The organism is Acidocella facilis ATCC 35904, from assembly GCF_000687875.1.
Classification (GTDB): Bacteria; Pseudomonadota; Alphaproteobacteria; order Acetobacterales; family Acetobacteraceae; genus Acidocella; species Acidocella facilis.
This window is the reverse complement of the sequence record NZ_JHYG01000015.1, coordinates 1-42,931: the sequence shown is the minus strand read 5'-3', so window position 1 is coordinate 42,931 and position 42,931 is coordinate 1. Positions and strand designations below refer to the sequence as shown.

At 65.9% G+C, this 42,931-nt stretch carries 32 protein-coding genes; 11 read left to right on the top strand and 21 right to left on the bottom strand.

Going from position 1 to position 42,931, the window contains the following annotated elements; all coding sequences use genetic code 11:
* The 4 genes from T331_RS20165 to T331_RS20025 form a co-directional block, all read left to right on the top strand.
* Positions 1 to 3,645 (top strand): beta strand repeat-containing protein (locus T331_RS20165; protein ID WP_026440573.1); only part of this gene is annotated, 3,645 nt, incomplete at its 5' end.
* An 11-nt stretch (positions 3,646 to 3,656) separates the two neighbouring features.
* Positions 3,657 to 6,710, top strand: a complete 3,054-nt coding sequence (locus tag T331_RS0114675; RefSeq protein WP_026440572.1) for a CHAT domain-containing protein — start codon at positions 3,657 to 3,659, stop codon at positions 6,708 to 6,710.
* Positions 6,711 to 6,726: 16 nt separating this feature from the next.
* Complete coding sequence (locus T331_RS18520; RefSeq protein WP_155992733.1) at positions 6,727 to 8,529, top strand: serine/threonine-protein kinase; 1,803 nt, start codon at positions 6,727 to 6,729, stop codon at positions 8,527 to 8,529.
* Between the two features lie 148 nt (positions 8,530 to 8,677).
* Positions 8,678 to 9,361 carry a hypothetical protein gene (locus tag T331_RS20025; protein WP_155992732.1) on the top strand — a complete coding sequence of 228 codons (684 nt, stop codon included), beginning with the start codon at positions 8,678 to 8,680 and terminating at the stop codon, positions 9,359 to 9,361.
* 178 nt (positions 9,362 to 9,539) lie between these two features.
* On the opposite strand, the gene T331_RS18515 is transcribed toward T331_RS20025, so the two are convergent.
* The 10 genes from T331_RS18515 to tssA form a co-directional block, all read right to left on the bottom strand.
* Positions 9,540 to 10,583, bottom strand: coding sequence for a hypothetical protein (locus T331_RS18515; protein ID WP_051622405.1), 1,044 nt, complete (start codon positions 10,581 to 10,583; stop codon positions 9,540 to 9,542).
* Between the two features lie 9 nt (positions 10,584 to 10,592).
* Positions 10,593 to 11,192, bottom strand: coding sequence for an OmpA family protein (locus T331_RS0114655; protein WP_026440570.1), 600 nt, complete (start codon positions 11,190 to 11,192; stop codon positions 10,593 to 10,595).
* 72 nt (positions 11,193 to 11,264) lie between these two features.
* Complete coding sequence (gene tssG / locus T331_RS0114650; protein ID WP_026440569.1) at positions 11,265 to 12,296, bottom strand: type VI secretion system baseplate subunit TssG; 1,032 nt, start codon at positions 12,294 to 12,296, stop codon at positions 11,265 to 11,267.
* A gap of 3 nt (positions 12,297 to 12,299) precedes the next feature.
* Positions 12,300 to 14,123 (bottom strand): type VI secretion system baseplate subunit TssF, encoded by a 1,824-nt coding sequence (tssF, locus tag T331_RS0114645; RefSeq protein WP_008493941.1) that lies wholly within the window; start codon positions 14,121 to 14,123, stop codon positions 12,300 to 12,302.
* Complete coding sequence (gene tssE / locus T331_RS0114640) at positions 14,116 to 14,661, bottom strand: type VI secretion system baseplate subunit TssE (protein WP_051622404.1); 546 nt, start codon at positions 14,659 to 14,661, stop codon at positions 14,116 to 14,118. Before tssE ends, tssF begins: the two co-directional genes overlap by 8 nt.
* Positions 14,658 to 15,464: a type VI secretion system accessory protein TagJ gene (locus T331_RS0114635; protein ID WP_026440567.1), complete on the bottom strand. Its 807-nt coding sequence runs from the start codon at positions 15,462 to 15,464 to the stop codon at positions 14,658 to 14,660. The genes tssE and T331_RS0114635 overlap by 4 nt, the downstream gene beginning before the upstream one ends.
* A 31-nt stretch (positions 15,465 to 15,495) precedes the next feature.
* Entirely contained in the window at positions 15,496 to 16,995 is a 1,500-nt protein-coding gene (gene tssC / locus T331_RS0114630) for a type VI secretion system contractile sheath large subunit (RefSeq protein WP_026440566.1), read from the bottom strand.
* Between the two features lie 224 nt (positions 16,996 to 17,219).
* On the bottom strand, positions 17,220 to 18,710 hold the full coding sequence (gene tssC / locus T331_RS0114625) for a type VI secretion system contractile sheath large subunit (protein WP_026440565.1): 1,491 nt from the start codon (positions 18,708 to 18,710) through the stop codon (positions 17,220 to 17,222).
* A gap of 3 nt (positions 18,711 to 18,713) precedes the next feature.
* Entirely contained in the window at positions 18,714 to 19,223 is a 510-nt protein-coding gene (tssB, locus tag T331_RS0114620; RefSeq protein WP_008493936.1) for a type VI secretion system contractile sheath small subunit, read from the bottom strand.
* A 117-nt stretch (positions 19,224 to 19,340) separates the two neighbouring features.
* Positions 19,341 to 20,438: a type VI secretion system protein TssA gene (gene tssA, locus T331_RS0114615; RefSeq protein WP_026440564.1), complete on the bottom strand. Its 1,098-nt coding sequence runs from the start codon at positions 20,436 to 20,438 to the stop codon at positions 19,341 to 19,343.
* 284 nt (positions 20,439 to 20,722) lie between these two features.
* Here tssA and tssH point away from each other — a divergent pair, with 284 nt between their 5' ends.
* The 3 genes from tssH (at position 20,723) to T331_RS20020 (ending at position 24,602) form a co-directional block, all read left to right on the top strand.
* Positions 20,723 to 23,359: a type VI secretion system ATPase TssH gene (gene tssH, locus T331_RS0114610; protein WP_026440563.1), complete on the top strand. Its 2,637-nt coding sequence runs from the start codon at positions 20,723 to 20,725 to the stop codon at positions 23,357 to 23,359.
* A 30-nt stretch (positions 23,360 to 23,389) separates the two neighbouring features.
* Positions 23,390 to 23,875 carry an Hcp family type VI secretion system effector gene (locus tag T331_RS0114605; protein WP_026440562.1) on the top strand — a complete coding sequence of 162 codons (486 nt, stop codon included), beginning with the start codon at positions 23,390 to 23,392 and terminating at the stop codon, positions 23,873 to 23,875.
* A gap of 61 nt (positions 23,876 to 23,936) precedes the next feature.
* Entirely contained in the window at positions 23,937 to 24,602 is a 666-nt protein-coding gene (locus T331_RS20020; RefSeq protein WP_155992731.1) for a hypothetical protein, read from the top strand.
* A 49-nt stretch (positions 24,603 to 24,651) separates the two neighbouring features.
* On the opposite strand, the gene T331_RS0114600 is transcribed toward T331_RS20020, so the two are convergent.
* From T331_RS0114600 to T331_RS0114560, 9 genes are all read right to left on the bottom strand, one after another.
* On the bottom strand, positions 24,652 to 25,362 hold the full coding sequence (locus tag T331_RS0114600) for a PP2C family protein-serine/threonine phosphatase (RefSeq protein ID WP_008493931.1): 711 nt from the start codon (positions 25,360 to 25,362) through the stop codon (positions 24,652 to 24,654).
* Positions 25,362 to 25,949, bottom strand: a complete 588-nt coding sequence (gene tagF / locus T331_RS18510; RefSeq protein ID WP_081822273.1) for a type VI secretion system-associated protein TagF — start codon at positions 25,947 to 25,949, stop codon at positions 25,362 to 25,364. Before tagF ends, T331_RS0114600 begins: the two co-directional genes overlap by 1 nt.
* On the bottom strand, positions 25,946 to 29,461 hold the full coding sequence (gene tssM / locus T331_RS0114590) for a type VI secretion system membrane subunit TssM (RefSeq protein WP_026440560.1): 3,516 nt from the start codon (positions 29,459 to 29,461) through the stop codon (positions 25,946 to 25,948). The genes tagF and tssM overlap by 4 nt, the downstream gene beginning before the upstream one ends.
* A 7-nt stretch (positions 29,462 to 29,468) precedes the next feature.
* Positions 29,469 to 30,854, bottom strand: a complete 1,386-nt coding sequence (gene icmH, locus T331_RS0114585) for a type IVB secretion system protein IcmH/DotU (protein ID WP_026440559.1) — start codon at positions 30,852 to 30,854, stop codon at positions 29,469 to 29,471.
* A gap of 28 nt (positions 30,855 to 30,882) precedes the next feature.
* Positions 30,883 to 32,214 carry a type VI secretion system baseplate subunit TssK gene (gene tssK / locus T331_RS0114580; protein WP_026440558.1) on the bottom strand — a complete coding sequence of 444 codons (1,332 nt, stop codon included), beginning with the start codon at positions 32,212 to 32,214 and terminating at the stop codon, positions 30,883 to 30,885.
* Positions 32,215 to 32,289: 75 nt separating this feature from the next.
* On the bottom strand, positions 32,290 to 32,739 hold the full coding sequence (gene tssJ, locus T331_RS0114575; RefSeq protein WP_008493924.1) for a type VI secretion system lipoprotein TssJ: 450 nt from the start codon (positions 32,737 to 32,739) through the stop codon (positions 32,290 to 32,292).
* On the bottom strand, positions 32,736 to 34,286 hold the full coding sequence (tagH, locus tag T331_RS0114570; protein WP_026440557.1) for a type VI secretion system-associated FHA domain protein TagH: 1,551 nt from the start codon (positions 34,284 to 34,286) through the stop codon (positions 32,736 to 32,738). The genes tssJ and tagH overlap by 4 nt, the downstream gene beginning before the upstream one ends.
* Complete coding sequence (locus T331_RS0114565; RefSeq protein WP_026440556.1) at positions 34,283 to 34,876, bottom strand: DUF6931 family protein; 594 nt, start codon at positions 34,874 to 34,876, stop codon at positions 34,283 to 34,285. The genes tagH and T331_RS0114565 overlap by 4 nt, the downstream gene beginning before the upstream one ends.
* A gap of 19 nt (positions 34,877 to 34,895) precedes the next feature.
* Positions 34,896 to 36,833 carry a type VI secretion system Vgr family protein gene (locus T331_RS0114560; RefSeq protein ID WP_162173910.1) on the bottom strand — a complete coding sequence of 646 codons (1,938 nt, stop codon included), beginning with the start codon at positions 36,831 to 36,833 and terminating at the stop codon, positions 34,896 to 34,898.
* A gap of 370 nt (positions 36,834 to 37,203) precedes the next feature.
* On the opposite strand from T331_RS0114560, the gene T331_RS0114555 reads away from it, so the two are divergent.
* Positions 37,204 to 38,145 carry an EamA family transporter gene (locus tag T331_RS0114555; RefSeq protein ID WP_244876969.1) on the top strand — a complete coding sequence of 314 codons (942 nt, stop codon included), beginning with the start codon at positions 37,204 to 37,206 and terminating at the stop codon, positions 38,143 to 38,145.
* A 36-nt stretch (positions 38,146 to 38,181) separates the two neighbouring features.
* Here the strand turns inward: T331_RS0114555 and T331_RS0114550 are convergent, their stop codons facing one another.
* Positions 38,182 to 39,345: an alpha/beta fold hydrolase gene (locus T331_RS0114550; protein WP_026440553.1), complete on the bottom strand. Its 1,164-nt coding sequence runs from the start codon at positions 39,343 to 39,345 to the stop codon at positions 38,182 to 38,184.
* Positions 39,346 to 39,455: 110 nt separating this feature from the next.
* Here T331_RS0114550 and T331_RS0114545 point away from each other — a divergent pair, with 110 nt between their 5' ends.
* A complete protein-coding gene (locus tag T331_RS0114545) occupies positions 39,456 to 40,358 on the top strand; it encodes a LysR family transcriptional regulator (RefSeq protein ID WP_026440552.1) in 903 nt (300 codons plus the stop codon).
* 33 nt (positions 40,359 to 40,391) lie between these two features.
* On the opposite strand, the gene T331_RS0114540 is transcribed toward T331_RS0114545, so the two are convergent.
* Positions 40,392 to 41,342: an aldo/keto reductase gene (locus tag T331_RS0114540; RefSeq protein WP_244876968.1), complete on the bottom strand. Its 951-nt coding sequence runs from the start codon at positions 41,340 to 41,342 to the stop codon at positions 40,392 to 40,394.
* A gap of 170 nt (positions 41,343 to 41,512) precedes the next feature.
* Here T331_RS0114540 and T331_RS0114535 point away from each other — a divergent pair, with 170 nt between their 5' ends.
* Together T331_RS0114535 and T331_RS0114530 are read left to right on the top strand one after the other, a co-directional pair.
* A complete protein-coding gene (locus T331_RS0114535; RefSeq protein WP_026440550.1) occupies positions 41,513 to 42,412 on the top strand; it encodes an AraC family transcriptional regulator in 900 nt (299 codons plus the stop codon).
* A 250-nt stretch (positions 42,413 to 42,662) separates the two neighbouring features.
* Positions 42,663 to 42,931: IS5 family transposase (locus T331_RS0114530; RefSeq protein ID WP_026440574.1), on the top strand; the 269-nt coding region annotated here is incomplete at its 3' end.

The following is a 42,931-nucleotide window of genomic DNA, read 5'->3' as shown; positions in this document are numbered from 1 at the left end:
ACGCTCAGCCTCCAGAGCGCCGGCGCGATCAGCCAGGGGGCAGGTGCGAAATTGAACGCCGCCAGCCTCACCGGCAGCGCTGGCACCTCCATCGCGCTGGGTGGGACCAACAGCATTGCCACGCTCGGCAGCCTGAGCGCTGGCGGGGACATGCTGATCGCCAATATCGGCACGATGACGTTGAACGGCCCGGTGAGTGCTGGCACCAGCCTGGCGCTGGTCACCGCCGGCCTGCTGGAGGGGACCGGCGGCAGCCTGGCGGCGGGGACGATCGCCATCGCCCCGTATAATGCCGGCGGGCTGGATCTCGGCGGCACCGGGCTGGCGGGGCTGCAATTATCGCAAGCCCTGGTCAGCGCCTTTGCCAGCGGCGCGGTGATCAGGCTGGGTGCCGCCGACGGCGCCACCGCCAACAGCATCCTCAGCGAGGGCGCGGTGTCCTTCGCCAATGCCCTCGTCGCGCTGAACAGCACCGGCGGGCTGACCCAGACCGGCAACCTCAGTGCTAACAATCTGGCCCTCACCGGCACCAGCCTGGCGCTGAACGGCCAGATCAACGCCACCGCGCTGAGCCTGACGGCGAGCGGCGCGATCAACCAGACCGGCGGCAACGGGCTCACCCTCTCCAGCCTCTCCGGCAGCGGGGGCAGCATCGCACTGACCGGCGGCGCCAACAGCATCGCCAGCGTCACCGGCCTGACCGCCGCCGGCGGCATCGCCATCAACGATGCCGGCGCGCTCAGCGTCGCGGGCGGGATCAGTGCCGGCAGCACCATCGCCCTCGCGGCGCCGACCCTGGATCTGGGCAACACCCTGATCAGCCCGCATGTCAGCCTGACGGCCGATACGATCAACGATGCGGGCGGCGCGATCCAGGCCGGCAACGGCACCGTGGACATCTCGCCGCTGACCGCCACCCGCACTGTGGATCTGGGCGGCGGCGCGGCGGGGCTGGATCTGTCCGGCACGCTGCTGGGGGCGATCTCGGCGGCGCGGCTGGATATCTCCACCCAAGGCGGCATCGTCGCCGATGGGGCGGCCAGCCTGTCGACGAAGCTGCTCTCCCTCTCCGCCAACGGCATAAGCTTCGCCGGCACGCTGAGCCTGCCGGGCACGCTGGCGCTGGCCAGCGGCGCCGGCATCACCTCCACCGCCGGGAATGTGCTCAGCGCCAGCCTGCTGCAGCAAGGCGGGCAGATCCTCGGCGATGTCGATCTCGGCCAGGGTACCAACAACTTCGGCATGCTCGGCAGCTTCACGCTGGGCAGCGGCGGCTTCGCCCAGAGCAGCGCCCAGACGCCCGGAAGCGGCAATTTCACCCTGGCCGACACCCAGCCACTGACCATCACCGGGCCGATTTCGACCAGCGGCGGGCTGGTGCTGCGCAGCGCCGGCGCGATCACCCAGGCCAGCGCGCTCAGCGGCCAGCAGGTCAGCCTCACCGGCAGCACCCTCACGCTGGCGGCGCCGATCACCGCCGGCATGCTGGCGCTCACCGCCAGCAATGGGGTGAGCGAGACCACCGGTTCCATCAACGCCACGCTGTTGACTGGAAATATCAGCGGCGACGCGACGCTCGATGCGGCCAGCAACAGCATCGGCACGCTGGCGAATTTCAGCGCTACCGGCACGCTGCGCCTGCGCGATGCCGGCGCCCTCAGCCAGGCCGGCGGCCTCTCCGCCGGCAATGCCATACTGACCAGCAACGGCTTGAACCTCGCCGGCAGCGTGCTGGTTCCCGGCAGCTTGCTGCTGGCCAGCACCGGCAGCGTCCTGCAAAGCGGCGGGGCGGTGAGCACGGGCACGTTGAGCAGCCTGGGGACCGTGCAGGGCGACATCATCATGGCCCAGCCGGGCAATCTGTTGCCGGTGGTGAATGATCTGGCGGCAACCGGCGCCATCGACCTGACCAGCGCCGCGGTGCTGGCGCAAACCGGCGCGCTCAGCGCCGGCACGGTGACGCTGAATGCGCCGAGCCTGGCCCTGAACGGCGTGCTCGATGCCGGCGGCGCCTTGCAGCTGAATGGCGGCAGCGCCAGCGAGGGCGGCAACGCCGCGATCACCACCGCGCTGCTGACCACCGGGACGGGCAGCCTCTCCGGCGGCGCGGTGCTCAATAACGGCGCCAACCGGATCGATCAGCTCGGCAATTTCACCGCTGTCGGCGGGCTGGCGATGGCGGATGGCACGCCGCTCGCCATCAGCGCGCCGGTGGCGCTGGGCGGCACGCTGGCGCTGTGGGATGCCAGCAGCATCACCCAGACCGGCGGCAGCATCACCGCCGCCGCCTTGACCAGCGATGGCGGCACCATCGGCGGCAACGCCCGCTTCGGCCAGCCGGGCAATCTGGTGCCGGTGCTGGGGGCGTTCGCGGCGACCGGCCTGGTGCAGCTGACCACCGGCACCCCGCTCACCCTGAGCGGCGACATCACCGCCGGGCAGGCCCTCAACCTCGCCAGCGGCGGCGCCATCGGCCAATCCGGCGGGCTGGTCAGCACGCCGGTCTTCAATGCGGTTGCCAGCGCAATCTCGCTGAGCGGCACCGCCATCACCCAGCTCGGCAATGTCACCGCGAGCGGCGATGTGAGCATCGCCAATGTCAACGAACTGGCGGGGACGCTGAGCGCGCAGAACGCCACGCTGGGCGCCGCCGGCGGCTTCACCAGCAGCGGCACCGCGCGGATCGGCAACAGCCTGAAGCTGACCGCCAACGGCGCGGTCGTGCAGACCGGCGGATCGATCAGCGCGGCGACGGCGACGATCAGCGCCCCTTCGATCACCCTCTCCGGCGCCACCGACATCACCGGCGCGCTGGCTTTGCAGGCCAGCGGCGAGATTCTGCACCTGGCGGGCAGCCTGGATGCCGGCACGCTGAGCGGCACCGCCGGCCAACTGGCGGATTTCACCGGGCCGGGCGACATCGCCACGCTGGGCAGCTTCCTGATGCCGGGCGGAACCTTCCTGCTCAATGACAGCGAGGCGCTGACGCTGCTGGGCCCGCTGGTCGCCAATGTCGCCAGCATCACCGCCAGCGGCGCGCTGACGCTGGAGGGCAACCCGGCCGGCGGCCTGTTCCTGAGCGGCTCCACCATCAGCAGCACGGCCACCCAGCCGCGCACCGGAATCGATTCCGTGCTGGTGAGCAGCGACCCGTCAATCGTCTCCACCGGGACCTTCTACATCGATTCCGGGCCAAACCTCGCCGCCTATCTCGGCAATGCCAGCCCGGTCGCGGCCCTGTTCATGCGCCTTGGCGGCAGCGGCAGCATCGCGCTGGCGCCGACCCCGGGGCTGCTCGACGCGCCGAATACCGATCTGGTCCTGGCCAGCGGACCGGCCGGGGTGATCACCGGCAATATCAACGTGCTGCATCTGGAAGTGGTGAGCGCGGCCTCGACCGACATGACCGGCTCCATCGGCAGCATCACCGGCCCGACCGCGGCCGGTAACGGCTCCGCCTTCCCCTTCCCGCAGCCGGGATACCGGTTCAATACCTGCCCGATCGGCTCGGTGAACTGCACCATCCTGCCCATTGCCGGGCTGCCGCAAGCCAGCCCGCTGCAGAATTTCGATCTCTCGCCGCGCAAGCGCAAGAAGCTGGACAAGAATGTGCCGCAGCCCGGGGTCGCGGCGCGGGATTTTTAAAAGGGCAGGCCATGAGGATTGCAGGTTTTATCCACACGCCCGCCGCCTTGGCGCTGCTGCTCACGGTGGCGGGCTGCAGCAAGCCGCCGGCCAGCGCCTATGAGCAGGCCAGCAGCACCAGCACCGGCCTGCCGGTGGGGCAGAACAGCGCCGGGGAGGGCTGCACCCTGCAAAGGCTGGCCGATGGCCGGGCTGATATTTATTGCGGCAGCTGGGACCAGCCGAGTGCGCATGTGCAGATTGGCGGCGCGGCCAGCGCGGCCACCCTGCCTGGCCTTGCCGCCAGCAGCCCGTGGCGGGCCGGGCTGGATGCCGCCTATGTCTGCGAGGCGCCGCAGCCGGCGCGAATCCTCGATGGCGTGCCGGCTGAAATTCTGCCCTGCACCCAGCGTTTCGGCGGCTGGCCCTATGTGGCGTTGGCGGCGGAGATCGACGGCAAGGTTTATTACGCTGATGGCGTGCAGCCCGCACTGCCGGCGATGCAGCGCGGCATCGGCGTGGTCAGCGGCCGGGTTCCCGCCGCCGCCGCCGGCCAGGCCGGGGTCGCGCAATCCGACCAGCTACTGGCGCAAAGGCTGGCAGCGCATGCGTTCAGCTCCGGCGATGTCGGCCAGTATGACGCGCTGATGGCGCTGGGCGCGCAGGCCAATCAGGCGGAGAATTTCCCCGCCGCGGTCATCGCCTACCGCGCCGCGCTGGCGCTGCAGCAGAAGAAGCTCGGCGCGGACAATCCCGGCACGGTGATCCCGATGCTGGCGCTGGGGCTCAACCTTTCCAACCAGGGCCTGTACGCCCAGGCCCAGGCGCAGTTCGCCACCGCCGCCGCACTGGCACCGCGCGCCAGCGACCCCACCGCGCCGGCGGTTTTGCGCTATGACGAGGCGCTGGACGCGCTCAACCAAGGGCAGAGCCAGCGCGCGCTGGCGCGGCTGCAGGAGGCCCGGCAGGCTTATGCCGCGCTGGTGCCGCCAGCCTTGCTGCAGGCGCAGCCGCAGGCCGCGCAGAATAACGCGCTGTTCTCGATCAGCGCGCCGGCGGGGGCGGATACGCTGCTGGCCGACCAGGTGACGCTGAACAGCCCGGTGACGCAGGCGGCCTTGCTCGGGGTGATCGAGTGCTGGCGCTATCAGGCGCTGGTGCTGGAGCGGATCGGCGACCGGGCCGGCAGCGACGCGGCCATCGCCAATGCCCGGCGCATCGCCAGCGCCAACGGGCTGGAACCGCCCTCCCTGGATGCGCGGCTGGACCGCACCCGCGCCGTGCTGGCCAGCGCGAACGGGCAGCCGGCGGCGGCGGCGGCGGATCTGGCCAGGGCGGCGGCCTCGTTCAACGACGCCCTGCCCGGCAGCCGGCCGGTGGCGCAGACGGATCTGCTGCGCGGCGCGGCGCTGGCGCAAAGCGGCGACACCCAGGCCGCTTTATCCGCCTGCCGTGACGGTATCGCGCTGTTGCGCAAGCTGCGCCTGGGCGGCACCGCCGGGCTGATCGGGCCATGTCTGGATGTTTACGCCAAGGCGGCCACGGATGATCCGGCCCGGGCCGGCACGCTGCATGGCGAAATGTTCGAGGCCGCCGAACTCACCCAGGGCAGCGTCACCACCCAGGAAATCGCCCAGGCGGCGGCGCGGCTGGCCTCCAGCGCCAGCGATCCGAAAGTGGCAAGCGCCATCCGCGCCCAGCAGGATGCGCAGCACCGGCTGGCCGATCTCTATCAGCAGCGCGACCAGGCGGCGCACGCGGCCAATAATGGCGCGGCGCTGGCCAGGCTGGACAAGGACATCGCCGCCGCCACCGCGCGGCTGCAACAGGCCGGGCTGGCCGAGCAGGCGGCGGCGCCGAATTACGGGCAGCTGGTGCAGCAGGTGGTACCCGCGACCGAGGTGCTGAAATTGCTGCGCCCGGATGAGGCCTTCCTCGGCATCACCACCACGCCCCGGCATAGCTGGCTGTTCTTCCTGCATGCCGGACGCGTGGACGTGGCCCAGGCGAACGAGACCGATCGCGGCATGGCGCGGCTGGTGAAGCAGGTGCGCGCCAGCATCGAACCCGGCACCAATGGTCTGCCGGCGTTCGACATGGCCGACGCGGCGACGATCTATGCCGATACGCTGGGCCCGTTCGCGGCGCAGATGGCGGGGGTGCATGATCTGGTGGTGGCGCCCTCCGGCGCGCTGCTGGCCCTGCCCTTCGCGCTGCTGCCCACCGGCCCGGCCAGCGCCACGGATCTGGCGCACGCGCCCTGGCTGATCCGCCAGACCACCCTGGCCTATGTGCCGGCCGCGGCGAATTTCGTTTCCCTACGCCGGGCCGAAGGAACGTCGGCGGCGAAGCAGCCCTGGTTCGGCTTCGGCGATTTCCGGCCGGTGAGCCTGGCCCAGGCCCAGGCGACCTACAGCCCCGCCGCCTGCCCGCAGGCCGCGGCCGAATTCGCCGGGCTGCCGCAGCTGCCTTACGCCAAGCTGGAATTGCAGGCGGCCTCGGCGATCTTCGGCGCCGGGCCGCAGGATGAGCTGCTGGGTGCCGGCTTCACCGTGCCGGATGTGGAAAAAGCGGATCTGAAGAATTTCCAGATCCTGCATTTCGCCACCCATGCGCTGCTGCCCACCGACCTGCCCTGCCAGGCGGAGCCGGCGATCGTCACCTCCGCCCCGGCGGGAGCGGCATCCGCCGACCAGGCGCAGCTGACCACCAGCGACGTGATGGGGCTGAAGCTGGATGCCAATCTCGTCGTGCTCTCCGCCTGCAATACCGGCGGCGGCGAGGAAGGCGGCGAAGCGCTCTCGGGCCTCGCGCGCAGCTTCTTCTTCGCCGGCGCGCGGGCAATGCTGGTGACGCAATGGTCGGTAAATGATCAGGTCTCGGCCTATCTGGTTGCCGATACGCTCTCGCGCCTGCATGCGGCCAGCGCCGGCGGGGCGGCGGGCAGCTTGCGGGCGGCGCAGCTGGCGCTGATCAGCGGTGCCGGCAAGGGCTTCCCGGCGCAGATCGCGGATCCGTTTTACTGGGCCGCCTTCACCGTCATCGGCGATGGCGGCGCCGAAGCTCTTTCCGGTTCCGGCAAGTGACGGCTATAACCAAACCATGACCGAAATGCTGGGCAAATACGAGCTGCGCCAGGTGCTGGGCAAGGGCGCCATGGGCACGGTGTATGAGGGCTATGACCCGATCATCGACCGGCGCGTGGCGATCAAGACCGTCAAGCTGCCGGATGCCGAGGATGTGGAAGCCCAGGAGGAGCTGGCCCGCTTCAAGCGCGAGGCGCAGGCGGCCGGGCGGCTCAGCCACCCCAACATCGTCGGTGTCTTCGATTACGGCGAAACCCCTGAAATCGCCTATATCGTCATGGAATTCGTCGACGGCACGACGCTGAAACATGTGCTGGACAAGGGCGAGCGCTTCGGCGTGCCCGAGATCGTGCGGCTGATGGAGGGGCTGATGGCCGGGCTGCAATACAGCCACGGGCGCGGCGTCGTGCATCGCGATATCAAGCCCGCCAATATCATGCTGACCCAGGCCGGCGAGGTGAAGATCGCAGATTTCGGCATCGCCCGGATCGAGAGCAGCTCGATGACCCAGGCCGGCACCATGCTGGGCACGCCCTCTTACATGTCCCCGGAACAATTCATGGGGCAGACCGTGGATGCGCGCACGGATCTCTATTCCTCGGGCGTAATGCTGTATCAGCTGCTGACCGGGGAAAAGCCGTTCGAGGGCGGGCTGACCGCGATCATGCACAAGGTGCTGCATACCGAGCCGCCGCCGCCCTCCGCGCTCTCCGTGAGCGTGACCCCAGCGCTGGATGCGGTGGTGAGAAAGGCGATGGCGAAACGGCCGGAGGACCGCTTCGCCGCGGCATCCGATTTTGCTCTGGCATTGCGTGAGGCGGCTGAGGCGAAGACCGCGGCGGTGGAGAGTTTCGGCCTTGGGGCTGAGGATTTCGGCGATGCCGAGGCGACGATGGTGGCCCCGCGCCGCCCCAGCGCCCCGGCGGCGGCAACGCCCCCGCCCGCGCCGGCACCGGTACGTACGAAAAACGGCCCGAGCCCGGCAGTGCTGGGGGGCGCCGCCGTGCTGGTGCTGGCGGTGCTGGGCGGTGGCGGATATGCGTTGTTCGGCGGCCATAAACAGGCGGCACCGCCGCCCGCTCCCGCCGTGGCGCAAGCCCCCGCGCCGGTGGCGCCGAAACCGGCCCCTGCTCCCGCCCTCACACCTGCTCAGCTGCAGGCGCGCTACAGCGCGACGCTGGGCGCTCTGCCCTGCACCCTGCTCAGCGCCAATCTGCCAACGCAAACCCTGACCGGCCTGGCCGGGGCGGGCGCGCCGCAGGCCGCGTTGAGCGGCGCCATTCAATCCCTGCCAGATCCCGGCGGCATCGTGAACCAGATCGATACCGTGGACGGGCCCTATTGCACGGCTCTGGATACGATCCGCCCGTACCACGCCTTGTTCCCCGGCAGCGATGGCGCGCTGTCCCTCGCCCTCGCCGGCGGCAAGACCCAGCTTTACAACAATGATCTGATCACCATCGACGAGACGATGCCGAATTTCAGCGGCTATCTGGAGACGGATTATTTCTCCTCCGATGGCTCGGTGCTGCATCTCTACCCCACTAGCAGCGACGCCGCGCGGCAATTCGCCGCAGGCGCCGCCAAGGGTCTCGGCGATCCGGCGCATGGCGGGGCGAGCTGGCAGGTGAGCGCGCCGTTTGGGACGGACATGATCATCTCCATCGCCTCCTCAGTGCCGCTCTTTGCCAAGCTGCGGCCGCAGGATGAGACCGCCAGCGATTATCTGCCGGCCTTACGCCAGGCGTTGCAGAATGCTGCGGCGGGGGGAGCAAAAATTTCGGTGGCGGCGATCCCGGTGGTGACGCTGGCGAAATAGCCGCGGTTTAGCCGTCGAGACTTGAAAAACATTGTCTATTTCAGAAAAACGCCAAGAGTAGAAAAAATCTTAACATACTTGAAGTTGTGCTAGACATCGTTCACTCGGTAATTCGTTTGATTTAGCGCGCTAAACAACGGGGGTGCACATGTACAAGAAACAAGATTTCGTGTCTGACTTGAACTCACTTCAAAGCCGTTACGAACGACAAATGCCCGGTTGGTACAAAAAGCGCGCAAAGCCTTGGGCAAAGGAAGTCGAACACGCATGGGCGCTTTATTGTAATGCACGTGACAATAATCTTTCCATGCTCGTTCTGGGTGGTATCGAGCTTAGAGATGACGAAGATCTGCTCGCAAATATGGGTACAACAGCCGCGGCGCCGATGCAGAATAAGTCCGGAAACACTACATTCAACGACCGCGATTCAGGCTCTAATCGAACCGGCAGTGTTTTGAAAGAAAAAGCCTGGTGGCCTCTCCAGAACGATGCATGGGTGCTGGGCGGCGTACAGGGGCTTTCTCAATTTCATCTTGCCGCTGGCTCTGTCGGCGGCGTCGTGGACGACATGCTGTGGGAAGCGAGCGCACGCCGACCGCGCGTGTTGGGTCGCGAACTTATCGGCTTGTTTAATTTTGGCTATATTCGGGTCCGCAGCCCTCATGAAGCCAAGTTAGGTATCGTTTTTGCGCCGCATAATGCTGAAGCTGCAAAAGCCTCGACATTCAAAGCATATCTAGCCGGCATCACGCAGGTCTACGCTGCTGCAAATATCCGTAATATGATGGATGTAAACGTACCGCACGCCTCATTTACGATGCCGGGCCGATAATCTAGAGTAATTTTCATCAAATAAAAAATACTCTAACTTTTTATTGGCGAGAAATTTCAATCACTTGATCTGAACCTTCCGGTTCAGATCAAGTGATTATTGCTCAAACGCGAAGGCATTATGTATTGAGATTGACGCGCTGGCGTCAAAATAAACACTTGACACTTCTTGCCATAACTTACGCTACGAAAAACCCGCCTTTGCGATAACACAAACATAACCGCCTCTGCCCCGTCACCGCCATCGCCTGCTTTGTCGGGCATGTCGGCATGTTCGCCGGCACCGGTGGCAGCGGCGCGGTGGCGAGCGGGGTGAGCCAGAAATTTGGCATGTTGGCGATGAAGCCCTGGCGCAGCTGGTCGATCTCGGCTTCGGTTTTCCCCACTGCCGCAGCGTTGAAGAAGCGCGGGTCGCGGGTGAAGATCAGATAGGCCTGGGTTTCATTCAGCATCAGCTCGGTCAGGCTGGTATCGTAGCCCTGGCGGCCGAGGAAGCCCGTGAAGGCGGCGCGGTCTGCCGGCGTCAGGCCGGCCCAGAAGCGTTCGGTGTAATGCCGGTATCCGGGAACGGTGTAGAAGGCGCCATGGGAGATTTCATGGCGCAAAATCACCGCGCGCATTTCGGGCGAGACATCGCCGCCCGCCGCCGGCAGGGTGATCAGCGCGCCATTCGCCCCCGCCCGCAGCCAGCCGAGCTGGCGCAGCAGCCGGCGCAGCCATAATTCCTCTGGATTGAGCTGGATATTCTCGGATTTCGCCAGAGCGAAGAACCGCGCCAGATCCGCCGCCTGATAATCATGGCCGTAATAATAGCTGGCGACCGTTTCGCCGCTGGCGGCGATGGCGGCGTTCAACGCGGCATCGTCCAGCAGCCGGTCATGCGGGACATTGGCTTTTTCGACGAAGGCGGCCACCCGGTCCAAAGCCTGGCCCTGGGCCAGCAGAGACGGGAAATCCACCACCACGACGGATTTGTCAGGTGCGAAATAGGTGACGATGGTCTCGCAGGGCTGGGTGGCGTCGATCTCGGCTTCGCTGGCGGTGCCGATGGCGATTGGTGCTGGCCCGCGTGCCCACCAGGCGACGCCGAACCCGGCCAGCGCCAGCATCGCGGCACCGCCGCCAAGCCCGGCCTTCAGCAGGCCGCGCCGGCGTGAAGCAATGGCCGGAGGGGCGCTCCGGATGACGATGGTATCGTCCTCGTTTCCGCCCCGCCCCCCCATGGCAGATGGTTACTGGCCGATATTGATGATTTCGACGCGCCGGTTCTGGCGGTTGGGGGTGTTCGGCGGGGTCTGCACGGCGAGATCCGCCTCGCCGACGCCGCTGGCCTGCAGGCGGGTATCAGCGACGCCGAACTTGGTCTGCAGATAGGATTTCACCGCATCGGCCCGCTGCTCGGAGAGGGTCTGGTTTTGCGGCGCGGTGCCAGTTGTGTCGGTATGGCCGACGATCTTGAAATGATAGGCGGCGAGCTGCTGGCTGGTCAGCGCCTTGCCAAGCTGATCCAAAGTGGCGCGGGCCTGCGGGGTGAGCACGGCCGAGCCGGAGGCGAAATCCACGATCAGGTTGGCCGAAGGCGCGGCCGGCATCGCCTGCGGCTTCGCGGCTGGCGCGTTCATCGCCGGCATCGCGGCCGGGCTGGCCTGCATCGCCGGGGCCGGGGCCTCGCCGGGGGCAATCGGCTTGATGCCGCGGGTGGTGTCGCTCAGCGCGCCGCTGGGCTTGAGCTGGTTGATCAGCTGTTGCGCGCTTTGCGCCAGGGCGGGCGCGGCAAAGGCGGCGCTGAGCAGCACACCAGAAAGAGCGAGTTTGAAGCTGGTTTTGCGCATGGTCTAAAACCTCCTTGATTTGAGCGGGATTGTAGCGCCAACCCTCCCGTTAGGCGAGAGCAACGATCCGGTTTACGCGGAAAGCCGCTCCACTGTTTCGGCGCTGAACAGGGTCTCGTCCACCAGAACCCGGCCTTTCAGCCCGGCGGTGGAGGAAGGCGCCCAGCTGGTCCAGCCCAGCCGCGCCGCGCCCGGCCCGCCGCCCAGGCTGAGCGGCGGGATTTCCTGCGCGTCCAGCACCAGATTGATGGCGAAATCCGCCTCCCAGCCGACATAGGCGCGGATCAGCGAAACCAAGGCGGGCAGCAAGGCTTTGTCCGGCAGCAGCGCCTCGAAGCCGGCGCGCGAGAGCGGGCCGATGCGCACGATGAAGCGCGCCTGCTGGTCCCAGGCGCGGGTGCCGATGGCGGCATCCTGCCCCAGCGCGCAGAAGGCGCCAGGGATGCGCCCGCGCGGCAGCCGGCTTTGCTGGTCCGGGGCGATCGGCAGCCAGGCGCCGGCGAATTCCCGGATTTCCACCGGCCTGCCGAGATAATCCGAGACCATGCTGGCGAGCCGGCTGGAAGAGCGCGGATGCGCGGCGAAGAAACCGGCATAATGGCGCAGCGCATCCGCCCCCACCGGCAGGCGCGGTTCCAGATGCGGCGTGCCGAAGCCGGTGAAGGCGAGCAGCCCGGCGCCGATCGGCTCCTCCACCCCGGCCTGCGCCGCCTGCTCGGCCGAGCGCGGCAGCCGGTATTTGGCGCCGGCCAGGGCGAAGCCAGAGATCAGGCGCTGCGCCAGCAGATCGAAAAAATCCAGCACGGCGCGGGATTTCTGCCGGTTGGCCTGGGCCAGCAGCTCGGTGTACCAGCGCGGCATCTCGGCCGAGGGGCCGATCAGCCCGATCAGGGTGCTGACCAGCCGGGCGCGACGGCCACCCGAGGGCGCCTGCGCCTCCAGCACCTCGGCGACCGGCTGGGCCAGGCTCGGCGGCGCGGCGAAGCGCACCGCGTCATCCTTGTGCCGGGTGCGGGCGGCCAGGCGCAACAGCCGCACCGCCGCATCGAAGCGGAACAGATGCGGGGTGGCGGCCAGGCGTTCGAGCGGGGATTTCGGCGCCATCGTCTAGAGCAGCACCTTGGCCCCGGCGCGGGGCGGAAAGCGCAGCTCCGGCTCCGGCTTGCCGCGCAGCCGCACGGATGTGCGCACGAAAGAGTTGATGCTGGCATGCAGCGCCAGGAAGCGCGCCAGCACCGCGCTCAGCAGATAGAGGCCGGAGCCCTGGAAGGCGCGCTGGTCGAATTCCAGCTCCACATCCAGCCCCCGGCAGAAGGCCCCCAGCCGCGCGCCGGGGACGCGCGCCGTGCCGGGGCGGGCGGTGACGGCGAGCAGAGCCTCGATCGCGGCGCGGGTATCGGCGGTTTCGCGCAGATCATACAGGCGCAAGATTTCCTTCAGCGCCGCCGCCCCTTCCGCGCCGCCGGTGACGGAGAGATGGCCGAGCGAGAGGTGCGAGATCAGCCGCCAGGCTTTGCGCGCCCGCCGCTCCGGGCGCAGCGTCGGCGTCGGCGGGGTGACGCAGGCCATCGCCGCGATCCCGGTATGGGGCTGCAAGGCCTTCAGCCCCGGCCTGCCGCCGCCGAAGGGCAGATCGGCCGGGAGGTCCCGGTTGAGGCAGAGCGCCTCGACGGAGAGCACGCTGTCCAGCTTCGCCTCGGGGTCGAAGCCGGCATCGAACAGCGAGATGAAACTGTCCGTGCCGCCAAGGGCGGCCGGCCCGTCCCGCCGCGCGACGAGATAGGACCCGCCCTCGCCTGGCGCCGAGGCCTCGTTACGGCTGAGCCGGTAGAAGGGCAGGAAGGGCCGGCTGGTGCCGTCCTGGCGCACCTCGCGCACGCTGGAGACACTCCAGATCTCGGTGACGCTGGCGCGCCTGGCATCCGGCAGCACGCGATATTCGGTGGTGGTATGGTCCAGCGCCACCGGCTCGCAACGCTGCGCGAAGAGATTGACCATCGGCGTGCAGCCGAGCGCGAACATATTGGCATCGACCCCGCGCTCCAGCTCGGCCGAGGTCCGGTCGAGATAGAGAAACACCTCCAGCCGGTTGCTGTCCTGCACCAGCGTCTTGGCGCCGAGCCCGGCGAGGTCCAGGAACATGAATTTTTGCGGAAAGGCGAAATATTCGCTGAGCAGGCGGAAGCCTTCGAAGCTGCGCGCCGGCCAGGGCAGCAGCGCCTCCTCCGGCGCGAAGCCGACCTCCTGCACGGCACTGGCCGGCAGCAGCACTGGCGAGAGATCCCCCGGCGTATCCGCCAGCGCGACGCCCAGCGTATGCGCGGCCAGCAGCTCGTAGAGTTGCAATGCCGCCGCCTGGCCGCCGCGCAGGAACAGGCGCAGCCTATCCATGCCGAGCTGGCTGAATTTCACATCCGGGTTCAGCGTGGTGAAGACCAGCCGCAGCACCGCCACCGCGCCATTGGCAAGCTGGTTGACCGGTGCGGTGAAGGGCAGACCGGTGAGGCGGGCACTCTCCAGCTTCACCGGCCAGAGGGTGAGCGGGCTGGTGGTGCGATAGCGGCAGCTCTGGCCGCGCACGGCTTCGGTCTCCAGCTCGAACCCGGCGGGAACCTCCACCTGGGCGGCGAGGTCCGGCTTGGCGCTGAACTGGGTGATGGCGCAGGAGGGGAACGGCGCGAGGTAGTGCGGATAGAGAATATCCAGCAGCGTGTCGGTGAGTTCCGGGAATTCATCATCCAGCCGCGCCTGGGCGCGGGCGGAGAGGAAGGCGACACCATCCAGCAGCCGCGCCACATGCGGGTCGTCCACCGTGTCCGGGCTCAGCCGCAGCCGGCCGGCGACCTTGGGGTGCGCCTGGGCGAATTCCGCCGCGAGCTGGCGGATGGCCGCCAGCTCCTGGTTGAAATAGGGCAGCAGCGTATCAGCCAATCTCGCCTCCGGCGACCGCGATGTCGGTGGTGGCGGCGTTCACCAATGTCTCGAAACTGATCGGCTCGGGGGCCGGGTCCGCCTGCAGCAGCGCGTCGATGCGGAAATGCAGCGTGGTGCTGGTTTCCTCCTTCGCCGGCACCAGCTTCACCGCCACCTGGATCAGCCGTGGCTCGAACTGGCGGATGCTGCGCTCGATCTCGCGGCGCAGCGTCTCGCGCGCGCCATCCTCCTGCATCGCGCCAGCGGTGAAATCCGGCAGGCCGAAGGTGAAGGAGGAATTGGCCAGCTCGTTGAGCCCTGAAGGCACCGAGGCGAGGCGGCGGCGGCCATTCAGCAGCGCCTCCAGATCCCGCCGCACCGCGCGGCGCAGCACGCTCAGCGCCTCGGTGGCGGAGAGCGGGCGGTCGCGCTCCATCTCCGGGGCATCGTCGAGCAGCCGGTCCAGCACCGAGAGCTTCACCCGCGCGCCGGAATCGCGCATCCGCTCGATGAAGAGATTGGCGTTGGCGCCGCGGCTGAGCGTGTCGTCGCTCATGCGGCCGGCTGGAAGCTCAGCGCGTCGAGCTGCATGATCGTCAGATCCTCTTCCCCGGCCAGGAACACACGCTGGCCGATGCCGCGCACCGGGCCTTCGCCCTCGCTCCAGCTGGTGGCGCGGCCGAGGCGGTGGGCGTCATCCGTGTCCTCGGCGGTGAAATAGAGGGCGGGGATATAGACATCGCCATCCGGCCCGGCGGTCACGCTCATCGAGCAGCGGCGCCAGGCGAGGTCGCGCGGGCGCTTGGGCGGGTGGAATTCCAGGCTCTCGATGCGCGAGACCGGGATCCAGAAATATTTGCCGGTGGTGGTCAGGGTTTCGATATAGCCGGGGATCAGGTCATCCGCGTCGCGGAAATCATCGACGCTCTGGCCGTTGACGGTGCCGGTGATGCGCGGGCGCAGCGCCTCGGCCTCCTGCGCGGCGGCGGCGGCTTCGGCCAGATTGCCCTCGCGCAGCGCCACCAGCACCTTCATCGAGGCCTGGCCGGTCGGCTCCAGATCCCCCAGCAGCTCCGGCACCCGGCCATCGCGGTAGAGCTGGCGCCGCGCGGTCTCGGCACGCAGCAGCTGGCGGAATTCCGAGACGACGACGGCAACCGAGGGGTCGAGCTGGCCGGCGGCATCCAGGATCACGTCGGCGCGTTCCAGATTGCCGGAGAACAGCAGCAGCTCAGCCAGCAGCACGCGGCGGCCGAGATCGGTGGGGGCAGCCTTCACCTCGGCATTGGCGGCGGCCAGCGCATCGGCCAGGCGGCCGGCGCGGAACAGATCGGCGGCCTGAAGGGCGGTCTCTACCATGTGCGTGATTCCATTTCAGAAATTGGGTGGGTCATGATTGGCCGGGGGCGGCCAGCTCGGTCATCAGCCGGAAGGAGACGGCGACATCGTCCAGCTGGAAATGCGGCTGCAGATGGATGGCGCAGGTGAACACGCCGGGCTTGCCCGGCACCTCTTCCACCTTCACGCTGGCATCGCGCAGCGGGTAGCGCGCCATCGTCTCCGGCCCGGCGGAGGTGTTGGAATTGGTGTAGCGCATCAGCCAGTCATGCAGGCGGCGCTGAATTTCGGGACCGGTTTTGAAGGAGCCGGTCATCTCGCGGCCCATGATCTTCACATAATGCGCGAAGCGGGCGACGCAGATGACGCTGTTGAACTGTGCGGAGAGCCGGGCATTGGCGGCGGCAACACCGGCATTGGCGCCGATATAGTTGGTGGTGGGCGTCTGCAGGCTGCGCGCGGCGCCGATCAGCGCCTCGCCGCCATAGGGTAGCGCGCAGATCGGCAGCAGCCCGGCGGCGACCAAAGCCCGCTCCTGCCGGTCGGTCAGCATCACATCCGGGGCCGGGCGGCCGAAGCCATCGGCGGGGTCGGTGGAGAACCAGGGCTCGGGCAGATCCTCGATGACGCCGCCGCCGAGACGGTCAATGTCGTAGCCGCGGATATCGGCGGGCCAGGAGAAGGTTTCGAAGGCGCGGATGACGCAGGCCGCGACCAGATAGCCCGCCGTGCTGGAAACGCGGCCGGTGCCGTCACGCAGCCGCTCCTGATAGCGAAAACCGCGATGGCGGGCGAGCGTTTCCGCCCAGGGCAGGCGCATCAGCAGGCGCGGCAGGGTGACCGCGAGAAAGCGCGAATCATCCAGCATGCCCAGGCGCTTCCAGCGCTGATACTCGGCCGAGGCCATGCTGGAGGCGGGATCAGCCACACCGCTGAGCTCGGAAAACTCGTCCACCCCGAACAGAGCCGGGGCGGCGCCGATGACCAGCGGCGCGAAGGCGGCGGCGGCAACGGCGGCGAGCGAGGAGAGAGCGGTGACATCATCGGTGATGGCGCCCGGGCCGGGGCGGTGGCGGACCTCGTAATCCGCGACCAGGAGCCCGTAGGGCTCGCCGCCGGCGATGCCGAATTCATCCTCATAGATACGGCGGAAGAGCTGGCTCTGATCGAACGCGGCGGCGCGCTCCAGATCCCGGCAGATCTCGCCCCAGCCGGCGGAGAGCACGCGCAGTTTCACCCGGCCGGAGAGCGGCAGGCGCGCGGCCAGCCAGGCGAGGCCGCGCCAGCTCCCCTCCAGCCGGCGCAGCCGGGGGTGATGCAGGATTTCGTCGAGCTGCGCGGCGATCATCGCATCCAGCTGGGCGATGTCATGGTCCAGCCGTGCCGCCAGCGCCGCGCGATCATGGATCAGGGTTTTCGCATCGGCGCCGAACCAGGTGGAGAGGGGGGAGCTTTGGCCGGCGAGCATTTCCGCCAGGCGGGTGGCGGCCTCGGCATTGGCCGCGCCGAAAAACCGGCCGTTCAGCACCGCATCGCGCAAAGGCGGCAGCACGGGGGCAGGCTCTGGGGGGTCAAGTTGGGCCGGTTCGGGGACGGGCTCAGCCTCGTCAGTCCGCATCTCGGGCAGCGTTGGGTCAGGCGCTGGTTCGGGCGCAGGCGTGGGCGGGAGGCGCCGGCTGGCGGGCCTCCAGACGATCGTCGCGTCCGGATCTTCCTCATCCCCCGTCATCACACACGCCCGTGCGCCGCGCCCGGTTCGGGCGCGGCGGTCCGGGATCAGGCCTTCTGCGGAATGCGGGCGACCATGCGCATGCTGGTCGTCAGCTCTTCCATCTGCAGCCAGGGGCGCAGATAGGCAACGGCGTTATAGGAGCCCGGCTTACCCGGAATTTCCTTCACCTCGACCTTGGCCTCGCGCAGCGGATATTTCGCCTTGGTCTCCGGCCCGGCATCCGGGTTGTCGGACACGTAGTTGGTGATCCAGCGATTCAGCCAGCGCTCGCACTCATTGGCTTCCATGAAGCTGCCGATTTTGTCGCGCGCCATCACCTTGAGGAAATGCGCGAAACGGCCGGTTGCCATGATGTAGGGCAGGCGCGCCGAGATCGCGGCATTGGCGGTGGCGTCCGGGCGGTCATATTTCTTCGGCTTCTGCACCGTCTGGCCGCCGAAGAACACGGCATAATCCGTATTCTTGTAGTGGCAGAGTGGCAGAAAGCCGAGATTGGAAAGCTCGAACTCGCGCCGGTCGGTGATGCCGACCTCGGTCGGGCATTTGCCGTCCATGTCGCCATCGTCGGACTGGAAGATGTGGGTGGGCAGGTTATCGACCTTGCCGCCGCCCTCGGCACCGCGAATGGCGACGCAGAAGCCGGATTCCGCGAAGGAATTGGTCATCCGCACGCCCATCGCGTAGGCGGCGTTCATCCAGCAATAATCCTTGTGATTCAGCGCCTGGGCGGCGCCGGTGGCATCATAAGGCGCTTCCTCATAGGCGAAATCCTCGACCGGCTTGGTCGCAGCGCCATAGGGCACGCGGGCCAGCACGCGCGGCATCACCAGCGAGACGAAGCGCGCATCCTCGGTATCGCGGAAGCCACGCCATTTGGTATATTCGGCGGTGTCGAAAATCTTCGCCAGATCGCGCGGCTTGGTCAGCTCGGTCCAGTCATCGAAGCCGAACATGCCGGCACCGGCGGCGGAGATGAAGGGCGCGAAGGAGGCGGCGGCGACGTTGGAGACCAGACGCAGCGATTCGATATCGTCCGGATGGTTGGTCCATTCATAATCGCCGATCAGCGCGCCATAGGGCTCGCCGCCCGGGGTGCCGAACTCGTTCTCGTAGATTTTCTTGAAGAGCTGGCTCTGATCGAACTCCACCGCCTTGGTCAGGTCGCGGTTCAGCTCGCGCTTGGTCATGTTGAGAACGCGGATCTTCAGACCGGTGCCGGTCTCCGAGTTCATCACCAGATGATTCAGGCCACGCCAGCTGCCTTCCAGTTTGGTGAATTTTTCATGATGCATGATGGCGTTGAGCTGCTTCGACATTTTCTGATCGATCGCGGCGATCGCCTTGTCGATCGTGCGGGTCAGGTTCTTGTCGAAGGTGACGGTGCCGGCCAGGGCCTGCTCGACCAGCGTCTTGACCAGATCCTGGGCGCGGTCCGGTTCGGTCTGCTTAGTGGCGGTGACAACCTGATCGAGGAAGCTGACGCCTTCGCTGGTGGCGCCGGTGCCGCCTTGCGGGCTGGATTGGGTCTCGGACATGGATCAGCCCTCCTTCTTGTCGAGGCCGAGCTGGCTGGACAGCCCCTTCAGCTCGGCATCGTTCTGCAGCACCTGCTCCAGCAGCGTCTCCAACTCCTCGGAACGGTCCGCCTTGCTCAGCAGGTCGCGCAGCTTGTTGCGCGTCTCCAGCAGGGATTTCAGCGCTGGCACCTGGTCGACGACGCGGGCCGGGTCGAAATCATCCATCGAGTTGAATTTCAGATTGACCGCCATCTCGCTGCCATCGTCGGCCAGCGTGTTCTCGACCTTCATGTTCAGGCCCGGCGACATGCGGGACATGATGTCGTTGAAATTGTCACGGTCGATCTGGGTGAATTTGCGCTCGGCCATCGGGCGCAGCGGCTGCGTTGGATCGCCGGAGAAATCCCCCATCACGCCGACCACGAAGGGCAGCTCGCGCTGGATTTCGGCGCCGTCGGTCTCGACTTCATAGGTAATGTGAACGCGCGGTTTGCGGACCCGGTTCAGTTTGCTGTGTACGCTGCCACTCATCTTCTAGGTCTCCCGAAAGGCTTGCGGTTCATGACAATGCAAAGCGGTGTTGTGAAAGAGGCTTTAAATCGTCTGCGGCCGCGCTGGATAAACTCAAAGGAAAGTCTTTTTAGACGTTTATTGATCGGTTTTCAGGCCAAGGCTGGTCAAAATGCTGTTGCGCACCTGATCGTCCCGCACCAGCTCGGCGATGAGTTCGGGCCAGGTGAGACGGCCACGCCGGATGGCTTCATCGATCGTGTAAGCCAGCGGCGATTGCGGTTCCGTGCGGCGGAAATACTCGGCGATTTCAGCCAAGGTTGCAAGAGCATCCTCGCGGTTGGCCAAACGTTTCGGCTTGCCGGGACCAGCCTGCGCCGCCTGCGCCCCGGCCTCGTCCGACGCCGCCTCCGGCTCATCCGCCACCGCCGCGCTCGCCGCCTCCAGCGGCGCATAACGCGTCACGAAATCGTTGATCTGGTTCAGGGCTTCGGCGATGCGGCCGGTGGGTGGGGCATCATGCCCGGCTAGCCGGTCGAAGATATCGCCCATGCCGCGCCAGGCCAGACGCGCCTCCTCCAAATCGCGTCGCAACGCAACATAAGCGCCGGGGCTGGCGGCGCGGGCGGCGGCGCGCATCGTATCGTAGGGCACCACGCCGGCGGCAATGCGCGCCTCGACACGCTTGGCGTCGGCGATCGCTTCCAGCTCAGCCGATTGCTGATACTGGAAGAACATCACCATTTCGCCGTTCGGGTCCTTGAACAACGGCAATTTCTGCAAAGGCTGGCTGAGCGTGCCCTCGCCGCCCTCGCCATTCAGGCCGGTCACCGGGGCGACGCGGGTTTCCATGCCGTCTTCGTCCGGCATCGGGAACAGATGCTCCCAGTACCGCTCCGCCAGCCCGCCCAGCAGGCTGGCGCCGAAGGCCAGCCCTGCCAAACCATGACTGCGCACCAGCGCCTCGGTCAGCCACGCCGCCGCTTCCAGATCCTTGGCCTGGGTGCTGAGAATTTCGACAGCCAGGGCGCGCACCTGGCGCCAGCCTTCCGGCGATGCCACCTCGCCCGGATTGGCATCCGCCGCGCGTTCGGCGGCGCGGGCATCGGCGCGCGCGTCGCGCAGCCGGAAGTAAGGCGAGGTCGGCGAGAAATCGCTGCGGACATCCGTTCCGGCGGGCTCATCATCGCTGATCGGCGCCAGCAAGCTTTCGAGATCCAAGCCTTCAATCGCCACGAATCTGCCCTCTTCCCCGCCCTATCGCCATCGACCATGGCGACGCTGTTGCATTATTCATCGAGGTAGTTCGGCTGGTGACGCGATATCATCAAAATTGCATCAACGAACCGGCCTTCCCCTGCTTGTATTAGCTGGACATTAACGGTAACTCAAGCTAACGAAATATTGTTAAATTAGCGCACCGTAAGATGCGCTTTGTTTCGGTATGGGCGTGTCGGATCGGCGTTTACCCTCCTGGTGAACGCTTCATTGGACGCGAGACCTTCTTGGAGGGGGACGCTTTGGTCACACTTGACCTCCGGTCGTTAATCGGTCGCCTGGATGAGCATTGCCGCCGCGCGCTGGAAGCCGCTGCCGGGCTGACAATGTCCCGCACCCATTACAATGTCGAAATCGAACATTGGCTGGTGAAACTGGCCGACGGCACGGATACCGATATCGCCGCAATCTTCCGGCAATATGAGATTGATCACGGTCGTTTCATGGCCGATCTCAACAAGGCGCTGGACAGGCTGAAAACCGGCAATTCCCGCGCCCCTGGCCTGGCGCCGGATGTGGTGGATACCGCCAAGCAGGCCTGGCTGCTCGCCTCCATCGAACAGGGGCTCTCGCGGGTGCGCTCGGGCCATGTGCTGCTGGCGCTGCTCTCGGATGAAACCCTGGCCCGGCGCGCGCGCGAGGCCTCCAGCCAGCTGCTGAAAATTCAGCCGGATGTGCTGAAGCGCGACCTGGCCACCATCACCGCCGGCAGCATCGAAGCCAGCACCCCGCTGGCCGCCGATGGCGCCGCCCCGGTGGCGGATGAAAACGGCGTGCCCCGCCCCGCTGGCAGCGGCGCGCTCGATCTTTATACTTACGACCTCACCGACCGCGCCCGGAAGGGCAAGATCGACCCGATCCTGGGCCGCGATTTCGAGATCCGGCAGGCGATCGATATTCTCACCCGCCGCCGGCAGAATAACCCGATCCTCACCGGCGAGGCCGGCGTTGGCAAAACCGCCGTGGTTGAAGGGCTGGCGTTGAAGATCGCCGCCGGCGATGTGCCGGAGGCGATGAAAGATGTGACGCTGCGCACGCTGGATCTGGCGCTGCTGCAGGCCGGTGCGGGCATGAAGGGCGAGTTTGAGCAGCGTCTCAAATCTGTCATCGACGAGGTCAAGGCCAGCCCGAAGCCGATCATCCTGTTCATCGACGAAGCGCATACGCTGATCGGTGCCGGCGGCCAGGCCGGGCAGAACGATGCCGCAAATTTGCTGAAGCCGGCGCTGGCGCGCGGCGAGCTGCGCACCGTCGCCGCCACCACCTGGGCCGAGTACAAGAAATATTTCGAGAAGGATGCGGCGCTGACGCGGCGTTTCCAGGTGGTGAAGGTAGAAGAGCCCTCCGAGCCGATGGCGATCGCGATGATCCGCGGCCTCACCGCGACACTGGAGCGGCATCACAAAACCCGCATTCTGGACGAGGCGATTTCCGAAGCGGTGCGGCTCTCGGCGCGCTTCATCCCGAGCCGGCAGCTGCCGGACAAGGCGATCAGCCTGATCGATACCGCTTGCGCGCGGGTGGCGATGAGCCAGGCCGCGATTCCGGCGCCGATCGAGGACAAACAACGGCGTATCGAGCTGATCGATACCGAAGTGTCGATCCTGGAGCGCGAGATGGCGGCGGGCGGCGCGCATGAGGCGCGCATCGCCGAGCTGGCCGAGGAGAAGGCCGGGCTGGAAGCGGCGCTGGCGGCTTTGCAGACCCGTTTCGCCGAGGAAAAGACGCTGGCGACCGAGATCGGCGCCGTGCGCGCCAAGATCGAGGATGCGGAAAACACCGAGGACAAGGCCGCGCTGAGGGCGCAGCTCAACAAGCTGCATGAAGATTTGCGGACATTGCAGGGCGAGACGCCGCTGATCTTCCCGGTGGTGGATGGCCAGGCGGTGGCGGAGATCGTCGAGAGCTGGACCGGTATTCCCGCCGGGCGCATGCAGTCCGACGAGATCAACACCGTGTTGAACCTGAAACAGGCGATGGAAGAGCGCGTCGTCGGCCAGCCGCATGCGATGGAGGCGGTGGCGCAGGCAATCCGTACCAGCCGCGCCAAGCTGACCGATCCACGCAAGCCGATCGGCGTGTTCATGATGGTTGGCACCTCCGGCACCGGCAAGACCGAGACCGCGCTGACCCTGGCCAATCTGCTCTATGGCGGCGAGCAGAACATGACCACCATCAACATGACCGAGTTCAAGGAAGAACATAAGGTCTCGCTGTTGATGGGCAGCCCGCCCGGCTATGTCGGGTATGGCGAGGGCGGTATCCTCACGGAGGCGGTGCGCCGGCGGCCTTATTCGGTGATTTTGCTCGACGAGATGGAGAAGGCGCATCCTGGCGTGCAGGATGTATTCTTCCAGGTGTTCGACAAGGGCAACATGAAGGACGGCGAAGGCCGGGATATCGACTTCAAGAACACCGTCATCATCATGACCTCGAATGCCGGCACCGATCTGATCGAGAAGCTCTTCGCTGATCCGGAGACCGCGCCGGATGCGGCCGGGCTGGCCGAGGCGCTGCGCCCGGAGCTGATGAAATATTTCAAGCCGGCCTTCCTCGGCCGGGTGACGCTGGTGCCGTATTTCCCGCTCTCCGACGAGGTGATCCGTCAGATCGTGCGGCTGCAGCTCAACAAGATTCAGAAACGCGTGAAGGAAGCCTACAAGGCCTCGTTCACCTACGCGCCGGAGCTGGTGGAAACCATCGCCGCGCGGTGCAAGGAATCCTCCTCGGGCGCGCGCAATGTAGAAAATATTCTCTCGCGCAGCCTGTTGCCGGAACTCTCCGCCGAGGTTCTGGCCCGCATGGCCGCGGGCGAGGGGATTGCAAACATCTCGGTCGGGATCGGGCCGGAGGGATCATTCTCCTACGCGCTCAGCTAAAGACTCTCTTTTCCATAACAGGAGCACGACATGGCGATTTACATCAAATATACCAACCCGACGGTGGATGGTGACGTCACCACCCAGGGCTTCGACAAGCAGATCGAGGTCAACAGCTTCCAGTGGGGAGTCGGCCGTGGCGTCGGCTCGCCGACCGGTTCGTCGGGCAACCGTGAGGCGAGCTCGCCGAGCGTTTCCGAAATCACCGTCACCAAGATGCTGGACAATGCCTCCGGTGGCCTGCTGAAAGAGGCGCTGAGCAGCGGCGGCAAGGCGAAGCTGGTAATCTCCTTCACCCGCACCGACGGCAACGGCGCTGTCGTTTATTTGGAGGTCACCCTGACCGACACGATGATCAGCGGCTACAGCCTCTCTTCCGGCGGCGACCGGCCGAGCGAGAGCGTCTCCTTCAACTTCACCAAGATCGAAGTGAAGTTCACCCCGCAGAAGGCCGACGGCACCGCCGGCTCGCCCTTCCCGGTCACCTACGATCTGGGGCTGCAGAAGCTGTCCTGATCACGACGGCCAGTGCTGTGTCAGCACTGGCCCCACCGCGCTGCGAGCGAAGGAGGCAATCTTGGCTACTGCTCTCGAAACGGCAAAGCTCGAAGTTTCCGCATTCTTCAGCGCCATTGCTCGCGTTAAGACGTTCCGTCCCACGAAATATAATCGCAACGGCGCCACATATACGGTGTATGAAGATTTGGGCGACGGTAATGCCGGCCAAAAAAAGCTGGCCGTTCACCAAGCTGTTTCATTGATCACCTCAAAAGGCTTCTCTCTACCCACCGACACACGTTTCTACGTTACGAATACTTACGAAGCACAGAACCGCGCTTTTCATTTTGATCCGCTTGGACGGCCGGTTTGCTGGGTTACCCTCGGCATGGCGGCGACGAAAGGTGGTAGTGGAAGCGGAATCTCCGCTCAACCCACGAACAACTTTGCGCCGGAGACCAAAGTCACCATCCACGAAATCGGGCATACCCTGCACGCTCATAACGTTGGAGTCGAACAGTTTTTTAAGCCTTCTACGAAGGATCGTTGGAAAGGCTGCGCTGTATGCGCTGGTGAGGTTAGCCAATATGCGGCGGGAACAAAGAAAGAGTTTGTAGCGGAAGTGTTCTTAGGGACAATGATCGGCCGCAATTATTCCAATAAATGCAAACAAGAATATGCACTACTTGGAGGGCCCCGCATTTTGGCCAGCTCAAGCTCATCCGGTTTTATGGCAATGAGTTGAATTGAGCGCAAATATAGGTGACGCTCATTTCGGTACTTTTTCCAACACCCTAAACCTCCACCACCACCGCCGTTACATTATCATTCACCCGGTGCGCCAGGGCAGCGGCAATCAGCAGTTCCGTCGGCGGCACGCCTTCCGGGGCGCCGAGCAGGCTTTGGAGTTCCGGCTCGCTGAGGGTTTTGCTCAAGCCGTCGCTGCAGAGCAGGAAGCGGTCGCCGGGCTGGATCTGGCCGATCACCTTGTCCAGCTCCAGCACCTCGTCATCCGCCCCCACCGCACGGGTGATGATATTGGCGTGCGGGTGTTTCTCCGCATCTTCCGGGCGCAGCGTGCCGGCCTCCACCAGCTCCTGCACCAGCGAATGGTCGCGGGTGATCTGTTGCAGCACGCCACCGCGCAGCAGATAGGCGCGGGAATCACCGGCCCAGAGGCAGGCGAAATGGCGATCGCGGATCATCAGCCCGACAAAGGTCGAGGCGATCATCACATCGCCGCCGCGCCGGGCGGCTTCCGCGCGCAAAGCATCATGCACCTGGGTGATGGTGACGCGAATGCCCGAGAGCAGCTCGCTCGCACTCAGGTCAGCGGGCAGGCGGGAGAGCGCCTCGACGATCATGCCCGAGGCGACCTCACCCGAGGCATGGCCGCCGGCACCATCTGCCACCACCCAGAGCCCCAGCTCCGGCCGGGCGAGCAGATTATCCTCGTTATGTTTGCGAACCGCGCCGACATCCGTCTGCGCCCAGGAACGTGGCATCAATTGAGCCCCTCCGCGGGCTGAGGATCATGGGGCTGAAGATCGCGCAGCATGGCGCCGGCATGGGTCGCGGCGGGCAACAGCCCCGGCATTTCGAAACGGCAAGGCCGCACCAGCGGGCTGCCTTCGGTCCACCAGCCAATCGGCGGCAGGGCTACGTCTTCCACCGGCGCGGCCAGGCCAGCGGCGATCGCTTCGTGCGGCTTATCGTCAACCACCCCGGCCAGCCCTTCGGCTTGCGCCAGCGCCAGCCAGGCGCCGCCTTGCCCCAATGCGGCCGGATCATCCGCCAGCGCGGCCAGAATGAAGGGGTAATGCCGCCCGGCCTTGTCCATGCTCGGCAGCCACACCCCCAGCATCGCCCGCGCCCCGCAGGCGCCGTTAGGGAGGAAGAAATACCAGATCGGCGCGCTCATCCAGGCCGGCTCCCAGGCCGCGCCGAGATCGGCACGCGATTGGGTCAGGCAGTCCCGGCACCAGAGATCGAGCGGCTCGACCGCATCTTCCGGCAGCCCGGCGCGCAGGAAATCCCCGCGCGCCGGCAGCTTGCCGAAAAACCCGGTCAGAGCGGGTTGGAACATGCTCATCCCTGCAGGCTGGGGCAGCGGAAATCCGCCAGCATGCCGGGAGCGAAGGGGTTGAGCACGGAGTTGGCGCCGATGCTGTAGCTCACACTATGCCCGCCGGCGGAAAAGGTGAGCGTGTACTGGTCCGACGATCCGGCCTGGGCCAGCGTGCCCTGGCTGAACAGATGGAACAACGCCCAGGGGCCGGAGGCATCCAGCTCCACCGGGTTGCCGCCGCCGACCGGGGTGATGATCAGCCGCGCCGTCTGCATGCCATCGGCACCGGGCCAGGAGATCATCGTCGGCACTTGCGGGCCATGGGCGTAGGAGACATTCACCGCCCCCAGCTGCAGCACCGCCTGCGCCGCGCCGGCATCGAGCGCGGTCGGGCTGAGGCTGAACTGCACGGACGGGGTGGCGCCGGCGGCGAAAAAGAGCTGCTTGATCGTCTCCGCGCGCTGGAACTCCGCCAGGGCGCCCTGGCTGATCGGCGGGGTGACGCCATTCACCGCCTGCACCCGCCAGGTCCGGCCGGACATGTCGACGAAAGGCTGCACCTGCTGGGTGAAGAAGCTGTCCAGTAGCCCGTTGGGGGCGAAGAGATGCGCGAAATCACCCAACGGGATGTCCGAGGAGGAGGCGGGCACGAACGGGTAGCGCCCGGCCACCGCCTGCTGGCAGAGCTGGCCCGGCCCGGCGGCCCCGTTGAACGCCGCCGCCGCCGCCTTGGCCGCACTGCCGCCGCGCAGACCATTGGCATTGACCACCAGCGCCTGCAGCCAGCGCGAAACGGGCTGCGGGTCGGTTGCCGCCTCACCTTGCAGCAGGCTGGCCGGGTCGCCGCCCGCCGCCGGGGCCGCCGGGGCGGTGCCGGGCGCGGCGGCGGCCAATGCCGCCAATTGCTGTTGCAGCCCGTTGATGAGGTTGAGCGTGAGGCTCATCGGCGAGCCGGCGCCGCCCCCGACATAATTGATCAGCGGCGCGTAGTAATTATCCACCTCGGACCCAAGGGCGGGACCGCCGCTGGCCGTGGCCGCGCCCATCAGCCCTTGCAGCGCCGTGGCATCCGCATTCAACGCCGCCGCACCGGGGATCTTCGAGGTCGCGGCCGGCTTCGGCGGTTCGACGCCCTTGGAGAGCTGCAACTGCGTGGTGATGCTGGCCAGCAGACGCTGCATCGGCGATTGCGGGGAGCCGAGGATGTAGAGCGTCTGCACCGCCTGGCCGATATTGGTGGCCGGCTTCAGGTTCAGATCGCCCAGCATCGCGTTCCATTGCGCCTCGTAATCGGCCTCGTAGAGCTTGATGACGTTCTGCTCCAGATTCTGCATGTCCGGACTGGACGGATCGACCTGCTGGCCGGGCCCGAGCACCCAGCTCTCATCCGCGACATCCTTGGTGGCGTGGGTGAGGGCCGGCAGCAGCACCAGCTGGAAGCCTTTCAGCGTGTAGAAACCGGGCACGCCCTCGGTGAGCGGCTTGCCGGAGGCGCGGGTGAAGAGCGGCACGCCGGCCGCCCCCATCGCCGTCGCCGGCACCCAGGCGGGCACGGCGGCGGCGGCCTGAGAGTCGCGGATGCGCGAATAGACGCGCTCCGCCACCGAGACCCGGCTGAAGGTGGCGCGGGCGGCTTCCACCAGCGCGCCATCCAACGGCACCTGCGGCAGCGGGGCGTTCAGCATCACCACCAGATGCTGCATCAGATCCTCGCGCGCATCCTGGTTGGCGATGCCTGGATAAAGGCGCTGCCAATCCAGCTTCATCCAGGCTTCGACGAGGTTTTTGTCCATCGGCCCCTGCCCGCCCAGCATCAGATAGACGCGTGTGGCTTGGTAGAGGAATTCCGGCTTGTCGAAGCCGCCGCGCATTTCCGCTTCCAGCTGCAGGATCAGCCGCGGCAGCAGGATGTTATCCAGCGCGTTGGTGTAGAGCGTGTTGGCGCCGGCGCTGAGCTTGGGCGCCTGATTCAGCCCCAGCCCCATCGCGCCGTGATCCGTCGTGTCGCCAGCGCCGAAGGGCATGGCGCGGGCGGCATCCAGCAAGGGCAGCACGGTTTGCAGGTTGGAATCCTGAACCGGATCGAGCTGCAGGCTCTTGGCCGCCTGCTGGTAATTGGCCACCGCCTGGTCGCTGGCGGCAATCGCCGCCTGGTTATGGGCGCGGCTGAGCAGGAACCCGCCGAGCAGCCCCAGAAACACGATGCCAACAGCGCCATAGCCCGCCGCTTGCAGCAGGAGGCGCCGGCGGCGCTGGGCCGGATTCTGCCCGGCCAGCATCGCCTCGCCGAAAATCACCTGCTGCAGCAGGCGGGAGAGGAAATAGCTGCGGCCGGAGGCGGCGCGCAGCGAGGGGGCGCGGCGCTGATCGATGCCGAAGGCGCGGGTGAGCGCGCCGGTCAGCCGGTCGATCGGCGTGCCTTCCTGGGTGCCGGAGGTGAAATAGACACCGCGCAGATAGGGGGCGGGGTCCAAAGCCGAGCCGCCAAAGGCCTCGGCCAGGAACTCGTTCAGCGGAGCTTCCAGGCTCGCCACCTGGGTGGGGAAGCCGGCGATGAGGGCGCGGCGCTCCGGGCTGCGCTCGCGCTGCAGCAGATCGATCAGCCGTTCATCCAGGCGCTGCACCAGCAGCTTGAACTCGGCATCGAACTGCGCCACCGCATTGGTGTTTTGTGCCGGGAAGGTGGTGCCCCAGACCTGGGCGCGCTTTTCCTGGTCGAGATCGTCGAAAAACTCGGTGAAGCCGGCGAGCAGATCCGCCTTGGTCAGCAGCGCATAGACCGGCAGCTTCAAATCCAGCCGGGCGGTGAGTTCCTTGATGCGGCTGCGGATGGCGCGGGCATGGGCCAGGCGCTCCTCACGCGGCGCGGCGGCGATGTCGGCCAGCGAGATCGCCACCACCACGCCGTTCAGCGCCTGGCGCTGGCGGGTGCGCTTGAGCAGGTCGAGGAAGCCCTCCCAACCGGCTTTGTCGGTGGCAGCGTTGGAATCCTGGGTGGTGTAGCGCCCGGCGGTGTCGATCAGCACCGCCTGCTCGGTGAACCACCAGTCGCAAAGCCGGGTGCCGCCGACACCGGCCACCGCCCCCTGCCCCAACTCCGCCGCCAGCGGGAATTTCAGCCCGGCATTCAGAAGTGCTGTGGTCTTGCCGGCCCCTGGCGGGCCGATGATGACGTACCAGGGTTGCTCATAGAGATAGCCGCGCGAGCCGCTGGCCTTGCGCAGCAAGGCGAGGGATTTTTTCAGCTTCTCGCTCAGCGCCGCCAGCTCTTCCGCCGCCGCCTTGTCCTGCGTGGCCGCCCCGGCATCCGCGACCCCGGCGGCCAAAGCCGCGTCACGTGTCTTGCGCCGCCGGTCCAGGAGCAGATTGGCGCCGAGCCAGACCAGCAGAATGACCAGAATGATGACCAGCCGGACGATGAGGCCGGCTAAAGCGTGAATGAAGGGCGCGAAGAACCACACCAGAGCCGCCAGCACCAAGGCGGCGACGAAGCTCAAAACCCAGCGCGACGCCAGAAAGCCGAGAATTTTTTTCATGGCGATGTCAGTTTCCCGAAGGGTGGTTCAGCACGATTTCGATGCGCCGGTTCTGCGCGCGCCCCGCCGCGCTGGCGTTGCTGGCGACAGGGTCGGAATCGCCCATGCCTTTCGCGGTGATCCGGCTCTGGTCGCCGATGGTCTGGTCCAAAATCGCCGCCGCCGCCTGCGCGCGCGATTGCGAGAGCACGAAGTTGGAGGGGAATTGCAGCGTGTGGATCGGCTGGTTGTCGGTATAGCCGGTGACGACGACCGTGCCGGTTTCCTTTGCCAGCGCCTGGCCGATTTTCCGCAGCAGCGGCACATCGGTATCTTCCACCGTGGCGCTGCCGGAGCCGAACAGGCCCTGATTGTTGATGCGCACGATCGGCTGATGGGTGGTGCCCAGCACGCTCACCTTGCCGGCGGCGATTTCAGGCTGCAGGAAGCCGGAGAGACGGTCCAGGATCGTCGGGCCGATGGGCGCGGGCTCGGCCGGGGCGACCACCGGCTGGGCGCGGACGATCTGCGGCATTTGCGGCAGCGGCGCGCTCACCTGCGCCTGGAAGGCGGCGTCCGACTTGCCGGAAAGCGAAAACAGGCAGCCGGCATAAACCAGCCCCAGCACACCCAGCGCCACGATAGCGACCACCCAGACCGGCACGCCGAAACGGCGCGGCTTATAGCCCGCCGCAACACCTTGCCAATGCGGGGAGAGCGCCGGATCTCCCGGCGGGTTTTGCCGGCGCAGCACCGCGTAGGTTTCCTCGCGCAGCCGGTCGATCTCGGCCGGGCCGCGCGGGGAGAGCCGGTAGCGGCCCATATAGCCAAGCGACAGGCAGAAATACATCAATTCCAGAACCGGCAGGAAATTGCCAGGATTTTGGCGGATCTGCGCCATCACGTCGAAGAAGCGCTCGCCGGAGCGGACCTCCTGATGGAAGGTGGAGACCAGCGAACGCTGCGCCCAGGCCCCCTGGCTACCCCAGGGGGTCGCCAGCACCACGTCATCCAGGCTGGCGCAGAGGGCGTAATGCGCCGGGCGCAGCTGCTCCATCGGAATATTGCGCGCCCGGGCGGTTTCCTCGAAGCGGCGGATTTCGCGCACGGCGCGCTCGCGCAGATCCCCGGAATCAGGCGCCTGCAGCGTGTTGCGCAGCCGCGCCAGCAATTGCAGCAAGGGGGCGGCGGCGGCGATCAGCGGCGCGCCGCCCATGGAGATCGTCTCCGGCGCATCCGCCGGCAAGGTGGCGGCGGGGGCGCTGTAGCCGGGGGCGGCGGGCGCGCCGCCGAAAGGGCTGTCGAACGGCGCGGGCTGGGCGGGCGGCGTTGTGGCCGGGCGCTTGCCGCCCGGGATCGGGCGGATCACGGTGCGGTCTGAATCGTCCGGCTCGGAGAACGGATTATCGCTCATCGTCTCTCTCCCTCAGCGCTTCGCGCGCTCACCCTTTGATGGCCCAAAGCTCCATGCGCAGGCCAGGAAATTCTCCGGAGACATGGATCGCGAAGCCGCCCGAGGTCTGCATCTGCTGCCAATGCGGGCTGTTGCGGTCCAGCTCGAAATAAGAGCCACCGGCATAGAACGGGATCTGCCGGGGGGCGACGGGCAGCGGGCGCACGGCGATGCCGGGCAGCGCCACATTCACCAGCTCGCGAATATGCTCCACCGCGCCGATTTTCACCTGGGCGGGGAAGAGGCGGCGCATCGTCTCGGTCGGCACATCGGCCTGCACCGTCAGCACGAAATTCGCCGCGCGCAGAATATTGCGGTCATTGATCGGGCCGACATGCACGCCGTGCCGGCGCTCCTGCAGCGGGATCGCCGTGGCGTTGGTCTCAATCACGGAGGAGAGCGCGCGGCGCAGATCCGCGATCACCGGGGCGAAGGAACGTTGCAGATCCTCATGCCGATAGCCGGGATATTTGTTCGGGCGGCGCTGCCCCTCGGTGAAGGTGGCGAATTCGGCGGCCATCTGCACATAGGCGGTATAGAGCGTCTCGGGATGGATATTCGCGGCATCGGCCCAATGCTGCAGCAAAGCCTGCCAGCGATTGAGTGCCTGCAGCAGCATGAAATCCGCCACCTCGGCGACACCGCGCGCACCCGACGCATTCACCCGCGCCGCCAGCGCCTCGCCACGCTGGTTGATCATGCCGGCGAATTCGGTGACCAGCCCGGAGAGGCCCGGCACCGCGTGGCAGGCCAGAGCGGGGGGCAGCCAGTTCTCATCCAGCGTCACACGCTTGTCGGATGAAACCTCCATGATCCGCGCGACGGGAATGCAGAGATAGCCGGCGCGGTCATCGCTATCCAGCAGGTAGCGCAGCTTCAGCCGGCCGATCAGCAATTCCGCCGCCTGCGGCGAGGCGGAATGGGTGTCGTAGGCCTCAAAACTTTGCGCCTTGTAGCGGCCCTCGGCGCTGCCATCGGCGGCGGCAATCTCCACCGCGCCGGCCTGCTGCACTGGCAGCGCCAGATGGATCAGCACGCCGCGGGTATTTTCCGGCACCTCGAACGGGGCGGGGTGGTCCGCCTCGCCGGGCAGGCTGAAGGGCGTGCCGTCCTCGAACAAGCCGGCGGCGCTGGAGAGGGCGAAACGCCCGGTGCCGAGCAGATCGCGGTCCAGCATCATCTGGGTCAGGCCCCAGCCATGCGACCGCAGCGCCGCGACACGGCCGCGCAACGTTGCTTCCAACCAGCGATCCTGCTGCTGGAAATGCTGGGAGCGGAGGAACATGCCCTCCTGCCAGATGACGCGGTTGGTCCAGCTCACGAAGCGGCTCGCATAATCTTCAAATCTCCCAAACACCGCACCCGGAGGCGCCGCGCCATTATTACGGCTTGCGCATCATCCGCCAAGGGATGCGGTCAGCCCGTTTATATGCAGTGTCAGCACGGTTGGCCCATGCGCGGCAACCGGGGCGGTGAGTTTCCAGGTGGAATGATTGATGTCCCGGAACAGCACCGCGACGCCGAGCGTGGTCGTCCCCGGCGTCAGATTGATCGTTTCCGTCAGCTTCTGGCCGGGTGAAACGATATATTGCGCGGAACCGCCCAGCGCCTCCGTCCCCAGCGCCGCAGTTTCATTGCCGGTGAGGGTATAGACATCCGCCGCCTGGAACTTGCCGCTGGCGGCGAGCTGATAGACCCGCACCGCCACCGCCGTGCCCTGACCGGCGGGATCGGGATTCTGCCCGGCGGATCCTGCGATATTCAGCGTCAGCACCGGCGGCGGGGGCGGCGGCGCGGCGCAGCCGGCGAGCACCAGGCAGGCGGCGAGGAAAGCCGAACGTTTCATGACATCTCTCCTGGTCCGGGGTCGCGGGCCGAAACCTCCCGCAAGGCGGTTTCATAGGCGCGGGCGAAGGATTTGCCGAACACGCTGTCGAAATCATCAGCCAGCGCGCGGGTGATGGTTTCGTGAAGTTTCTCATAGGCCTCGAAGGCACGGGCCTTTTTCTGCGCCGGCAGCAACGCCATGCCGCCTTCCACCTGCAATTTCGCCGGGTCGAGCTGGGCCAGCAAGGCGCGCACCGCATCCTGCATCGCCGCCATGGTGGCCAGCTCATGCAGGCGCATATCGCGCAGCGCATCGTTCACCGCCGCATCCGGGCCCATATCCACCCGCCGGCCGAGGCCCAGTAGGGCGGTCAGCGCGTCATCGTCATCGGCGGAGAATTTCAGCGGGTTGTTGCCACGGGCGCGGATCATCGTCTGCTCGATGCGGAATTCGCCCTTGATGGTGGCGCGCGCGATCAAAGCCTGGCGGATGCCTGAGACGACAGCCCGGAAGGTGGCGCCCAGCGCCTGCATCAGCGCCTCGGGGTTGGCTGGAGTGCTACCCTCCAGCCCGGCGCCGCGCAGGAAGGCCGCCATCAACGCGTCACCACCCGGCGCGGGCGCCTGGGCCGTGACAGGCGAGGTCGGCATCGGCGCCGCCGCGCGGGGGGGCTCCGGCAGCGCGGCTGGCGCAGCTTGTGGCGGGCGATGATCCGCCGGCTCGGCAAAAGGGTTGGCGGCCTCAGGCGCCGGGCGCGGTGGCAGCGGCGGCGGCATGGAAGGCGGCGCGGCAGGGGGCGTTGCCTCGAACGGGGACGGGGTGGACGCCCAGGACTCCGGCACCGGCGCCTGGGGCGGCGGCGTGAAGGCCGGAGGTGCCGCCGGCCGGGCTGGCTGCTGGCCGGGCAGCGGCGAGAGGTCCCAATCATCATCCTCCGGCAGCATCTGCCGGGCGGCGGGCGGGCGGAAGGCGTCGCTGAAGGAGGGGGTATGGTCCGGCTGGGTCGGTGCGCCGAGGAAATCGCTCTCCGGCCCGGCCAGCGGGTCGAACCGGTCGGGCATCTGCACCGACGGGGGCTGCGGCGGGCCGCCAAAGAGCGGGTCATTCGGGCCGAAGGCGGCGCTGGTGAAGCTGTTGGCGGGCGGCGGTGGTGGTGGCGCGAACACATCGCCACCGAACGGATCATCGAAGGGCGAGCTGGCCTTGCCGAAGCTGGACGCCCCAAAGTTGGACGCCCCGAATCCCTGCCCGTCCTCGACCCTGGCCTCGATCTCATAGGCGCCGAAACGGATCCGGTCGCCGTCGCGCAGCGCGCGGATCTGACCATTGCCGATCGGCTCGGGCTCGTGGTTCAGAAAGGTGCCGTTGGTGCTGATATCCGCGATCGCCCAGCCGCCATTGCGAAAGGCGATGACGCAATGGCGCTTGGAGAGCAGCCGGTCAGGATCCGGCATGATCCAGTCATTATCAGCCCCCCGGCCGATGCGGAATTCCCCGCCGGAGAGCTGCTTGGTCTCGGGCGGCACCGCATCCGGGCAGCGCAGAATGGAAAGGGTCAGGGTCATGGCGCCTCCGGCGGCAGGCGGCCCGGACCGCCGGCGGCGATATCGCGGGCGGATTGCAGGAACATCGCCAGGCGCTGCGGCTGCCGGGCGGCATCGCCGCGCACCGAGGCCAGGGCCAGCGCCCCCGCCACCGCAATGCCGGTGAGATGCGGCGGCGGCGTCACCGCCGGCGCCTCCGGCGGCGCCAGCGAGTCCCCGCTCCAGAACGCCGCCACCCCGGCCCAGGCCTCGGGGCTTTGAAAGCCGGCGCGCCGGGCTTCATCCATCGCCGCCCGGGCTTGCGTCATGCCCTGCTGGCGCACCCAGCCCTCGGCCTGCTCACGCGCCTTGCGGTCCGGCTCCGGCAGCGCCGCCGGGGCAGTGTGCAGGGCGCACATGCAGGCCCACCAGACCGCCTCGCGCTTGGGCAGGGCATGGGCCAGCACCCGCGTCGCCTCAATGCCGAACCCGGCCTGGGCCAGGGCGGCGACCACGGCCTCCACGCTCTCCAACCCGTCCACGCTGGCCAGCGCCGGCCCCTGCAGATCCGCGCGCTGCAGCACCACCGGCAGGGCGGCGGCGGATAATTTGCTCTGCGTCGCAGCACTCATTTTATGTGCCCTCCCCGCGTCACGAATTGATCATGGTGATGCCGCCCTTGAGCTCCAGCATCCCATCCCCGGAGACTTGCACGATCGCCCCCTTCACCGCCGTCTGCGCCTGGCCGGTGACATTCACCTGAATGCCCTTCACATCCACCTCGGAAGCGGTGAGCTTCACCGAGCTGGGGCCGACGGTGAGGGTGATCGAGCTGGTATCGATGACGATCGAGTTGCCCCCGACCTTCAGCGTGATCGACTGCCCGGCCTTATGGGTGATGGTCCCGACGCTGACATCCAGCGATTCATTGCCCTGGCTCACCGTGGTGGATTTATTGCCCTCGGAGACGGTGGTGGTGAAATCCTGCTTCACCGTGTCGGTCTTCTTGCCGTCGATCTTCACCGTCTCGTCCTTGGTGACGGTGACGTTGCGGTCGTTCTCGACCTCGATATTGAGGTCCTTCTCCGCATGCAGATACACGGCCTCGCTGCCCTTGGTATCGTCGATGGAGAATTCGCTGAAATTCGCGGTGCCGCCCTGCATGGTGGAGCGCGTGCGCAGGCCGCTCTTGTTCTTCTCGGAAGCGGCGAAAACCGGCTTGTTATTGCCGTTGAACAAGCAGCCCACCACCACCGGGCGGTTCACATCGCCTTCCAGGAAGGAGACCACCACCTCCATGCCGATGCGCGGAATATACTGGCTGCCCCAGTTATTCCCGGACCAGCCCTGCATCACCCGCACCCAGAGGGTTTTATCGGTGGTGATGTCGCCCTCATGGTCGAAGGGGAACTGCACCTGGATGCGGCCGAGATCATCCGTGTAGATTTCCTCGCCCTTCGGCCCGATGACGATGGCGCTGTACATCCCGGCCATCACCGGCGCGGCATAGGCGGGTTCGTCCTGGTAGGTCGTCTTGGAGGGGAAGGCGACGATGCTGGCGGAAATCGAGGCGCGGTGGCCGCCCTGGCCGCCGGCCTTGCTGTCCACCACATGCAGCCCGAGCGACTGGATCACATATTCCGTGCCGGCCCCCGTGGTGGGATCGTTCATCAAAGTGAATTTGCCGCCGGCGATGAAATCCGCGACCTGGCCGGAGCCGGTATAAAGCTGCGCCCCGGCTTCCGCCGCCAGCATATGGGTCTTGGCCAGGGTTTTGGCGTTGCTGGTGGCATCGCGCACCGCCGGCCAGCCATAATGGGTGCGCTGCGAAGCGGCGGAGGCCTGCAGCACCGTGCTCTCGGTGCCGGTGATCGCGCCGGGGGCGAGCGTATCCGTCACCGGATTATAATCATCCCGGCGCACGCTGCCCATCACCGTGCGGTCCATCCGGTGCCAGCTATTCAGCACACCGAACCCGCCATGGGTCTCATCGAGATAGATCTGCGGCGCGGCAATATCCGCGAAGGCGGTGTTGGCGTTGGCCAGCACCATCGTGTGGGCGCCCTCGCTATGGGTGAAGAAATAGAAAATCCCGGCATCTTCCATCAGCCGCTGGATGAAATGCAGATAGGATTCGTTGAATTGCACCACATAATCGCGGACGGGAAAGCTGCCGCTGGTCTTGTCGCTGACCGCGACGCTGAATTTGCCCAGCACATATTTGACGATGTCGAGCACCGATTGCTTCTGATAGAAGCGGCAATCCATGGTCTGGCTCAGGAACCAGAGCTTCGGCACGACGCTGATTTCATATTGCCACAGCGTGGTGGATTGCGAGGGCAATTGCCGCACCGCATTGACCAGGCCGGAGATGTAGCGGCTGGCCGCGCCGCCATCCGGCGCCGCGATGCTCACCGTCACCGCCTTGTCGAGCAGGCTGTTCGCATCCAGCAGCGCGCTGCCGGAATGCAGCTGGACAGTATATTGGAAGGGCCGGCTCAGGCGCTCGCTGCCATTGACGGCGGCGATCCCGAAGCTCGCATCCGGCAACGGCGTCGTGATCGTTAAAAAATCTAACTCTCCGCCCATGACCCACCCATCCGTTCCTGTCGTCCCGGAAACGGCGAGACCGCCTCCAGCCCGGCCGCGCGGGGCCCGGCTTGGCCCGCAATGCCTGATTCCGAACATTTCCCCAAATGTTGCACAGCCGCAAGGCTGGGCGGGGCGATGCTATCACCTTCATTATGATATCACCATGCCCGGGGGCGGGGATTTGTCGGCAGGCCGGAACGACCCGCGCGGGCGTAGGCTGGCCATCATCGCGGCCCCGCGGCGGCCAGGCATCCTGCAATTCCGTTTGCGGTGCCTGCGCCCCTGACATCAGGATCTCGCGCCGCGCGCAGGCGAGCTCTGCGCGCGGTCCCATTCCCCCTGCCCGCCGAACCTGCGCTAAATCCACATGCCGACGCGCAAAACGGCTTCAACGGGGGGATTGCGGATGCACCATACGACACTCAGCCTGCGGCATGCCCTGCTGGCCCTGGCGGTGATGGCGATCTGGGGCAGCAATTTCGTCGTCGCGCGGCTGGGGCTGGAGCAGTTTCCGCCCTTCCTCTTCGCCGGGCTGCGCTTCACCCTCGCCGCCTTGCCGCTGGTGTTTCTGCTGCCCCGCCCCAATGTAAGCTGGCGCAACCTCGCCGCCTACGGGCTGCTGATCGGCACCGGCCAGTTCGGGTTGCTGTTTCTGGCGCTGAGCGGGCATATCTCGCCCGGCCTGGCCTCGCTGGTCATCCAGGTGCAGGTGTTCATCACCATCTTCCTGGCGATGCTGCGCAATGGCGAACGGCTGCGCGGCTTTCAGATTGTCGCCTGCCTGCTGGCCATCGCCGGCATTCTGGTGATCGCGGCGCATGTGAATGGCCACACCACGCCTCTTGGCCTGGCCCTGGTGCTGATGGCGGCCAGCTGCTGGGCCAGCGGCAATATCGTCTCCCGCGAAGGACGGCCGGATAATTTTCTCGCCTACGTGGCCTGGAGCAGCCTGTTTTCGGCGCCGCCGCTGCTGGGCCTGTCCCTGCTCACCGAAGGCCCGACGGCGATGGCCCATGCCGTCAGCCACGCCACGCTGGGCGGCTGGGCGGCGCTGATCTGGCAAGCCGTCGGCAATAGCTGGTTCGGCTATGCCTGCTGGGGCATGCTGCTCGCCCGCTACCCCTCGGCCACCATTACCCCGATGGCGCTGCTGGTGCCGGTTTTTGGCATGGGCAGCGCGGTTTTATGGCTGCACGAGCCGATGCCGGCCTGGAAGCTGGGCGCGGCCCTGCTGGTCATTTGCGGCCTGGCGGTGAGCGTGTTCTATCCCCGCCTGCAGGCGGGAACGGCCCGGCGCCGGCCGCTCTGAATTCCGTATCAGCGCGCCATTTCATATGTGGGCTGGTCATGCAATCCCTAAAGGATTGGAAATCAGTAAGCGCCAATGTCCATCGGGACAGCACTCCAATATCTGCGTCGCGGTCCCTCGCTGGACGATGTCTTGTCCACCCGGTTGTGCGATACACAGCTCCCAGTCGAGCAGCAACAAGGCGGTCTTCTGATTTACAATCATCCGGCGGATGCTGTTACGCAGCTTCGGTGCCGTTGCAATGAGGTCGCCAAGGGCTTTACGCAAGGCTGTGGCGCCGTTGACGAGCGTACCGTCAGTCATGCGCATCATGGCATCCTGGCAAAAGAGCGCCATCAACCCATCCAGGTCTCCTCTACAAAATGCCTGATCAAACCTGCTGGCGAAATCTTCCGGCTGCAAGGTCAGCTTCGGCTCGCCAAGTTTCAATTCGGAAATATAAGCACGAAGCAGCCGCGCCAACGCTTCAGGCGCTTCATAAGGAATGAGATGTCCGACCCCGGCTATGATTTTGAATTTCGCGGCGGGCAATGCCGGAAGCACGATTGTCCGCAACATCTCGACGCTGTCCACCCTGTCAAATTCACCGCCCAAAACCAGAACCGGGACATTGATCGATTGCAGCTCGGCGCTGACATCCTCGGCAATGGCGCAAGCCGGCCAGAATGCTTTCGCCGCGGCGCTGCCGCTTAAGCTGTCGGCGATGATCTGCGCGCGCCATTCCGGCTTCAGCTTTGATCCAGCCAGGATGTTGTCGATCGTCCAGGAGATGGCCTCGGCACTATTATACGCCCCCGCCATGCCTTCGCGTTCGGCATCGGAAAGTATTTTGCCTTGCGCGGGCGAAGGCGCCACCAGCACCAGCCCCTCAAGCCCCGCAGGGCGGCGCGAGGCCAGCAGCTGGGCTATTTTTCCTCCCATGGAGTGGCCGACCAGGATGTAACGCCGCAACCCTAACGCTGAGATGGCGGCCTGCACGTCATCCGCCAATGTCGCGATATCATAGCCTGTATCCGGCCGGTCTGAACCGCCCCACCCCCGCAGATCCAGCGCGATGCTGCGAACCCAACCAGGCAGCGCCTCAATGACGGGCGCCCAGCTGCGCGCCGTGCCGCCGAAATAGGGAAGAAATACCAGCGCCAAATCACCATATCCCGCCGTTTCGGCGTGGAGCGTGATACCGTTCGCGGAGACCAGCATGTCGATGTCCTTTCTATGCATGAAATCTGGCCAGGACGATAAGAGTATCCCATTTAAACGATAATCCCGTTATAGTGAGCTACACTCGATAATAAGGTGATCGAATCAACATGGACCGGCTGTTAAGCCTCTCAGTTTTTGTCACGACCGTTGAGCAGGGCAGCTTGGCCGCGGCGGGGCGCGCACTTGGGGTGACGCCGGCCATGGCGGGCAAGCATGTGTCCGCCCTGGAGGCGGCGCTCGGGGTGCGGCTCCTCCACCGCACGACGCGAAAGCTGCATATGACCGAGGCTGGCGAGGATTATTACCATCGCAGCCGCAAGATTTTGGAATCCCTGGAAGACGCCGACAACGCCGCCCAGCAATTACAGGACGAGCCGCGTGGCCTGTTGCGTATCGCAGCCCCCGCCAGCTTTGGCCCGCGGCATTTGGGCGCGCCCCTGGCGGCCTTCATCGGGCAGTATCCTGGCTTAAGAATTGAGCTGAGTTTGACCGACCAGATCACCGATCTTGTCGCCGGCGGGTTTGATCTGGCGATCCGGATCGGCAGCCTTGCGGATTCAAGCCTCGTCGCGCGAAAACTCGCGCGCACAAACATGCTAGCCTGCGCCTCGCCCTCTTACATCGCCAAAAAAGGGCGCCCGCAAAACCCTGCTGATTTGCGGAATTTTGACCGCCTCGCCTTTAGCCGCGCCACCACGATTGGCGATTGGTGTTTTACCGATCATAACGGCATAACCAGCAAGATTTCCGGGACGGCAAAGATTGCCGCGGATAACATGGATATTCTTTTGAACGCCGCTCTCGCGGGAGCGGGCATTGTTTATGGGCCGGCTTTCGTCTTTTCCGAATATCTCCAGACGAACCGGCTGGAGCAGCTCTTGCCGGACTACACGACCGAAAGCCTTGATATTCATGTCGTCTATCCATCAGCATCGCTCGTCCCCGCAAAGCTGCGCCGGCTGATTGCGTTTCTCGCCGATTGGTTTGGCAAAAACGCTTCATGGATGTGAGTGCGAAGAATTCTTCTGCAGCAGGGCTGCTCATCACATTTCCTTTTCCCACCAGCCTCGTGTGTTCACTTGGGCAGCGTCGGCCACGGCCTCCAGATCTGCGATCTCCTCACCGGTAAGCGCAATGTCGCGGGCTCTGACCAGGCCCCCGACATGCTGAGGCTTGGTTACGCCAATGATCGGAACGGCCCCCTTGGCGATGGCCCAGGCGACCGCGATTTCGGCGGCCACTGCATTATGCGTCTTGCCGATGGAGGTGAGCTTATCCGTCAGCGCTTCCACCCGAGACAGCATGCCATTATAAATTTCCGCCCGCCTGCTGCCTGTTGGCAGCGGGTTCGCCGGACCATATCGGCCGGTCAAGGCGCCCTGTTCCAGCACCATGTAGGCAAAGAAGGGAATGCCGAGGGTACGAGAATGCGCCAGGATGCCGGCATGTTCGGGGTTGCGATAGAGCAGGCTGTAATGGTTCTGGATGGCTCCGACCCGGAATCCAGCCTCGCCGAGGATCTGATCGGCGCGCTTTAGATCGTCCAAACTGTGATTCGAGACGCCAACATGTTTGACCTTTCCACTCTTCAGCAAAGGAATCAGGTGCGGCGTCCACCGCATGACGTCGGCAGGATTATGAATCCAATAGAGGTCGATTATATCGGTATTCAAGCTGGCCAGGCTCTGCTCCAGCATCTCCGCCACCGGGTCGTCATCGCGTCCCGCCGCCTGCGGCGTAAACTTCGTAGAGAGCTGATAGTCGCCGCGGGGGAAGCGCTTCAAAACCTGTCCGAGACGGGTTTCCGCACGGCCCATGCCGTAGACGCGGGCAGTATCCCAGAAGGTGAATCCGCACGCATGCGCCTTCGTGACCAATTCTTCCAGACCGTCCAGCGTGAGGCTGCTGCCGAAATAGCCGTCCCCGGCCTCGCCGCTATCGCCCCAGGCCCAGGTCCCGAGCGCGACGGCGGGTGGGCTTATCTTGTCACTCATCATGCAGGCTCCAATTTATCCGCGCCCAAACGGCCGTCCCTTGGGCTATTCTCATAGTTTGAGGTGTGGTGATGCTGAGCGGTTAGCCTGATGCGCCGAGTTTCTTGCCCAATCCTCCAGAAGCCGGGCTCCGCATTGTCGCTCTCGCATGTGCATGCGATGCTCAGCCCATGGAAGCGCTGGCTGATATCGCGGCTGTCATTGCACGCCACACCTCGCAGGACGGGTTCCAGGCGACCGCGATGGAGCGTCTGACACTCGTTCGCTCTTCTACGGTGACGATGCCGATGCCGAATGTCTACCGGCCGCAACTATGTCTTGTGGCGCAGGGGCGCAAAGACGTCACGATGGGCGAGCGCCTATTCCGATATAGTCCGGGGCGCTATGGGATCGTGACCTACGATCTGCCAGCGCTCGGCCATGTGGTGGAGGCGAGACCGGACAAGCCCTATCTCTGCCTGTATCTCGATTTCGATCCGGTGATGCTGGGAAACCTGACCCTGCGTGTGCCGCTGCCGCCCGGCGCCGCTTCGGTGCCGACGGGCAAGACCGTTTCCGACGCCAGCGCGTCCCTGCTCGACGCAGCCCTCCGCCTGCTGCGCCTTTTGGACGATCCGGCCGCGCTGCCCGTGCTCGGGCCGCTTGCCGAGCAGGAAATTCTATATCGCCTGCTCGCGGGGCCAGATGGCGCGCGGATGCGCCACATCACCGCCAGCCAGGGCCGCGTGGCCGAGATTGGCCGGGCGATCGCCTGGATCGGCAAGAATTTCCGCGAACGGTTCAGCATCGAGAGGCTCGCCGCGGAAGTCGGCATGAGCCCCTCCAGTCTGCATGAGCATTTCCGCGCCGTGACGGCGATAACGCCGCTGCAATTCCAGAAGCAACTCAGGCTGCAAGATGCGCGCAGCCTGATGCTGGTCCAGGACCTGGACGTAACGACCGTCGCCTACCGCGTGGGATATGAAAGCCCGACGCAGTTCAGCCGCGAATATCGCCGCCATTTTGGAGAGCCCCCGGCCCGCGACATCGCCCGCTTGCGCGCTTCGCCGGGCCTGGCAGTGATGGTCTGAGTTCAACGTAACTATACGCCTCAAGATCTCACCAAAGTCTTCAGCCAGCATCACGGCGCCTATGAGAGCAATAGGCCAACCGACGAACAGAGCCAATTGCCCGTAAAGGCGATCCTCCGGGTTCGGAGTCTTGCGACGACTATCATTCCTACGCGCTTTTCTCGGCATTTGCTCGGCCTAGGTCGTGTCTGCATTCATAGATTCCCTTTGTTTGTGATTTCTGATTCAAGGCTTGAGGAGGGTTCTTGCCTTGAGCAGACGGACACTGACGGACGAACAATGGAACCGCATTGAGGGTCACTTGCCTGGCCGTGTTGGCACCCCTGGCCGAAGCGGGGTGGACAACCGACTTTTTGTTGATGCGATCTTATGGATGGCTGGCAATGCGGCGCGTTGGCGAGATTTGCCGGAGATGTTTGGCAAATGGACGGCGGTACATGCGCGGTTCCGGCGTTGGTCTCATGCGGGCGTTTGGGAAGCGCTATTCAAAACCCTGGCGGATACGCCGGATTTTGAATA

What these genes read in the sequence shown, in the direction of transcription:
- T331_RS20025 (WP_155992732.1), top strand. Translation starts at nt 8,678, where the DNA reads ATGTACAAGAAACAAGATTTCGTGTCTGACTTGAACTCACTTCAAAGC.
- tssB (WP_008493936.1), bottom strand. Translation starts at nt 19,223, where the DNA reads ATGAGTGGCAGCGTACACAGCAAACTGAACCGGGTCCGCAAACCGCGC.
- T331_RS0114550 (WP_026440553.1), bottom strand. Translation starts at nt 39,345, where the DNA reads ATGCTGGTCTCCGCGAACGGTATCACGCTCCACGCCGAAACGGCGGGA.
- tssM (WP_026440560.1), bottom strand. Translation starts at nt 29,461, where the DNA reads ATGAAAAAAATTCTCGGCTTTCTGGCGTCGCGCTGGGTTTTGAGCTTC.
- T331_RS0114545 (WP_026440552.1), top strand. Translation starts at nt 39,456, where the DNA reads ATGGACCGGCTGTTAAGCCTCTCAGTTTTTGTCACGACCGTTGAGCAG.
- T331_RS0114600 (WP_008493931.1), bottom strand. Translation starts at nt 25,362, where the DNA reads ATGCCACGTTCCTGGGCGCAGACGGATGTCGGCGCGGTTCGCAAACAT.
- T331_RS0114565 (WP_026440556.1), bottom strand. Translation starts at nt 34,876, where the DNA reads ATGAGTGCTGCGACGCAGAGCAAATTATCCGCCGCCGCCCTGCCGGTG.
- T331_RS0114675 (WP_026440572.1), top strand. Translation starts at nt 3,657, where the DNA reads ATGAGGATTGCAGGTTTTATCCACACGCCCGCCGCCTTGGCGCTGCTG.
- icmH (WP_026440559.1), bottom strand. Translation starts at nt 30,854, where the DNA reads ATGAGCGATAATCCGTTCTCCGAGCCGGACGATTCAGACCGCACCGTG.
- T331_RS18515 (WP_051622405.1), bottom strand. Translation starts at nt 10,583, where the DNA reads ATGGGGGGGCGGGGCGGAAACGAGGACGATACCATCGTCATCCGGAGC.
- tssC (WP_026440565.1), bottom strand. Translation starts at nt 18,710, where the DNA reads ATGTCCGAGACCCAATCCAGCCCGCAAGGCGGCACCGGCGCCACCAGC.
- tssE (WP_051622404.1), bottom strand. Translation starts at nt 14,661, where the DNA reads ATGAGCGACGACACGCTCAGCCGCGGCGCCAACGCCAATCTCTTCATC.
- T331_RS18520 (WP_155992733.1), top strand. Translation starts at nt 6,727, where the DNA reads ATGACCGAAATGCTGGGCAAATACGAGCTGCGCCAGGTGCTGGGCAAG.
- T331_RS0114605 (WP_026440562.1), top strand. Translation starts at nt 23,390, where the DNA reads ATGGCGATTTACATCAAATATACCAACCCGACGGTGGATGGTGACGTC.
- T331_RS0114655 (WP_026440570.1), bottom strand. Translation starts at nt 11,192, where the DNA reads ATGCGCAAAACCAGCTTCAAACTCGCTCTTTCTGGTGTGCTGCTCAGC.
- T331_RS0114535 (WP_026440550.1), top strand. Translation starts at nt 41,513, where the DNA reads ATGGAAGCGCTGGCTGATATCGCGGCTGTCATTGCACGCCACACCTCG.
- T331_RS0114555 (WP_244876969.1), top strand. Translation starts at nt 37,204, where the DNA reads ATGCCGACGCGCAAAACGGCTTCAACGGGGGGATTGCGGATGCACCAT.
- T331_RS0114560 (WP_162173910.1), bottom strand. Translation starts at nt 36,833, where the DNA reads ATGGGCGGAGAGTTAGATTTTTTAACGATCACGACGCCGTTGCCGGAT.
- T331_RS0114540 (WP_244876968.1), bottom strand. Translation starts at nt 41,342, where the DNA reads ATGAGTGACAAGATAAGCCCACCCGCCGTCGCGCTCGGGACCTGGGCC.
- tagF (WP_081822273.1), bottom strand. Translation starts at nt 25,949, where the DNA reads ATGAGCATGTTCCAACCCGCTCTGACCGGGTTTTTCGGCAAGCTGCCG.
- tssG (WP_026440569.1), bottom strand. Translation starts at nt 12,296, where the DNA reads ATGGCGCCGAAATCCCCGCTCGAACGCCTGGCCGCCACCCCGCATCTG.
- T331_RS0114635 (WP_026440567.1), bottom strand. Translation starts at nt 15,464, where the DNA reads ATGGTAGAGACCGCCCTTCAGGCCGCCGATCTGTTCCGCGCCGGCCGC.
- tssJ (WP_008493924.1), bottom strand. Translation starts at nt 32,739, where the DNA reads ATGAAACGTTCGGCTTTCCTCGCCGCCTGCCTGGTGCTCGCCGGCTGC.
- tagH (WP_026440557.1), bottom strand. Translation starts at nt 34,286, where the DNA reads ATGACCCTGACCCTTTCCATTCTGCGCTGCCCGGATGCGGTGCCGCCC.